The sequence below is a fragment of the Nocardiopsis sp. LDBS1602 genome (assembly GCF_035818715.1).
Lineage (GTDB): Bacteria > Actinomycetota > Actinomycetes > Streptosporangiales > Streptosporangiaceae > Nocardiopsis > Nocardiopsis alba.
Map to the genome: position 1 here is coordinate 1 of NZ_JAYLVW010000004.1, position 57,196 is coordinate 57,196.

General features: G+C 71.5%; 51 protein-coding genes and 1 pseudogene. 30 read left to right on the forward strand and 22 right to left on the reverse strand.

The window, feature by feature from the left end:
• The 6 genes and pseudogenes from U9J66_RS15180 to U9J66_RS15205 all read right to left on the reverse strand — a co-directional run.
• Nucleotides 1-249, reverse strand: a pseudogene (locus U9J66_RS15180) (hypothetical protein); the annotation flags it as partial.
• A 148-nt stretch (nt 250-397) separates the two neighbouring features.
• Nucleotides 398-1,033, reverse strand: coding sequence for a vitamin K epoxide reductase family protein (locus U9J66_RS15185; protein ID WP_326337994.1), 636 nt, complete (start codon nt 1,031-1,033; stop codon nt 398-400).
• Nucleotides 1,030-1,713 carry a DsbA family protein gene (locus U9J66_RS15190; protein ID WP_014912845.1) on the reverse strand — a complete coding sequence of 228 codons (684 nt, stop codon included), beginning with the start codon at nt 1,711-1,713 and terminating at the stop codon, nt 1,030-1,032. Before U9J66_RS15190 ends, U9J66_RS15185 begins: the two co-directional genes overlap by 4 nt.
• 129 nt (nt 1,714-1,842) lie before the next feature.
• Nucleotides 1,843-2,238: a lipoprotein gene (locus tag U9J66_RS15195; protein ID WP_042284889.1), complete on the reverse strand. Its 396-nt coding sequence runs from the start codon at nt 2,236-2,238 to the stop codon at nt 1,843-1,845.
• A gap of 120 nt (nt 2,239-2,358) precedes the next feature.
• Nucleotides 2,359-3,447, reverse strand: a complete 1,089-nt coding sequence (locus tag U9J66_RS15200) for an amidohydrolase family protein (protein WP_326337995.1) — start codon at nt 3,445-3,447, stop codon at nt 2,359-2,361.
• Between the two features lie 106 nt (nt 3,448-3,553).
• Nucleotides 3,554-4,066, reverse strand: coding sequence for a nucleoside deaminase (locus U9J66_RS15205; RefSeq protein ID WP_014912416.1), 513 nt, complete (start codon nt 4,064-4,066; stop codon nt 3,554-3,556).
• Nucleotides 4,067-4,237: 171 nt separating this feature from the next.
• On the opposite strand from U9J66_RS15205, the gene U9J66_RS15210 reads away from it, so the two are divergent.
• The 4 genes from U9J66_RS15210 to U9J66_RS15225 all read left to right on the forward strand — a co-directional run bounded on the left by U9J66_RS15210 (nt 4,238) and on the right by U9J66_RS15225 (nt 8,022).
• A complete protein-coding gene (locus U9J66_RS15210; RefSeq protein ID WP_326337996.1) occupies nt 4,238-4,909 on the forward strand; it encodes a GntR family transcriptional regulator in 672 nt (223 codons plus the stop codon).
• A gap of 124 nt (nt 4,910-5,033) precedes the next feature.
• Nucleotides 5,034-5,471 carry a PPOX class F420-dependent oxidoreductase gene (locus U9J66_RS15215; RefSeq protein WP_014908183.1) on the forward strand — a complete coding sequence of 146 codons (438 nt, stop codon included), beginning with the start codon at nt 5,034-5,036 and terminating at the stop codon, nt 5,469-5,471.
• Between the two features lie 219 nt (nt 5,472-5,690).
• On the forward strand, nt 5,691-6,956 hold the full coding sequence (locus U9J66_RS15220) for an MATE family efflux transporter (protein WP_326337997.1): 1,266 nt from the start codon (nt 5,691-5,693) through the stop codon (nt 6,954-6,956).
• Nucleotides 6,957-7,098: 142 nt separating this feature from the next.
• Nucleotides 7,099-8,022: a universal stress protein gene (locus U9J66_RS15225; protein WP_326337998.1), complete on the forward strand. Its 924-nt coding sequence runs from the start codon at nt 7,099-7,101 to the stop codon at nt 8,020-8,022.
• A gap of 22 nt (nt 8,023-8,044) precedes the next feature.
• On the opposite strand, the gene U9J66_RS15230 is transcribed toward U9J66_RS15225, so the two are convergent.
• On the reverse strand, nt 8,045-8,644 hold the full coding sequence (locus tag U9J66_RS15230) for a GrpB family protein (RefSeq protein ID WP_326338000.1): 600 nt from the start codon (nt 8,642-8,644) through the stop codon (nt 8,045-8,047).
• Between the two features lie 125 nt (nt 8,645-8,769).
• Here U9J66_RS15230 and U9J66_RS15235 point away from each other — a divergent pair, with 125 nt between their 5' ends.
• The 7 genes from U9J66_RS15235 to U9J66_RS15265 all read left to right on the forward strand — a co-directional run bounded on the left by U9J66_RS15235 (nt 8,770) and on the right by U9J66_RS15265 (nt 19,736).
• Complete coding sequence (locus tag U9J66_RS15235) at nt 8,770-11,247, forward strand: PEP/pyruvate-binding domain-containing protein (protein ID WP_326338001.1); 2,478 nt, start codon at nt 8,770-8,772, stop codon at nt 11,245-11,247.
• Nucleotides 11,248-11,492: 245 nt separating this feature from the next.
• Entirely contained in the window at nt 11,493-12,794 is a 1,302-nt protein-coding gene (locus tag U9J66_RS15240) for a TrkH family potassium uptake protein (protein WP_202422306.1), read from the forward strand.
• Nucleotides 12,795-12,909: 115 nt separating this feature from the next.
• Entirely contained in the window at nt 12,910-13,992 is a 1,083-nt protein-coding gene (locus tag U9J66_RS15245) for a hypothetical protein (RefSeq protein WP_326338002.1), read from the forward strand.
• Between the two features lie 272 nt (nt 13,993-14,264).
• Nucleotides 14,265-17,639: a pyruvate carboxylase gene (locus U9J66_RS15250; protein ID WP_326338003.1), complete on the forward strand. Its 3,375-nt coding sequence runs from the start codon at nt 14,265-14,267 to the stop codon at nt 17,637-17,639.
• Nucleotides 17,640-17,752: 113 nt separating this feature from the next.
• The gene (locus U9J66_RS15255; RefSeq protein WP_326338005.1) at nt 17,753-18,556 is read left to right on the forward strand and encodes an SAM-dependent methyltransferase; all 804 of its coding nucleotides are present in this window, start codon (nt 17,753-17,755) and stop codon (nt 18,554-18,556) included.
• Nucleotides 18,557-18,672: 116 nt separating this feature from the next.
• Entirely contained in the window at nt 18,673-19,380 is a 708-nt protein-coding gene (locus U9J66_RS15260; RefSeq protein WP_017533853.1) for a PIG-L deacetylase family protein, read from the forward strand.
• Between the two features lie 155 nt (nt 19,381-19,535).
• Nucleotides 19,536-19,736: a hypothetical protein gene (locus tag U9J66_RS15265; RefSeq protein WP_017533852.1), complete on the forward strand. Its 201-nt coding sequence runs from the start codon at nt 19,536-19,538 to the stop codon at nt 19,734-19,736.
• Between the two features lie 12 nt (nt 19,737-19,748).
• Here U9J66_RS15265 and U9J66_RS15270 read toward each other — a convergent pair whose 3' ends face one another.
• Nucleotides 19,749-20,012: a hypothetical protein gene (locus U9J66_RS15270; protein ID WP_234305909.1), complete on the reverse strand. Its 264-nt coding sequence runs from the start codon at nt 20,010-20,012 to the stop codon at nt 19,749-19,751.
• A 55-nt stretch (nt 20,013-20,067) separates the two neighbouring features.
• On the opposite strand from U9J66_RS15270, the gene U9J66_RS15275 reads away from it, so the two are divergent.
• Nucleotides 20,068-20,913, forward strand: a complete 846-nt coding sequence (locus U9J66_RS15275) for an NAD-dependent protein deacetylase (protein WP_326338006.1) — start codon at nt 20,068-20,070, stop codon at nt 20,911-20,913.
• Between the two features lie 8 nt (nt 20,914-20,921).
• On the opposite strand, the gene U9J66_RS15280 is transcribed toward U9J66_RS15275, so the two are convergent.
• Nucleotides 20,922-21,629 carry a LysE/ArgO family amino acid transporter gene (locus U9J66_RS15280; RefSeq protein ID WP_326338008.1) on the reverse strand — a complete coding sequence of 236 codons (708 nt, stop codon included), beginning with the start codon at nt 21,627-21,629 and terminating at the stop codon, nt 20,922-20,924.
• 72 nt (nt 21,630-21,701) lie between these two features.
• On the opposite strand from U9J66_RS15280, the gene U9J66_RS15285 reads away from it, so the two are divergent.
• Nucleotides 21,702-22,607 carry a LysR family transcriptional regulator ArgP gene (locus U9J66_RS15285; RefSeq protein ID WP_326338009.1) on the forward strand — a complete coding sequence of 302 codons (906 nt, stop codon included), beginning with the start codon at nt 21,702-21,704 and terminating at the stop codon, nt 22,605-22,607.
• A 21-nt stretch (nt 22,608-22,628) separates the two neighbouring features.
• Here U9J66_RS15285 and U9J66_RS15290 read toward each other — a convergent pair whose 3' ends face one another.
• A complete protein-coding gene (locus tag U9J66_RS15290) occupies nt 22,629-23,405 on the reverse strand; it encodes a winged helix-turn-helix domain-containing protein (protein WP_014910856.1) in 777 nt (258 codons plus the stop codon).
• Nucleotides 23,406-23,508: 103 nt separating this feature from the next.
• Nucleotides 23,509-25,311, reverse strand: a complete 1,803-nt coding sequence (locus U9J66_RS15295; RefSeq protein ID WP_326338010.1) for an AMP-dependent synthetase/ligase — start codon at nt 25,309-25,311, stop codon at nt 23,509-23,511.
• Between the two features lie 226 nt (nt 25,312-25,537).
• Here U9J66_RS15295 and U9J66_RS15300 point away from each other — a divergent pair, with 226 nt between their 5' ends.
• Nucleotides 25,538-25,741 (forward strand): hypothetical protein, encoded by a 204-nt coding sequence (locus U9J66_RS15300; RefSeq protein WP_326338011.1) that lies wholly within the window; start codon nt 25,538-25,540, stop codon nt 25,739-25,741.
• 56 nt (nt 25,742-25,797) lie between these two features.
• On the opposite strand, the gene U9J66_RS15305 is transcribed toward U9J66_RS15300, so the two are convergent.
• The 3 genes from U9J66_RS15305 to U9J66_RS15315 all read right to left on the reverse strand — a co-directional run bounded on the left by U9J66_RS15305 (nt 25,798) and on the right by U9J66_RS15315 (nt 27,823).
• Nucleotides 25,798-26,847 carry an aldo/keto reductase gene (locus U9J66_RS15305; protein WP_161110314.1) on the reverse strand — a complete coding sequence of 350 codons (1,050 nt, stop codon included), beginning with the start codon at nt 26,845-26,847 and terminating at the stop codon, nt 25,798-25,800.
• A gap of 19 nt (nt 26,848-26,866) precedes the next feature.
• The gene (locus U9J66_RS15310) at nt 26,867-27,187 is read right to left on the reverse strand and encodes a putative quinol monooxygenase (protein ID WP_017533844.1); all 321 of its coding nucleotides are present in this window, start codon (nt 27,185-27,187) and stop codon (nt 26,867-26,869) included.
• Between the two features lie 153 nt (nt 27,188-27,340).
• Entirely contained in the window at nt 27,341-27,823 is a 483-nt protein-coding gene (locus U9J66_RS15315) for a hypothetical protein (protein WP_042284869.1), read from the reverse strand.
• A gap of 186 nt (nt 27,824-28,009) precedes the next feature.
• Here U9J66_RS15315 and U9J66_RS15320 point away from each other — a divergent pair, with 186 nt between their 5' ends.
• The 5 genes from U9J66_RS15320 to U9J66_RS15340 all read left to right on the forward strand — a co-directional run bounded on the left by U9J66_RS15320 (nt 28,010) and on the right by U9J66_RS15340 (nt 32,561).
• Nucleotides 28,010-29,206, forward strand: a complete 1,197-nt coding sequence (locus U9J66_RS15320) for a PucR family transcriptional regulator (RefSeq protein WP_326338012.1) — start codon at nt 28,010-28,012, stop codon at nt 29,204-29,206.
• Nucleotides 29,207-29,329: 123 nt separating this feature from the next.
• Nucleotides 29,330-29,860, forward strand: coding sequence for a YbhB/YbcL family Raf kinase inhibitor-like protein (locus tag U9J66_RS15325; RefSeq protein WP_014908728.1), 531 nt, complete (start codon nt 29,330-29,332; stop codon nt 29,858-29,860).
• A gap of 263 nt (nt 29,861-30,123) precedes the next feature.
• Complete coding sequence (locus tag U9J66_RS15330) at nt 30,124-31,185, forward strand: ATP-grasp domain-containing protein (protein WP_199806170.1); 1,062 nt, start codon at nt 30,124-30,126, stop codon at nt 31,183-31,185.
• Nucleotides 31,182-32,030 (forward strand): inositol monophosphatase family protein, encoded by an 849-nt coding sequence (locus U9J66_RS15335; protein WP_017533840.1) that lies wholly within the window; start codon nt 31,182-31,184, stop codon nt 32,028-32,030. The genes U9J66_RS15330 and U9J66_RS15335 overlap by 4 nt, the downstream gene beginning before the upstream one ends.
• 66 nt (nt 32,031-32,096) lie before the next feature.
• Nucleotides 32,097-32,561 carry a DUF1707 SHOCT-like domain-containing protein gene (locus tag U9J66_RS15340; RefSeq protein ID WP_014913264.1) on the forward strand — a complete coding sequence of 155 codons (465 nt, stop codon included), beginning with the start codon at nt 32,097-32,099 and terminating at the stop codon, nt 32,559-32,561.
• A gap of 20 nt (nt 32,562-32,581) precedes the next feature.
• Here the strand turns inward: U9J66_RS15340 and U9J66_RS15345 are convergent, their stop codons facing one another.
• Nucleotides 32,582-33,076, reverse strand: coding sequence for a DUF3145 domain-containing protein (locus U9J66_RS15345; protein WP_026124874.1), 495 nt, complete (start codon nt 33,074-33,076; stop codon nt 32,582-32,584).
• A 415-nt stretch (nt 33,077-33,491) separates the two neighbouring features.
• Here U9J66_RS15345 and U9J66_RS15350 point away from each other — a divergent pair, with 415 nt between their 5' ends.
• The 3 genes from U9J66_RS15350 to U9J66_RS15360 all read left to right on the forward strand — a co-directional run bounded on the left by U9J66_RS15350 (nt 33,492) and on the right by U9J66_RS15360 (nt 36,413).
• On the forward strand, nt 33,492-33,977 hold the full coding sequence (locus tag U9J66_RS15350; RefSeq protein WP_014912418.1) for an RNA polymerase sigma factor: 486 nt from the start codon (nt 33,492-33,494) through the stop codon (nt 33,975-33,977).
• A complete protein-coding gene (locus U9J66_RS15355) occupies nt 33,974-34,375 on the forward strand; it encodes a hypothetical protein (protein ID WP_014909757.1) in 402 nt (133 codons plus the stop codon). Before U9J66_RS15350 ends, U9J66_RS15355 begins: the two co-directional genes overlap by 4 nt.
• A 184-nt stretch (nt 34,376-34,559) precedes the next feature.
• Entirely contained in the window at nt 34,560-36,413 is a 1,854-nt protein-coding gene (locus U9J66_RS15360) for a CHAT domain-containing protein (protein WP_326338014.1), read from the forward strand.
• Between the two features lie 9 nt (nt 36,414-36,422).
• On the opposite strand, the gene U9J66_RS15365 is transcribed toward U9J66_RS15360, so the two are convergent.
• From U9J66_RS15365 to U9J66_RS15380, 4 genes are all read right to left on the reverse strand, one after another.
• Entirely contained in the window at nt 36,423-37,076 is a 654-nt protein-coding gene (locus U9J66_RS15365; RefSeq protein ID WP_014909536.1) for an MBL fold metallo-hydrolase, read from the reverse strand.
• 53 nt (nt 37,077-37,129) lie between these two features.
• Nucleotides 37,130-37,954, reverse strand: coding sequence for an enoyl-CoA hydratase-related protein (locus U9J66_RS15370; protein WP_326338015.1), 825 nt, complete (start codon nt 37,952-37,954; stop codon nt 37,130-37,132).
• A 189-nt stretch (nt 37,955-38,143) separates the two neighbouring features.
• Entirely contained in the window at nt 38,144-38,740 is a 597-nt protein-coding gene (locus tag U9J66_RS15375; RefSeq protein ID WP_202421429.1) for a DUF5998 family protein, read from the reverse strand.
• Nucleotides 38,741-38,808: 68 nt separating this feature from the next.
• On the reverse strand, nt 38,809-41,529 hold the full coding sequence (locus tag U9J66_RS15380; protein ID WP_014910451.1) for a bifunctional acetate--CoA ligase family protein/GNAT family N-acetyltransferase: 2,721 nt from the start codon (nt 41,527-41,529) through the stop codon (nt 38,809-38,811).
• Between the two features lie 264 nt (nt 41,530-41,793).
• On the opposite strand from U9J66_RS15380, the gene U9J66_RS15385 reads away from it, so the two are divergent.
• Nucleotides 41,794-42,729, forward strand: a complete 936-nt coding sequence (locus U9J66_RS15385; RefSeq protein WP_014910637.1) for a carbohydrate kinase family protein — start codon at nt 41,794-41,796, stop codon at nt 42,727-42,729.
• 101 nt (nt 42,730-42,830) lie between these two features.
• On the opposite strand, the gene U9J66_RS15390 is transcribed toward U9J66_RS15385, so the two are convergent.
• On the reverse strand, nt 42,831-44,987 hold the full coding sequence (locus U9J66_RS15390) for a RecQ family ATP-dependent DNA helicase (protein WP_161110320.1): 2,157 nt from the start codon (nt 44,985-44,987) through the stop codon (nt 42,831-42,833).
• A gap of 271 nt (nt 44,988-45,258) precedes the next feature.
• On the opposite strand from U9J66_RS15390, the gene U9J66_RS15395 reads away from it, so the two are divergent.
• The 5 genes from U9J66_RS15395 to U9J66_RS15415 all read left to right on the forward strand — a co-directional run bounded on the left by U9J66_RS15395 (nt 45,259) and on the right by U9J66_RS15415 (nt 52,580).
• A complete protein-coding gene (locus U9J66_RS15395) occupies nt 45,259-47,589 on the forward strand; it encodes a glycosyl hydrolase (protein WP_326338016.1) in 2,331 nt (776 codons plus the stop codon).
• Between the two features lie 232 nt (nt 47,590-47,821).
• On the forward strand, nt 47,822-50,320 hold the full coding sequence (locus U9J66_RS15400; protein WP_042284853.1) for a DNA gyrase/topoisomerase IV subunit A: 2,499 nt from the start codon (nt 47,822-47,824) through the stop codon (nt 50,318-50,320).
• Between the two features lie 20 nt (nt 50,321-50,340).
• Nucleotides 50,341-50,871 (forward strand): beta-class carbonic anhydrase, encoded by a 531-nt coding sequence (locus U9J66_RS15405; protein WP_014912508.1) that lies wholly within the window; start codon nt 50,341-50,343, stop codon nt 50,869-50,871.
• 175 nt (nt 50,872-51,046) lie between these two features.
• Nucleotides 51,047-51,373, forward strand: a complete 327-nt coding sequence (locus U9J66_RS15410; protein WP_014910171.1) for a tetratricopeptide repeat protein — start codon at nt 51,047-51,049, stop codon at nt 51,371-51,373.
• Between the two features lie 70 nt (nt 51,374-51,443).
• On the forward strand, nt 51,444-52,580 hold the full coding sequence (locus U9J66_RS15415; RefSeq protein WP_161110322.1) for a PLP-dependent cysteine synthase family protein: 1,137 nt from the start codon (nt 51,444-51,446) through the stop codon (nt 52,578-52,580).
• Between the two features lie 33 nt (nt 52,581-52,613).
• On the opposite strand, the gene U9J66_RS15420 is transcribed toward U9J66_RS15415, so the two are convergent.
• Nucleotides 52,614-54,719 carry a DNA gyrase/topoisomerase IV subunit B gene (locus tag U9J66_RS15420; protein ID WP_017533833.1) on the reverse strand — a complete coding sequence of 702 codons (2,106 nt, stop codon included), beginning with the start codon at nt 54,717-54,719 and terminating at the stop codon, nt 52,614-52,616.
• Nucleotides 54,720-55,213: 494 nt separating this feature from the next.
• On the opposite strand from U9J66_RS15420, the gene U9J66_RS15425 reads away from it, so the two are divergent.
• Nucleotides 55,214-55,441 (forward strand): DUF7455 domain-containing protein, encoded by a 228-nt coding sequence (locus tag U9J66_RS15425; protein WP_026124873.1) that lies wholly within the window; start codon nt 55,214-55,216, stop codon nt 55,439-55,441.
• Between the two features lie 64 nt (nt 55,442-55,505).
• Here U9J66_RS15425 and U9J66_RS15430 read toward each other — a convergent pair whose 3' ends face one another.
• Nucleotides 55,506-56,198 carry a GNAT family N-acetyltransferase gene (locus tag U9J66_RS15430; RefSeq protein ID WP_202421432.1) on the reverse strand — a complete coding sequence of 231 codons (693 nt, stop codon included), beginning with the start codon at nt 56,196-56,198 and terminating at the stop codon, nt 55,506-55,508.
• Between the two features lie 140 nt (nt 56,199-56,338).
• Here U9J66_RS15430 and yaaA point away from each other — a divergent pair, with 140 nt between their 5' ends.
• Entirely contained in the window at nt 56,339-57,133 is a 795-nt protein-coding gene (yaaA, locus tag U9J66_RS15435) for a peroxide stress protein YaaA (RefSeq protein ID WP_161110324.1), read from the forward strand.
• Nucleotides 57,134-57,196 lie beyond the last annotated feature (63 nt).

The window sequence follows — 57,196 nt, forward strand, 5'->3', positions numbered from 1 at the left end:
CCCACCCACCTCAGGAACCGGAACACGATCCCCCGCCTCGAAGACGGTCGCACTCCCATCCCCCGAGATGAAACGGTCCTCCTCACCACCGGTCTGGATCTCGGTCCCCCCGGCACAGCCGGTCAGGACCAGTAGGGCGGCGGCGGACACCGCCAGGGCCCGTGCCCGTGAGGTCGTTCCCGGTGCCCCTCGTGGGGTCCGGCCGGGATCCGATCTTCGGCCGACGCGCGGCCGGATCGAGAAGAGCATGTGCGGTCCTCCCATCAACGTCGATGTGGTTCATCTGGTCTTTGCAGGTGGTCGGCGCTCTCTCGGGCGCCGAGGCGGTTCGTGGCAGGCGACCGCTCACCCCGCCGCGGTCGCGAGCGGGATGTGCGGTGGGGCGCCGTGCCCCGGGTCAGATGAGGGTGGTCCAGTAGGTCCAGAACGCCTGGGCGATCGCGACGGTCAACGCCGCCGCCCACAGGCACAGCACGGTGCTGTGGTAGCGCACCAGGACGTCGGTGACCCTGCGGACGCCCGGGGTCGAGGGGAGCCGGCCCTCCCTGACGTTGTGCAGGGTCGTGTACCAGAAGATCGGCACGGTCACCGCCCACACGACCATGCAGTAGGGGCACAGGGCCCCGATCCGGTACAGGCTCTGGAAGATCAGCCAGTGCACGAAGACCGCGCCGAACAGCGTGCCCGCCTGGAGCCCGAGCCAGAACCATCGGGGCGGGCGGGCCCCGGCGAGCAGGACCACCCCCACCGTGACGACCACGCTGAAGCCGATGATCCCCAGGATCGGGTTGGGGATGCCGAAGGCCTCGGCCTGGGGCGTGGTCATCACGGTGCCGCAGGAGAGCACCGGGTCGATGCTGCACGCGGGCACGTGATCGGGGTCGGCCAGGACCTTGAGCTTCTCGACCAGCAGGGCGGTGGCCGCGACCAGGCCCACCGCTCCGCCCAGGGCCAGCAGCCAGGGCAGCACGCGTCCGATGATCGCCCCGTCCGGACCGGTCGAGGTCCGTTCGGGGGCCCCGATCGGGGTCATTCGCCCAGCCCCGCGTCGATCCTCGACGAGAGCTCCTCGTAGGAGGGCATGCTCGACGTGCGGACACCGTCGACGAAGATCGTCGGGGTCCCCTGGACGCCGAGCTCCACCCCGTCGTCGAAGTCGGCCTGGACCCGGGCCTCGGTCTCCGGCGACTCCATCACCTCGGTGAACTCGTCGACGTCCAGGCCGAGGTCCTCGGCGAAACCGATGAACAGCTCGGCCTGGGACTCCCGGCTCTCGCCCCACTCGGGCTGGGTCTCGAACATGCGGACGTACATCTCGTCGAGGGCGTCCTGCTGGGCGGCGGCCTCGACGGCCGCGGCGGCCGGTCGGGAGTTGGCGTGCCCGGGGAGCGGGAAGTAGCGGATCACGACGTCGATCCGTCCCTCGTAGTCCTCCCGGATCCGCTCCATCACGGGGAACTGGGCGTAGCAGGCCTCGCACTCGAAGTCGAGGAACTCCACCACGGTGACCTGGGCGTCCTCGACCCGGTCGAGGTAGCGGCTGTCGTCGCGGACCAGGAGTTCGGCCGAGGCGGTCGGCGGGGCCTCGGGGGCGGAGGGGCGTGGGCCGGAGGCCTCCTCACCGTCCGATCCCGAGTACGCGAACACCCCGAGGGTGATCACGACGGCCAGGATCGCCAGGATGGACAGGCTGATGGTCAGGTTCTTGTTCACGGGTGTCGACTCCACAAGGGGCCGCGCGGCGAGGCGCGGTCCCGGATCACGTTCGGAGGAGGGGGCGGGCCGGAACGTCCGGGCCGCCTGTGGAGCGCGGGGAGCCGGGGGCTCCGCGCGCGACGTGATCTACACCCTTTGGACGCACAGGAAGGTCAACAGACCGTCCGCGCGGTGGAGCGAGGGTTCGCCGGCGCCGGTCCTCGGCGAGGAGGTCTCGTGGGGCGCCTCGAAGAGGTCGAACAGCGCGAGCGCCGGGAAGGGCAGGAGCGGCAGGTTCCAGGAGATCGAGGACTGGATCTGTGGGGGCCCGCAGGGGTGCGAGGTCCGGTCCTCCGTGGTCGCGGAGGCCGCGAGGTCGGTGCCGCCCTCGTCGGCGGCGACCTGGGCGGTCACCGGGACGGCGGCCCTGGCCGGGCCGTCGGTGGGCGCGGTGGCGAAACTGCACGCCAACGACATCAGCACGAACATGCCCAGGAGCACCGCGAGGGTGCCCAGGCGCTTCGCGCGGAGACCGTTGCCCATGCAAGGCACTGTACCGGTGCCCGGATCACGGGTGATTCCGGGTCGCGGAACGCCTTCCGCGAGGTGAGGACGGGCGGGCGGGGCCGGTGCGACACCGCCCCCGCCCTCTCACGGTGCCTCTCAGATCGTCCGTCCGCCGCGGACCACGCGCAGGGGCGCGGGGCGCTCGACGACGAGGCGGGCCGCGTCGGGGACGGCGAACTCGACCCGGTCCGGTGAGCCGGGCCCCTCGTAGCCGAGCACCGCCTCGGCGCCGACGAGTTCGGCGCCGGAGGTGGTGGCCAGCCGCAGACAGCGTTCGAGCTCGGCGTCGGTACGGGCACCGGTCCGGTATCCGAGCAGGTGGGCGCGGTCGACCATGCTGCCCGTGCCGAAGGGCGACCAGGAGTCGCGGATGCCGTCGGAGCCGAGCGCGACCCGCACGCCGTGGCGCTCCATCAGGTCGAGGGTGGGGACGGGCGAGTCGCCGAGGGCGCAGGTGGCCAGCCACACGCCGGCCTCGGCCATGGCGTCGAGGGTGGCGGGAAGGTCCGGCTCCTCCGTGTCGCACACGGCGAACCCGTGCGCGAGGGTCACGCGGCCCCGCATACCGGCGGCGAGCGTCCGACGGGCGATCTCTCGGATCTGCGCGAGCGCGTCGGGCCCCTGGTCGTGCAGGTGGATGTCGAGGTCGCGGCCGTGCTTCTCCGCCAGGGAGAAGATCGCGCCCAGGTGTCCCTCGAGGTCCCCCTCCAGGCCCACAGGGTCGATCCCGCCGACGTGGTCGGCGCCCTCGCCCAGGGCCTGTTCCATCAGGTCGAGCGTGCCGGGGTTGGTGAGCATGCCGAACTGCGGGAACGCGACGATCTGTACGTCGAGCACGCCCTTGAGCCGTTCGGCGGCGGCGCGCACCCCGTGGACGTTGCGCAGACCCAGCTCGGAGGAGACGTCGACGTGGGCGCGCATCGCCATGGTGCCGTTGCGCACCGCCTGGTCGAGGATCCGGAAGGCACGTGTCTCCACGTCCTCGTCGGCGGAGAGTTGGGCGGCCAGGTCGGCGGCGATGAGGTCGCTCAGGGAGGAGACGGGTTCACGGCTCAGCCACGTCGAACCCCAGGTCGTCTTGTCGGGGTGGATGTGCGCGTCGACGAATCCCGGGGTGGTGAGCGTCGCCGCGGGTTCCGGGCCGTCGGTCGTGGTGGTGTCGGTGTGGTCGCGATGGGTCGTCATGGTGAGGTCCTGAGTGGTCGGAGGGGCGGGCGCGCCGGTCCACGCGACCGGCGCGCCCGTGAGGTGACGGTGCGGTGGGGGTGTGGTCGGCCCGGGGCTCCGCGTCCTACGCGTCGTCTCGGCGCAGCACGACGCGACGCTGGAGTTCCTTGACCTCGTCGGCCAGCTCGGGAGCGGGGCCGGAGACCGGGATCCCGGGGGCCACCCGGGTGATCGGCAGGGGGGCGACCGGTCCGGGGGCGACCCCCCATTCGGTCATCCACTCACCGAGCTGTGCGCCGCTGGTGGCGTAGACGATGCGGCCCAGACCCACCCAGGCGTGGGCGGCGCTGCACATCGGGCAGTGTTCGCCCGAGGTGTAGACGGTGGCGCTCTCGCGCTCCTCGGGGGTCATGTTCTCGGCGGCCCAGCGGGCGATCTCGAATTCGGGATGCCGGGTGGCGTCACCCCCGGAGACGCGGTTGCGGTCCTCGAAACGCACCGCTCCGTCGGCGTCGACGAGCAGTGATCCGAAGGGTTCGTCCCCGTCCTCCAGGGCCTCGCGGGCCAGGTCCACGCAGCGGCGCAGACGTTCCAGGTCGGTGGCGTCGATCGGCTGTGCCTCGGGTGATGTGCTCATACTCTCACTCTACGATAAATGGTATACCATCCACCGTCCCGGGCCGGGGAGTCGAACTCTCGCCCTGCCATGCGAGCGACACACCGTAGGATGCCGAACGCCTCCCGCCTTCGGTCACGACACGGGCGATGGTCTACCGAATTTGTACCGAGTCCGGGTGGCGGTGGGAGGATGGAGGTTGTGGACAGGCCTTCCGATCGCGGATCCGAGGCGGCCCGAGTGGCCGACCACCTCCGCGACGAGATTCTCGACGGCGTACGCGCCCCCGGCAGCAGGCTGGTCGAACGCGACCTCGCCGGCGAGCTGGGCGTCAGCCGTGTCCCCGTCCGGGACGCCCTGAAGACGCTGGTGGCCGAGGGTCTGGTCACCCTGCGCCCACGCACGTGGGCCGTGGTCCGCGAGTTCACCCCGAGCGACATCGCCGACCTGAACGAGGTGCGCGAGGCCTTCGAGGTGCTCGCCTTCCGCCTCGCCGCGCAACGGCACACCAGAACGGGGCTGGCCCGACTCCAGAACGCGCTGGAGATCGAACAGGAGGCCGCCGAGCTCGGAGACACCACGGCCGCGCGCCGGGCCGCCGCCGACTTCCACGAGATCGTCACCGACCTGGCGGGCAACCGCCTGCTGGGCGAGGTGGAGCACCTGCTGCGCAGTCGTATGCGGTGGCTGCTGGGCCGGCACGACGATCTGTCGCGGGTCGCGCGCCAGCACGCGCGTCTCTTCGAGGCCATCGCGCACCGCGACGAGGACCTGGTCGCCCACCTGGCCAGGGAACACCTGGTCAGCAGCCGACGCCTGCACGCCGAACACGCCGAGGCCGCGAACGAGGCCGCGGAGACCTGATCCGCCCCCTTCGGGCCGGCCGGGTCGCTCTCACGACGACGGCCGGCGCGGCGAGCCCCGAAGACCTCCTCTCCGGGAGGGGCGATGATGGGGCGAGGAACCCGTCCGCGACGAAGGAGCACCGATGGGGAGCCCCGGAACACCGTTCGACCCGCGCGCCCTGCTCGCCGAGAGCCGACTCGGCGTCCTGGCCACGATCAAGTCCGACGGACGCCCACAACTGTCCCCGGTCATGCCCTTCTACGACCGGGACACCGAGACCCTGTACGTGTCGATGACCGAGGGGCGGGCCAAGACGGTGAACCTGCGCCGCGACCCCTGGGCCGCCCTGGAGACCACCGCCCCCGACGGCCTGGCGTGGGCGACGGCCGAGGGCCCCGTGGCCCTCACCGGCCCGGGCACGGACCCGCGCGGCCCCGAGGTCGAGGCCCTGGTGGACTATTACCGCCGCGCCGCCGGGGAGCACCCGGACTGGGACGAGTACCGGGAGGTGATGGTGTCCGAGCGCAGGGTGCTGATGGCGATGACGGTCGAGCACGTGTACGGCGAGAGCATCCGCTGACCGAGGGTTCGCGGGCGGAGGGGCGGATATCGCTCTCCTCGGAGGGGAAAGCGCGATTTGACATTCGAACGTTCCCGTCGATCGAATGGCGATATGCCCCCCGAATTCGAAAAGAGTTCCCCTCCCCCCGCTTCCTCATCCGATAACCGGAGGAATTCTCCGCCTTTCTCGGAAACGGCAAGGGAGATCGCCGGAAAGACCTTTCCCCTCTATCTGTCGATGGTCGCCGGGGTCATCGGGACCCTGGTCACCGCGGCGGTCCTCGGCCACGCGGGAACCGCCTCCCTGGCCGCCTACGCGATGACCGTCGCCGTGTCCAACCCCGCCGTCATGGTGATCCAGGGGGCGTTACGCGGCTCCATGCCCTTCGTCGCCGAGAACGGCGACGACCCCGAGGCCCTCGAAGGCGTCTTCCGCCATTCCCTGTGGCTGGCCCTGTGCGTCGGTGCCCTGGGAGGCGTGCTCGTCGCCGGGGTTCCGTTCCTGGCCGGCCTCATCGGTGTACCCGAGGCGACGGTCGCCGCCTTCGGCCTCTTTCCCGCCCTCATGGCCCTCGCGCTGATGGCCACCTCCCTCCAGACCTGCGCCACCACCCTGCTGATCGCCCTGGGACACTCCCGGGCGGCGATGTGGGTCGGCCTGGTCAACACCGGTCTGTCGGTCGTGCTCATCCCGCTCCTGGTCCTGGGGCCGGGCCCCCTGCCCGCCCTCGGCATGACCGGGGCCGGCGTCGCCATGTGCGGCAACGCGGCGGCGGCCATGGTCACCGCCCACCTGCTGCTGCGCCGCCGTACCGTCCTGGCCGGACGCCGGATCCGCATGACCTCCCCCGAGTGGGGGGCCGTGTGGCGGATCGCCCGGGTCGGACTGCCGATGGGCTCCACCATGCTCATCAAGTTCGGGGTCCTGGGCCTGACGGCGATGGCCGCCGCCACCGTCGGCGTGGTCGAGGCCGCCGCGCACCAGATCATGGTGACCCTGGTGACCTTCGTCTTCCTGCCCGCCACCGCCGTCGGCCAGGCGACCGTCCCCTTCATGGCCCGGGCCGCCAAGGAGGCCCCGGAGCGGGGCCACGAAGAGGTGCGCCGCGCCCTCCTGGCGGGCGTGGCCGTCGCCCTGCCCGTCGTGGCGGCGAGCGGACTGCTGGTCCTCCTCGTGGCCCGCCCCCTCCTGGGCGTCTTCTCCCCCGACCCCCGGGTGCAGGCCATGGTGCTCGCCCTGCTGCCGCTGCTGCTCCTGGTCGTCCTGGCCGACGCCGCCCAGGTCATGCCGGGCATGGGCCTGCTCGCCGTGAAGCGGACGACGCCCACCCTGTACACGTTCGCGCTCTGCTTCGGGGCGCTCGCCCTCGCCGTCTTCCCGGTCGCCGCCACCGGTGGACTGGCCTGGCTCTGGGGCGCCTACGCCGTGGCCTGTTCGGGGCTGGTCCTGGGGCAGACCGGAGGGTTCCTGCGAGTGACCGCCGCCCGCCCCGCCGAGGCCTGAGTCCGGGGGAGGCCCATGACCGTCCGTTCACCCGCGCGCGGGTGAACGGACCGGGGTGTTCCGGGTACGACCACCTGCGAAGGAGGGCGGAGACCCGGATCGCGCGAGGCGCGCGTCGGACCGCCCATGGTGAGGGGGACCGATGGGTGAGAACGAGAAGGTCGCGCCGAGGGTGACGGTGGGGGTGGACGGCTCCGCGACCGGTGAGCGGGCCCTGGGATGGGCCGCCGCCGAGGCCGAGCGCCGGGTCCTCCCCCTCCGGGTGGTCCACGCCCTGGACATGCCTCTGGTGATGTCAGTCTATGCGGGCCCCACGCGCTTCCCCCCGACGGAGGAGATCTCCGACCAGGGCCGACGGGTACTGGACCGCTCCGAGGCGCACGTCCACGAACTCCACCCGGAGCTTGCCGTGGAGACCGTCCTGGCGTCGGAGGACCCCGCCAAGGCCCTGCTGAGCCGGATCTCGCCGGACGACCTGCTGGTGACGGGATCCCGAGGCCTGGGCGCGGCCCGCTCCGCCCTGGAGTCCTCGGTGAGCGTCCGTCTGGCCGCCAGGGCGGTCTGCCCCGTGGTCGTGGTCCCGCACGGAGAGGGCTCGGTGACCACTCCCCCGCGCCGGATCGTGGTGGGGGTGGACGGCTCCGAGGATTCGAGGAACGCCCTGGGGTTCGCGCTGCGGGAGGCCGCCCGGGTGGCGAACGGTTCGGTGGTCGTGGTGCACAGCCGGCTGGTGACACTGCCCTTCGACCCGGCGGAGCTGCCCCAGGGCGGATGGACCCCGCCGGAGGACCTCGTGGACCGGTGGTCGCAGGAGATGGTCGCCGACATGCTCGCCCGAATCCAGGACGAGGAGACCGAGGGCGTGGGGGTGGCCGTCTCACGGGTCGACGCGGACCCGGCCACCGCGCTGATCGAGGCCGGGGAGAGCGCGGACATGATCGTGGTGGGCTCTCGGGGACGCGGCAGCGTGCGGGGGTTGCTGTTGGGCTCGGTGAGCCAGGGGGTCCTGCGCGGGGCGACCGTCCCCGTGGTGGTCCTGCCCCGCGCCGCCGTGAGGAGGCGTTGAGTCCGCCTCCCGTTCCCGAGTGTCAGAGGAGCCCGTGTTCGGCGAAGATCCGGTCGTAGATCCGCCGGATCACGGGCTCCTTGCGCCGGTTGTAGTCTATGACGATCCCGCCCTCCTCCGTGGTGGCGGCGGCCGCCGCGAGCTTGGCGTCTCGGTAGAGGGCCAGATCCTCGGGGTGGGAGGCGAGGTGGTCGCGGAACATGCGGTGCCGGACGAGTTCGGGGCAGTCCGGGCCGAACACGTGCAGGTTGGCGGCCGGAGAGGCCAGCGTGAGCAGGCGGTGCTCGTGCCAGAGCGGTTCGCGCACCGTGAGGACGAAACCGCGCTCCTCCAGGTCGGGCACGTAGGAGTCCTCGTCGGCGGGGTCGTCGACGGTGAGGTCGACGTCGATGATCGGTTTGGCCGGCAGCCCGAGGACCGCGGTCGAACCGACGTGTTCGATGTCCTTCACCCGATCGCCGAGCGCGGAACGGACCAGCGCGGCCACCTGGAAGAACCACACGGCCCACTCGGGGTCGTGGTCGACCACGTGGATCGGCTCGGGATCGGGGCGTCCCCGCACCCAGACGTCGTCATCGGACGGGGCGTCGTGGTGGCGGGTGATCTCCTCGCGTGACGGCATGACCCCAGACTAACCACGGGTGAGCGCGGGCGTTCTTCTGGGAAGACTCCTCCATGGACGCGCCCCGGCCGAGCCACGCCACGGAGCCGCCCGCGACGACCGGTACCTCGTGGAAGGGCCCTCCGATGGACAGGGAAGCCGTCACCGTCATCGACCTCGCCGACGTGCGCCGGGACATGGGAGCGCTGGTCGGGGGCAAGGCCGCCAATCTGGGGGAGATGATCGCGGCCGGGGAACGGGTCCCACCGGGGTTCTGCGTCACCACCGCCGCCTTCGACACCGAAGAGGTGCCCGCCGAGGAGATCGTCCGGGCCTACGTCCGGATGGGCCGCGGCCCGGTCGCGGTGCGCTCCAGCGCCACCGCCGAGGACCTGCCCGACGCCAGCTTCGCCGGACAGCAGGACACCTACCTGAACGTCGAGGGCGACGACGCCGTCGTGGACGCCGTCCGACGCTGTCGGGACTCCCTCGACAACGAGCGCGCCGTCGCCTATCGGAGGGCCAACGGCATCGACCGGGCCGACGTGCGCATGGCGGTCGTGGTCCAGAAAATGGTCGACGCCGCCACGGCCGGCGTCATGTTCACCGCCGACCCGCTCACCGGAACCCGGACCCGGACCGTGGTGGACGCGGTACGTGGCCTGGGCACCGGGGTCGTCGACGGCTCGACCGAACCGGACCACTACGCCGCCGAGGAGGGGCGACCGGTCGGCGACGTCGAAGGCTGCCTCACCGGGGCCCAGGTCACCGAACTGGCCGCCGCCGGACGCCGACTCCAGGAGCACTTCGACGCGCCCCAGGACGCCGAATGGGCGTACGACCGCGCAGGGGACCTGTGGCTGCTCCAGTCCCGCCCCATCACCACGCTCTTCCCCGTCCCGCCGCAGGATCCGCCCGACCCGCCCCGCCTGTACATGGAGGTGGGGCACATGCAGGGCATGCTGCGCCCCTTCACCCCCATGGGGCTGACCCTGCTCCAAGAGGTGTGGGTCCGCTGGTGGTCGATCGAAGGGACGGGCGACGCCCCTCGGAGCTCCTCCTCCCTGATGGTCGACATCGGGCGCCGGCTCTACATCGACCTCACACCGTTCCTGCGCAACCGGTGGCTGCACGCGAGGGTGCCGGCGGGCCTCGAGGTGTACGGTCCGCACATCCGTCGGGCGGTGGAACACCTGCTGGACGACCCGCGCTTCTCCCCCCGCCCCGGTCCGCCGTTCTCGGGGCGGACCGTGGCCTCCCTGGCCCGCACCCTGATCCCCGCCGCCCTGGTCGGGGTCGGGCGTTCTCTACTCCGGCCCACCGATGCCCGGGCCCGCGCCCACGCCGCGGTCGCCCGCCTGCGCACGATGCGGGGTCCCGGCCCCGGGGCCGACGCTCGGGAACGGCTGGACTGGGTCCTGGGCGAGGCCTTCTCCCGAATGCTCGGCGACGAGCTCATGGAGACGATCGGTCCGGTGTTCGCCGGGATCCTGGCCAATACGATCCCGGCCGCCCTGCTCTCCGGTATCGCCTCGAAGAAGGAGACCGACACCGTTCTGGGCGGCCTGCCCCACAACGTGACCACGGAGATGGACCTGGAGCTGTGGCGGGTCACCCTGCGGGCCCGGGAGCACGGCGACCTGTTCTCCCGGACACCTCCGGAGGAGCTCGCCGCCCGCTACGCGGCCGGAGAACTGCCCGACATCGGCCTGGAGGGTTTCCTCGACGCCTACGGGCATCGGACCGCCGCCGAGGTGGACATCGGGGTGCCCCGGTGGCGGGAGGATCCCGCGCCCGTCTTCGCCACGATCGCCAACTATCTGCGTTCGACCGACCCGGACCAGGCCCCGGACCTGCGCTTCCAGCGGGCGGCGGCCGCGGCCGAGGCCGAACTCACGAGGCTCTCCGCGCGGGCGGAACGGCTCCGCCCGGTGCGCGGCCGGATCGCCGCCTTCCTCATGCGCCGCTCCCGCGAGCTGGGCGGCATGCGGGAGTACGCCAAGTTCGCCTGGCTGGTGCCCTTCGCCGAGATGCGTCGACAGCTCCTCCTGGCCGGGGAGGATCTGGCCTCACGAGGGTTGTTGGAGCGCGCCGACGACCTCTTCTTCCTGGAGGTCGACGAGGCACGGGCGACCGCCGCAGAGGGTCTCGACCGTCGGGCGCTGGTGGCCGAACGCCGCCGCTTCCACCTGCGTGAACTGCGCAGGAAGAGTGTTCCCGGTGCCCTGTTGACCGACGGAACCGACGTGGTCGCCACCCTGCCGCCCCCACCGGTGGAGGCCGGAGGACTGGCCGGGGCCCCTGCCTCTCCGGGGCGGGCCGAGGGCCGGGCCCGGGTCGTGGTGGATCCCATGGGGGCGCGGGTGGAGCCCGGGGAGATCCTCGTGGCGCCGACCACGGACCCCGGCTGGACCCCGCTGTTCATGACCGCCGCCGGTCTGGTGAGCGACACGGGATCGCCGATCGCGCACGGCCCCACCGTCGCCCGCGAGTACGGCATCCCGGCGGTGATCTGCGTGCGCGACGCCACCGAGGCCATCCACACCGGCGACCTGCTGCGGATCGACGGTACCGAGGGCACCGTCGTCATCGTGGAGCGCGCCGAACCCCGCCCACCGGAGTAGTCTTCCCCGTGCCCCGATCCCGACGCACGGGGTGAACGGTCACGGCGGGAACAGGTCGAGACGAACATGTGCGATGACACGGACACGAGGACGTCGGTCGCCCACGGGCGACCGCTCCAGCGCTTAGAGGCGAGACGGTGAACCCGGACGCCTCCGGCCGCCCTCTCCTTGGGAGGACACGCCGGGTCCACTGGTGGCACCGCCGGCGCGGACGCTTCTGGGTCGGGCCTCCCCAGCTCACGGTTCTGGCCTTCGCCGCCCTGATCCTGCTGGGCACCGGGCTGCTGTCCCTCCCGTTCGCCGTCGAGGCGGACGAGAGGGCCCCCTTCATGACCGCGCTCTTCACGGCCGCCTCCGCCGCGAGCGTGACGGGATTGGTGGTGGAGGACACCTCCTCCTACTGGTCCCTGTCGGGTGAGGTGACGATCCTTCTCCTCATCCAGGTGGGCGGCTTCGGCGTGATGGCGCTGGCGACGGTCCTGGCCTTGGTGACGGGACGCCGTCTGGGCCTGAGGATGACGGTCTACACCGGCTCGGAGGCCAAGGGGGTCTCCCTGGGAGAGGTCCGTCAACTGGTCCTCGGGGTCCTGTACGTGACCCTGCTGTTCGAGGGCGCGCTCTCGGCGGTGCTGACGCTGCGCTGGTGGCTCACGTACGACCTCCCGTTCACGGAGGCGCTGTACACGGGGACCTTCCACGCGATCTCGGCCTTCAACAACGCCGGCTTCTCCCTGTACACCGACAGCCTGATGGGGTTCGCGGCCGATCCGTGGATCACGATCCCCATCGCCGTGGCGGTGATCGCCGGAGGACTCGGGTTCCCGGTGTGGGTGGAGCTGTGGCGTTTCACCCGGCGACGTGGCGAGTCGCGCCACTGGTCGCTGCACGCGAAGATCACCGTGGTCATGACGGCCGTGCTGTTGGTCGTCGGTTTCGCGGCCTTCCTGGCCTTGGAGTGGAACAATCCGGCGACCATGGGCGGGATGAGTCTGCGCGAGAGGCTGCTCACCGGTTTCTTCCAGGCGGTGATGCCGCGTACCGCCGGGTTCAACAGCCTGGACTTCGGCGCGATGAACACCCAGACCCTGCTGGTCACCGACATTCTGATGTTCATCGGCGGCGGTAGCGCGGGAACGGCCGGCGGGATCAAGGTGACCACCTTCGCGATCCTGCTGTTGGTGGTCTACGCCAACGTGCGCGGAGAGCCCACGGTGCATGTGGCCGGACGGCGGCTGAGCCACGCCACCGTGGCGCAGGCGACCACCGTGACCACCCTGGCGATGGGGGCGGTCCTGGCCGCGACCCTGACCCTGATGGTCATCACCCCGTTCACCCTGGACCGGATCCTGTTCGAGACGGTCTCCGCGTTCGCGACCGTGGGACTGTCCACCGGTATCACCGCTGATCTCCCGCCTCTGGGGCAGGCGGTACTGGTGTTCCTGATGTTCATCGGCCGGATCGGACCGATCACCCTGGCCTCCGCGTTGGCCTTGAGGCGGCGTGGTCGGGCCTACGAGCTCCCGGAGGCCCGGCCCATCGTCGGTTGAGGTCCACCGGGCCGGTTCCGGTCAGGGGCGTCGGGAACCGCGAACCCGTCGGTAACGTCGAACGGGGCGGGCGGCGTCACCCGCCCATCCCCCGAATCCGACCAGAAGAGGATCCGTGTCGACCCACACCCACGGACCGGAGGACCCCGGGACGGACGCCCCCGTCGCCGCGGCCGAGCCCGCGAGTTCCGAGGCCTCCACACCGCCCGTCGCGCCCACCCCCGTATCGATCCCGAAGACGCTCCTGTGGTGGGGGCACGGCCTGCTCAGGGTCGTGGTCTTCGGCTATCTGATGATCTACGGGTGGAGCAAGCTGACCCTGATGCAGATGGGCGGCCTCGACTACAGCGCGGCGCTCTACGCCTTCGGTGAGAAGAGCCCCATGGGTCTCCTGTGGTCCTTCGTCGCCTACGCGCCCGTCTTCCAGTTCCTCTCCGGGCTGGTCGAGGTCCTGGCGGGGGTCCTGCTCATCTGGCGGCGCACCTCCTGGCTGGGCGGTCTGCTCGGGAGCTTCGCCATGGGCGCCGTTCTGCTGTTGAACCTCCTCTACGACGTCCCGGTCAAACAGCTCGCCCTCTTCCTGCTCATCGCCTGCGCGCTCATCCTGCTGCCGGACCTGCCGCGCCTGTACGCCTTCGTCCTGGGCCGCGCGACGCCTCCGGCCTCGATCCCGCGCCCCGTGCCGTGGCCGAGGGTGCACGCCGTCACCCGGTGGATCTTCTCCTCGCTCGCGGTGCTGATCGCGCTGAGCCCGCTCCTCGCGCTCCAGGAGATGGTCCCCCGGAGCGAGGAGAGCCCGTTGTCCGGCGTCCACCGGGTGGTCGAGGACACCGCTGAACCCGCCGAGCTGCTCGTGGAGGACGAGCGCTGGCGGGAGGTCGCCTTCGGTCAGTACGTCCTGCGGGAGGAGACCCGCTCGATGACCCTCCGCCTGGCCAACGGTGTCCTCCACGAGGGTCGGTATCGGCACGTCGGCGACGATGAGATCGAGGTCTCCCTGAACCCGGCCCTGGAAGGCGATCGTCCTCTGACGCAGGAGGCCGAGGAGACCTTCGTCCTCACCTGGACGGTCCTGGACGACGGGCGTATCCACCTCGTGGGCGAGGGGCTGGACCTGGTCATCGAGTCCGACCCCGAGCTGCGCTACCTCTACGACCGCGGGTTCTCCTGGGCCCCGGGGCCGCCCATCAACCGGTAGGACGTTCGACGCCGTGCGGGCGGGCCGCCCGCACGGCGTTCCGGGCGCTTCTCAGCGGAAAACCCAAGAGAACAAACCTTTTTCTTTCCATAATCGGAAATGCCTCTTCGTATTTCCTGAAAAGAACCCGCCTTAAGCCCACCCCAAGGGGAAATAGGTGGGTTCCGGATCGTTAGGGTTCCGATGACCCTGGTCGAGCGTGCGACAAGTGGACGACGGTGCCGTACGACCGACGAACCGGCGGCACCGCACGAGTTCAGGAGGCATCCGGCATGTTCCAGAAGGTACTGGTGGCCAACCGCGGCGAGATCGCGATCCGTGCCCTGCGCGCGGGTCACGAACTGGGGGCCAGGACCGTCGCGGTCTTCCCCCACGAGGACCGCAACTCCCTCCACCGGCTCAAGGCCGACGAGGCCTATCAGATCGGGGAGCCCGGACATCCGGTCCGCGCCTACCTCTCGGCCGAGGAGATCGTGCGCGCCGCCGTGGAGTCCGGGGCCGACGCCGTCTACCCCGGTTACGGCTTCCTCTCCGAGAACCCGGGGCTGGCCCGGGCGTGCGCGGAGGCGGGCATCACCTTCGTCGGGCCGCCCGCAGAGGTCCTGGAACTGACCGGCGACAAGACCGGGGCCATCGCCGCGGCCCGGAGCGCCGGGATCCCGGTCCTGGACTCCTCCGAGCCCTCCACCGACCTCGACGCCCTGGTGGCCGCCTCCTCCGAGATCGGTTTCCCCCTCTTCGTCAAGGCCGTGGCCGGAGGCGGCGGCCGCGGCATGCGCCGGGTCGACTCCCCCGGAACCCTGCGGGCGTCGATCGAGGCCGCCATGCGCGAGGCGGAGACGGCCTTCGGCGACCCGACGGTCTTCCTGGAGCGGGCCGTGGTCGACCCCCGCCACATCGAGGTGCAGATCCTCGCCGACGGTCGGGGCGAGGTCATCCACCTGTACGAGCGGGACTGTTCGGTCCAGCGGCGCCACCAGAAGGTCGTGGAGCTGGCCCCGGCCCCCGGGCTGGACCCCGAACTCCGCGAACGCATGTGCCGGGACGCGGTGCGCCTGGCCGAGGAGATCGGCTACCGCAACGCCGGCACGGTGGAGTTCCTGGTCGGCCGGGACGGTCGGCACGTGTTCATCGAGATGAACCCCCGCATCCAGGTGGAGCACACCGTCACCGAGGAGGTCACCGACGTCGACCTCGTGCAGGCCCAGATCCGGATCGCCGCCGGGGAGAGCCTGGCCGACCTGGGCCTGTCCCAGGAGGACATCGTCGTGCACGGCGCCGCCCTCCAGTGCCGGATCACCACCGAGGACCCCGCCGACGGCTTCCGTCCCGACACCGGGACGATCAGCGCCTACCGCTCCCCCGGCGGCTCGGGCATCCGGCTGGACGGCGGGACCGCCGCGGCCGGTTCGGAGGTCAGCGCCTACTTCGACTCCCTCCTGGTCAAGCTCACCTGTCGAGGCCGCGACTTCGACACCGCGGTCCGGCGGGCCCGTCGCGCCGTGGCCGAGTTCCGCATCCGGGGCATCTCCACCAACATCCCCTTCCTCCAGGCGGTACTGGAGGACGAGGACTTCCGGGCCGGCCGGGCCACCACCTCCTTCATCGAGGAACGCCCCCACCTGCTCACGGCCCGCCCCTCAGCGGACCGGGGCACCCGACTGCTCACCTACCTGGCCGACGTGACGGTGAACGAGCCGCACGGCCCGCGCCCCTCGTTGATCGACCCCGCCACCAAGCTCCCCGACGTCCCCCAGGGCACACCGCCCGCCGGTTCCAAGCAGCTCCTGGACGAGCTGGGGCCGGAGGGGTTCGCCCGCCACCTGCGCGAGTCCCCCACCCTGGGGGTCACCGACACCACCTTCCGCGACGCCCACCAGTCCCTGCTCGCCACCCGGGTCCGGACCCGCGACCTGCTCGCCGCCGCCCCCGCCGTCGCCCACACCCTGCCCGAACTGCTCTCCCTGGAGTGCTGGGGCGGCGCCACCTACGACGTGGCGCTGCGCTTCCTCGCCGAGGACCCGTGGGACCGGCTGGCGGCGCTGCGCGAGGCGGTGCCCAACATCTGCCTCCAGATGCTGCTGCGCGGCCGTAACACGGTCGGTTACACGCCCTACCCCACCGAGGTGACCGACGCCTTCGTCCGTCAGGCCGCGGCGACCGGTGTGGACGTGTTCCGGATCTTCGACGCCCTCAACGACGTCGACCAGATGCGGCCCGCCATCGACGCGGTGCGGGAGACCGGCACCGGGGTCGCCGAGGTCGCCCTGTGCTACACGGCCGACCTGTCCGACCCCTCCGAGCGGCTGTACACCCTCGACTACTACCTGAGGCTGGCCGAGCGGATCGTGGACGCGGGCGCGCACGTGCTCGCGATCAAGGACATGGCCGGTCTGTTGCGCGCCCCGGCGGCCCGACGCCTGGTCACGGCGTTGCGGCAGGAGTTCGACCTGCCCGTCCACGTGCACACCCACGACACCGCGGGCGGTCAGCTCGCCACCTACCTCTCGGCGGTCCAGGCGGGCGCGGACGCGGTGGACGGGGCGGTGGCGTCGATGTCGGGCACCACGTCGCAGCCGTCCCTGTCGGCGATCGTGGCCGCCTTCGACCACTCCGAGACCCCGACCGGGCTCTCCCTGGACGCGGTCAACGAGCTCGAACCGTACTGGGAGGCGGTCCGCCGCGTCTACGCGCCCTTCGAGGCGGGCCTGGCCTCGCCCACCGGGCGGGTCTACCACCACGAGATCCCCGGCGGCCAGCTCTCCAACCTGCGCACCCAGGCGATCGCGTTGGGGTTGGGCGACCGCTTCGAGGAGATCGAGGCGATGTACGCGGCGGCCGACCGCATGCTGGGCCGCCTGGTGAAGGTGACGCCCTCCTCCAAGGTGGTGGGAGACCTGGCCCTGCACCTGGTGGGGGCGGGGGTGTCCCCGGAGAAGTTCGAGGAGGCCCCGGACCGGTTCGACGTCCCCGACTCGGTGGTGGGCTTCCTCCACGGCGAGCTGGGGGTCCCCCTGGGCGAGTGGCCCGAACCGTTCCGGACCAAGGCGCTGCGCGGACGCGGCGGACCCAGGGAGACGGCGGAGCTGAGCGAGACCGACCGCGCCGGTCTGGTCGAGGAGCCCCGGTCGACCCTGAACCGGCTGCTGTTCGCGGGCCCGACCAGGGAGTTCGAGGCGCACCGCGCGTCCTACGGCGACACCAGCGTGCTCGACAGTCGGGACTTCTTCTACGGGCTCCAGGAGGGCGAGGAGCACGTCGTCGACCTGGAGCCGGGCGTGCGTCTGCTCATCGGGCTCCAGGCGGTGAGCGAGCCGGACGAGCGCGGCATGCGCACCGTGATGACCACGCTCAACGACCAGCTGCGTCCGCTGCACATCCGGGACCGGTCGCTGACCTCCAACGTGAGCGAGGCGGAGAAGGCCGACCGTGACGATCCCTCGCAGGTGGCGGCGCCCTTCGCCGGGGTGGTCACGCCGGTGGTGTCCGAGGGCGACGTGGTCGGCGCGGGCGACACCGTCGCCACCATCGAGGCGATGAAGATGGAGGCCTCGATCACCGCGCCCCGCGACGGTGTGATCGCCCGGGTCGCGATCGACGGGGTCCGTCGCGTCGAGGGCGGCGACCTGATCGTCCGGTTGGGCTGATCCCTCGCCGGTGTCCCGGGGCCTCTCCCCCGGGACACCGGGACCTTCGGGACTTTCGCGCGAGGCGGATCCACGCCAGACTGGCCTCCCCCCTCGTTCCGGAACGGATCCCCATGGACCACACCTCCACAGTCCCCGAAGGCGTCGACGTCACCGCCCCGCACTCAGCGCGGGTGTGGAACCACTGGCTCGGCGGCAAGGACAACTATCCGGTCGATCGCACGCTCGGCGACCAGATCCTGGCCATCCACCCCAAGATCGCCGTCGACGCGCGCGCCGGTCGGGCCTTCCTCGGCCGGGCCGTCACCCATCTGGTCCGAGAGGAGGGCGTGCGCCGGTTCCTGGACATCGGCACGGGGCTGCCCACCCAGCAGAACACCCACGAGATCGCGCAGGCCTCCGCGCCCGATTCCCGGGTGGTCTACGTGGACAACGACCCCATGGTGCTCGCCCACGCCCGCGCCCTGCTGGACGGAACCCCCGAGGGGGCCACCGAGTTCGTCGACGCCGACCTCCGCGACACCGGACGGATCCTGGCCGAGGTCGAGGCGCTCCTCGGGCTCGACCGGCCGATCGGGGTGTCGATCATCGGAACCCTGGGACATGTGCCCACCTTGGAGGAGGCGCGCGAGATCGTCCATGCCTACATGGACGCCCTGCCCTCCGGGAGCCTGCTGATGGTGGCCGACGCGGTCCTGCCCGAGCGGGGGAGCGCGATGGAGGCCCTGGACGAGTGGAACAAGGAGGCCGCCCTGGCCTACCGGGGCCACACGCGAGAGGGGTTCGCCTCCTACTTCGCGGGGCTGGACCTGCTCGATCCCGGTGTGGTCCCCTGCCCCTCGTGGCGCCCCGACCCCCTGGACCTCGGCACCGCCCCGGACACCGACATGTACGCCGCCGTGGCCCGCAAACCCTGAGCCGGCGGGGCCCGTCCCCGACGTGACGGAAAACCGGAGGCGCGAAGGGAGCCGGGGTCCGTAATGTGGGTATGGACCCGGTCCCGCGGGTCCTCCCATGATGGAAGGAGCCCGCCTTGACCGACACACCCGAACGCGCCCTGGTGGTCATGGCCCACCCCGACGACGCCGACTTCTCCTGCGCCGGCACGGTCGCCCTGTGGACCGACGCCGGTACCGAGGTGGTGTACCTGATGGTCACCGACGGCGAGGCCGGCGGGGACGAGCTGACCCTGGACAGCGCGGAGATCGGGGCCATGCGGCGTGAGGAGCAGAGACGGGCCGCCGCCGAGGTGGGGGTGAAGGACGTACGCTTCCTCGGGTATCCGGACGGTCGCGTGGAGGCCACGTTGGACCTGCGCCGCGACATCTCCCGGGTGATCCGTCAGGTCCGCCCCCAGCGCGTGATCATCCCCTCCCCGGAGCGCGACTGGGACAGCGTCGCCGCCAGCCACCCCGACCACATGGCCACCGGCGAGGCCGCGATGAACGCGGTCTTCCCGGACGCGCGCAACCCGCACGCGCACCGGGAGCTGCTCGCCGAGGAGGGGCTGGCCCCGTGGACCGTCCCCGAGGTCTGGGTCATCGGCGGTCCCGGTCACCACACGGACATCACGGAGGTCTTCGAGCGGAAGGTGGCCGCACTGGCCGCGCACGAGAGCCAGATCTCCGACATCGCCGAACTCGAACCCATGCTGCGCGAGTGGATGGGTGCCAACGCGGCCGGGGCGGGCCTTCCCGAGGGCTCCCTGGCCGAGGTGTTCAGGGTCGTGAACACCGCCTGAGCCGGGCGGCGGACCCGAGGCGAGACCGGGTCCGCCGTTCCGTTCCCTCGGCGCCACCCTGGCCATCACATACCCCCTTGGGGTATCTTTCGGTCCAGGGTCCCTCACCGAGAGGGCCCGGAGCCACCGCACGCGAGGGAAGGTCGGGGATCTCGATGAACGACCGACACCGGACACTGGCGCGTATCGCCCTGGCCGGGGCGCTCGCCGCGGCCCACGAGGCGCTGCGCTCGGCGCCCTCCCCGGGGGAGGGCGCGCACGACCGCGATCGTCTCCTGGCCACCGCCCGCTGCCTGGTCGACTGCCTGCGTCAGGGCGATGGAGGACGGAGCACGGAAGCGGTCTGCCGAGGCTGACCCCTCCGTCTCTCACCCCCTCCCGGAGGTCGCCCGCCAGAGGGCGACCGTCTGGCCGAGGGCCAGGCCGGTGACGGCCACCGCGTAGCCCGCCCACACCAGGACCGGGCCGCCGAGCCCGGCCAGGGGGAAGGCCGCGCACACCAGCGCCCCGTAACAGAACGCGAAAACGTACAGGGACGGCATCGTTCGGCGCAGGGCCACCAACCCCATCCCGGAGACCACCTGGACGTTGTCTGCCGCCGCGCCTGCGGAGGTCGATGATCGGCCGGCCACCAAGGCAAGGAGGAACAAGGAAGGGGGCGTGTCGGCGACCGCCTATCCTCGAACCGTGACCGAGACACGTGAGACGCCCGGAGCGGTCGAGGCCGCGGCCCGGATCGTCGAGGTCCTCGGGACGGGCCCCACGGCCGTGCTGACCGGCGCGGGGATCTCGACCGACTCGGGGATCCCCGACTACCGAGGGCCCGACTCCCCGCCGCGCAGACCCATGACCTACCAGGAGTTCGTCGGCGACGCGGCGTTCCGACGGCACTACTGGGCCCGCAACCACATCGGGCTGCGGCATATGACACGCACCCGACCCAACGACGGCCACCTCGCCCTGGCCGAACTCCAACGGGCCGGGGCCGTGGGCGGGATCATCACCCAGAACGTGGACACCCTGCACGAGGCGGCGGGCAGCAGCCCGGTCATCGACCTGCACGGCCGCCACGACCGGGTCGTCTGCCTGGACTGCCGGACGGTGAGCGACCGAGCGGCGTTGGCCGAACGCCTGGAGGAGCTCAACCCGGGGTTCGCCGACGAGGTGGACGACGTGGAGATCGCCCCGGACGCGGACGCCGTCCTCGCCCGGACCGAGCACTTCCGCGTGGCCGACTGCGCCGACTGCGGCGGGACGCTCAAGCCCGACATCGTGTACTTCGGGGAGAACGTCCCCAAGCCCCGGGTCCTGGAGGCCTACTCGATGGTCGAGGCGGCGCGGGCCCTGCTGGTCGTGGGGTCGTCGCTGACCGTCTTCTCCGGCCGCAGGTTCGTCAAGCGCGCCGTCGAACTGGGCCGACCGGTGGTGATCCTCAACCGCGGGGAGACCCGCTGCGACGGCCTCGCGACCCTGACCGTCGACCAGGGCTGTTCCGAGGTCCTGCGCGCCCTGGCCGAGGCCCGCCGCCCCTGAGGCGGGGCTCAGGCCCCGAAGGCCAGGCTCGCCCCCAGAGCGATCATGACGACCGCGATCAGGCCGTCCAGCACCCGCCAGGCGGCGGGGCGCGCGAAGACCGGCCGCAGCAGACGGGCGCCGAAGCCCAGCGCGAAGAACCAGACGAGGCTGCCGGTCACGGCGCCGCCCGCCCACCACCAGCGGGCCTCTCCGACCTGCTGGTTGGCGACCGACCCCAGGAAGACCACCGTGTCCAGGTAGACGTGCGGGTTGAGCCAGGTCAGGGCGAGGGTGGTCAGCACCGCGGCGCCCAGGGTGGTGGAGGTCCGGGTGCCGGCCCCACGGACGATCGTGGTGGTGCCCGTGCCGCCCTCCGAGCCACCGCCGAGGCGTTCCGGCTCCTCCTCCCCCGTCGGTACCAGGGCCTGGCCGGGCCCCGGGCGCAGGGCGCGGCGGGCCGCCATCAGCCCGTACACGACGAGGAAGCCCGCGCCGAGGAAACGGATGACCGTCAGGGCCTCGGGCATGGCCCTGATCAGCCCTCCGATGCCCACCACCCCGGCGAGGATGAGCACGGCGTCGGAGAGCGCGCAGATCAGGACCACGGTCAGCACCGTGCGGGGCGCCCCGTCGATACCGAGGCGGAGCAGGTAGGCGTTCTGGGCGCCGATGGCGACGATGAGGGCGAGTCCGGTCCCCATCCCCAGAAGCGCGGGAAGCAGTGTTTCGTTCACCCTCCTCAGCCTTCCGCAACCACCCCATGCAGTAAAGCTAAACTTTCTTAGAACCCCTGAGAAAGGCTTAGGATGCCGTTCCAGTTCGACCACCTGCACACCCTGACCACCCTGGTCGACGAGGGCACCTTCGAGGCCGCGGCGCGACGTCTGCACGTGACCGCCTCGGCGGTCTCCCAACGGGTCCGGGCCATGGAGCAGCGCGCGGGCCGGGTCCTGGTCCAGCGGACCAACCCGGTGGAGCCCACCGAGGCCGGCGACGCCGTGCTGCGCTACGCCCGGCAGGTCCTGCTGCTGGATCAGGAGGTCATCTCCGAACTACGGCTCGGCGAGGACGAACACCGTCACCAGGTGCCGCTCGCGGTCAACGCCGACAGCCTCGCCAGCTGGTTCCTGGAGGCGCTGGCCGCCCTCCCCGCCGACCTGGGCGCGGTGTTCGAGATCCACCGCGAGGACGAGGAGCACACCACGGGACTGCTCCGCTCGGGGCGGGTGATGGCCGCGGTCACCTCCACCCCCGACGCGGTCCAGGGATGTTCCGTGGAAGGGCTGGGGGTGATGCGCTACCAGGCGGTGTGCGCCCCCGACTTCGCCGAACGCCACGGGATCCGCGGACCGGAGGACCTCGTCGACGCCCCCGTGGTCGACTTCGACCGCAAGGACGACCTTCAGGACCGGTTCCTGCGCGACCTCACCGGCCGGGGATCGTCCGGCCCCCGACACCACGTCCCCTCCTCCGAGGGCTTCGCCCGGGCGGTCCTGCTGGGGCTGGGGTGGGGCGCCGTGCCCGAACTCCAGTGCGCCGAGGACCTGGAGAACGGGCGCCTGCTGGCCATCGCCCCGGACCACCCGGTGCTGGTCCGACTGTTCTGGCAGCGATGGAACCTGCGCTCGCCCCTCTTGGACGAGGTCACCGAACGGGTCCGGGCGGGCGCGGCCCGCCACCTGAGCCCCATGTCGAGGCCCCGGGGCGCCTGAGCGAGGGGGCGACCTCCTGCCTCAGGGCAGGCGGGCCAGGTCCCGCTCGGTCACCAGACCGTAGTGGAGCGCCTTCTCGGTGAGCACGTCCGCCCGCCAGTCACGCCCCTGCCTGGCCTCCTCCGGCTCCACCTGGAACTTGTTCTTGAGCAGGTAGTCGATGTGGGAGTTGACGGCGGCCTTGGACAGCCCCAGCCGTTCGGCGACCTCGGTCTGGGTCGGGATGACCCTGCTCCCGGGGTTGCGCAGGCGCGGCTCGCAGAAGGCCACCAGCACCCGGTAGTAGGTGTGCAGCCGGTCGATCCGGAAACTGCGCAGGTCGGTGCGCTCGTCGAAGGTCTCGTCCGCCTCGCCGAAGGGAGCCGTCTCGTCGGGCACCAGGACGCTGCTACAGGCGGCCGGGGCCATCACGAGGAAGCCGTGCTCCCCCTGGGCGCCGGGCACCAGGACCCGGGAGGTCTCGAAGGGCACCAGCATGCCCTGGGTGTGCGGCGGCACCTGGATGTACCCGGCCAGGCGTTCGGTGTTCTCCACCAGATAGGACTTGGTGGGGCTCAGGTTGGTGATCCGCCAGTGGTCGCCGTACGAGGAGATCTCCCCGGCCAGACGGGAGACGGCCCGATCCTCGGTGGCCAGGAGGATGTCGACCTTGCGGTTGCGTCCACCCCGGCCGAAGGTACGGTTCTCCCCCGGTTTCAGGTGGTGGGTGTCCATGGGGGTATCGCTGTCGTAGTCCTTCTGGACCGTGACGACCTGGTCGGACACGGGGGAATCGAAGCGGAAGGGGTGCAGGCTCATGCCGCCTCCGGGAGAGCTGGGGAGGAACCGCGCGGGGAACCGGTTTCCTCCGGCAGGATACTGCTTCCGGACCGGCCCGACGGTGCTCCCGGTGCGGCCGTGCTCACTCCTCGTAGAGGGCGTCGATCTCCCCGGCGTAGCGTTCCGCCACCACGCGGCGGCGGATCTTTAGGGAGGGGGTCAGCTCCCCGCTGCCCGGACCCCACTCACCCGCCAGCAATCGATGGCGTTTGACCCGTTCGGGGCGGCTGAGTCGGGCGTTGGCGGCCTCGACGGCGCGTTCGACCTCGGCGACGATCTCCGGGTGCCCGGCCGGATCCGGCCCCGGGTCCACCCCGCGCGACACCGCCCACACCGGGGTCACCTCAGGGTCCAGGACCAACAGGGCGACCGGATAGGGACGTCCGTCACCGTGCACGAAGGCCTGGCCGATCAGAGGATGCTCCTTGAGGGCGTTCTCCACCAGCGCCGGTGAGACGTTCTTTCCCCCCGAGGTGACGATGAGCTCCTTCTTGCGGTCGGTGATCCACAGGAACCCGTCCTCGTCCACACGACCGACGTCGCCGGTGGCGAACCAGCCCTCGTCGTCGACGGCCGGATCGATCGTCCCGTCCTCGCGCAGGTAGCCCTCGAAGAGCGAGTCACCGCGCAGGAACACCTCGCCGTCCTCGCCCGTACGGAGCTCGATCCCGGGCAGGGGACGCCCCACCGAACCGAGCCGGAACCCTCCGGGCGAGGGGACGTTCATGGTGGCCACCCCCACGGACTCCGTGAGCCCCCACGCGTCCATGATCACGACCCCGAGGCCCGCCCAGAAACGGACCAGGTCGGGGGGCAGGGGCGCCGAGGCGCCGGCGGCCAGGATCAGCCGATCCAGGCCCAGCCCGGCCAGGAGTGGGGTGAGGACCTCGGCCCGGGCCCGCCGGTAGCCCTCCTCCAGCGCTTCGGGGACCTCGTCGCCGCGTTCGACGTGGGCCAGTCGCTCGGTCGCGATCCGGCGGGCGGCGTCGACGGCGGCCCGTTCGTCCTCGGACAGACCGGCCATCACCAGTCGGACCGCCACGGCGAGCTTCTCCCACACCCGGGGCACCCCGAGGAAGTGCGGAGGGCGGACCCGGGCCAGGGTCGCGGGCAGGTCGGCGAGTTCGGGGCACATCCACACGTGGGAGGCGCGCAGGAGCGGCAGGTACAGGCCCAGGACGCGTTCGGCGATGTGGGCCGGCGGCAGATAGCAGACGTGGTCGGGGTGGCCGGGAACGCCCACGCTCCGGTCCAGCGCGATGGCCTGGGCCAGCACGGCGCGGTGGGTGATGGCCACCCCCTTGGGGGCTCCCGTGGTGCCGGAGGTGTGGATGACGGTGGCCAGGTCGTCGGGGCCCGGCTCGTGGAGGCTCTCCGTTCCCCGAGTGCCCGGGGTCCCGACCAGGTCCTCGTAGGAGAGGTGGCCGTGTTCGAGGTCGGGCCCGTCGACCACGACGAGGAACTCCAACGGCGTGGCCGGGTCCCTCAGGAGGGGCTCCCATACGGCGGCGACCGTCGGGTTCTCGACCACGGCCAGACGTGCCCGCCCGTGGCGGGCGATGTGGGCGATCTGCTCCGGGGCCGAGGTGGAGTAGACGCTGCCGGGGACCGCCCCGGCGTGAAGCAGGGCCAGGTCGGCGAGCCAGTGTTCGGGCCGGTTGCCCATCATGAGCAGCGCGCGATCCCCGGGACGGATCCCGAGGTCGATCAGGCCCGCGGCGAGCGAGGTGACGGTGGCGTGGACCCGTTCCCAGGTGAGGGTGGTCCGCCCCCGACCATCGCGGGAGGGGCCGGACAGGGCGGGGAGGTCGGGGTGTTCGCGCGCGTTGCGGCGAAGGAGGTCGACGAGGGTGAGGTCGTTCGCGGTTCCGGGAGGGAGGGTCATGGATACTCCTGGACGGCTTCCTCGGAGGGCGACCGGGGTTCACGGAATCCTAACCATCTCCCACCAGGAGGGAAAGGCCTCCCTTTCCCGCCCCTACCGGGGAATCCCCCGCCCCTCGCGGCGGTTCGCGAACAGAACGGACAGGCCCGTGGCGTGGGACGACCGTTCGACGGACGGGTGAGGGCGCGACCGAACGGGTACGCGCTCGAACAAGGAGGTGGGATCGATGTCAGGAGCGGCCCTGTTCGGCGTACTGCTCTCCCTGGCCATCCCCATCGCCATCATCCTCATGGTGTTGGGGATCTTCCGGATCGTCCAACGCCAGGCGGAACAGCCCGGATACCCTTCCGAGGAACCGGACGAGAAGGACGACGAGGGACCGACCGAGAACGGCGACGAGGAGAAGCGGAAAAAGCCGCCGGAACCCTAGGGATCATGAGGAACGGGCGCCGGTGCGAGCACCGACGCCCGTCGAACGCGGGACGATCACCCCATGAAGTCGGTCGCCCTCCGCCAGATGTTGATGTCGGAGTCGACCGCCCAACGGTCGATGTCGCGCAGCTCCTCGTCGGTGAAGTCGGTGTTCTCCACCGCGGCGAGGTTCTGTTCGAGCTGCTCCACGCTGGAGGCGCCGATCAGCGCGGTGGTGACCGTACGCGGCCCCTGGTCGCGCAGCACCCACGCGATCGCCATCTGGGCCAGGGTCTGGCCGCGGCGGGAGGCGATCTCGTGGAGGGCCCGCGCCCGCTCCAGGACCGGTTCGGTGAGCATGTTGTCCCGCCAACTGGGACGCCCCACCCCGGCCCGGGAGTCGGCGGGCACGGTGCCGTCCAGGTAGCGGTCGGTGAGCAGACCCTGGGCCAGCGGGGAGAACGCCACCACGCCCATGCCCTTGTCGGAGGCGACGTCCAACAGCCCGTCCTCCACCCAGCGGTTGAGCATCGAGTAGGAGGGCTGGTGCGCGATCAAGGGCGTACCGAGATCGTGCATGATCTCCGCGGCCAACCGGCTGAGCGTGGGACCGTAGGAGGAGATGCCCGCGTACATCGCCCGCCCGGACACCACCGCGTGGTGGAGGGCCATCAGGGTCTCCTCCAGCGGGGTGTCCGGGTCGGGACGGTGGCTGTAGAAGATGTCGACGTGGTCGAGCCCCATCCTCTCCAGGGAGCGGTCGAGCGAGGACAACAGGTACTTGCGCGACCCGCCCTGCTGGTGCGGGCCCGGACCCATGACCCATCCGGCCTTGGTCGTGATGACCAGTTCGTCCCGGTAGGGCTTCAGGTCCCGGGCCAGGATCCGGCCCAGGTTCTCCTCGGCCGAACCGGGCGGCGGGCCGTAGTTGTTGGCCAGGTCGAAGTGGAAGACGCCCAGGTCGAAGGCGCGCCGGAGGATCCTCCGCTGCCCCTCGAAGTCCCGGTCCCCACCGAAGTTCTGCCACAGGCCCAGGGAGATCCTGGGCAGGTTCAGCCCGCTGTTCCCACAGGACCCGTACTCCAGCCTCTCGTACCGATCCTCGCTCGCCACATAGGTGCTCAACGCCCGCTCTCCTTCTCGGCTAGTCGATGGTGAGTTCGCCCATCCGGTCCCAGCCCTCGCCCTCGACCAGGCGGCTGACGATCAGCGGGGTCTCGGTGAGCAGCGGCTTCATCGCCGCGAGCCCGTCCCGGAAGTGGTCGCTGTTCACGTGGGCCTCGGCGGCGTCGTCCTTGAACGCCTCGATGAGCACGAACTCGTTCTCACGCTCGACGCTACGGGACCACTCGAACCACAGGTTGCCGGGCTCGGCCCGGGTGGCCGCGGTGAAGTCGGCGACCGCGTCGAGGAAACCGTCCCCGACCTCGGGCTTGACGCGGAACTTGACGACGATGAGGATCATCGCGCACCTCACTTCTCGTTGGAACACGGGCACCCGGTCGTTCCGTGCCCGCCGGTCACCACTCTTCCAGAGCCGGAGCGTCTCGGGCCCCGCCGAACGCCCCGGCGCGGTGTTCGTCCGATCACCCGGGCCCGTGGCCCCGATCGCCCCCGCTCACGCGCCTCCGAGGGAGAGCCCGGGAAGACGGGTGGCCCGCCATTCGCCGTCCTCGGACTCGCGCATCTCCAGGGCGCCGACCTCCTCGTCCGGATGGACGAGGGTGACGACCACGACCTCGACGCCGCCGTCCAGCTCGCTCTCGGTGGTGATCTCCTCGATCTCGACGTCCTCGGCGTCGGGGAGGCCCGCCGCGTACTCGGGGAAGGCCTCGACGCAGTCATCCGACCCCTCGCTCAGGGCGGCGACGGCCTCCTGCGCGGAGACGTCCATGAAGGCGCAGGCCGCCTCGGCGTCCTCGGCGTTCAGGGAGGCGACGAACCCCTCCGCGACGGTTCGCGCGGCCGCCTCCACCTCGGCGACGTCGTCGGGCGCCGCGGCCTCCGCGGAGGTCCCCTCCTCCGAGGGGTCCGACTCCGCCTCGCCGCACGCGGTCAGGGCCAGGGCCAGGGGCAGGGAGCACAGCAGGAAGCGTCGCACGGGAAGGCCTTCCGGAAGGGGGGTTCGTCTCGATCGCACCCTAACGGTCCGGAGAGAGGTCTTGTTCGTGGGGAAGGCCTCTGATGGGATGGAGGAAGGTGACCGGGGTCACGGTCGCCGTCTGGCGCACAGAGCACGCGCGGGCGTGCCCGTTCGACTCCGTCGTGCGTCCGCGCCGGAGGTGACATGACGTACCGATGGCAGGAGGCCGCCGCCCCCGAGGTCCTTCGCGCGGGGCCGCCCCCACGGCCGTTCCCACCGGTCTCCGAGCTGGTCGACGAGGTGCTGGCCGAACTCGCGTACACGGCGAGGGGCCACCCTCACCCCCTGGAACATCTGGAGGAGACGCGACGGGTGCTCACCACGGCCCTGCGCGCCTTCCTGGACCGGGTCGAGCACGGCCCCACCCCGGAGAACCGTGACGCCCTCGTCCGCGTCTTCCGTGCCTTCGGCGCCGACGAGGCCGGGCGGGGCCGCACCCTGGAGTGCCTGCACCACGGGATGCGCGTGGCCGCCGCGGTGACCTGGCGACGGGTGGCCGGCTCCGGGGCGGTCTCCCCCGACCGCATGGCCGCCCTGGGAGACGAGGTCTTCGCGTTCCAGGAGGAGGTCTCGGCGGCGGCCTCGGAAGGGTACGCCCGGGTGCGCGAGGCCGGGGTGGAGGAGCTGCGCCGCCGTCGCTCCCGGCTACTGGAGGTGCTGCTGGGCGAGTCCGGGACGGCCCCGACCCCGGGCGCCTTGGCGACCCTGGCCCGCTCCGCACGGTGGCGGGTCCCGGAGCGGGTGGCCGTCGCACTGTTGCACCGCGAGGACGTCGAGGGCCCTTCGGCCCCGGCGCCGCCGTCGGACGTGCTGGTGGACCTGGAACGGGCGGAGCCGTGCGCCCTGATACCCGACCCGGAGGGGCCCGGCCGGCTGCGCTCCCTGGAACGGTCCCTGCGCGGCTTCGGCGCGGTCATGGGGCCCACGGTGCCGATCATCGAGGCGTCCCTGTCGCTCTCGCGCGCCCGGGAGCTGGCGGAACTGGTGCGCTCGGGCGCGATCCCGGGCTCCGGACTCTCCCGGTGGGACGACCACCTGTCCGAACTGCTGTTGTCCCGGGACAGCGCGTTGGTCGCCGCGATGGCCCGCCGGCTCTTGGCTCCCCTGCGGGGGATGCGGGGACCACAGCGGGACCGGATGGCCGACACCCTGCTGGCCTGGCTGGAATCGGGCTTCAACGCCAACGAGGCGGCCGAGCGTCTGCGCATCCATCCACAGACGGTGCGCTATCGGATGCGGCGCCTGGAGGAACTGTTCGGAGCCCGACTACGCGAACCGGACACACGCTTCGAACTGGGGCTGGTGTTGCGGGCCCGACGACTCCTGGGCCCGTTGGAGTGAGGCGATACGGTGCCGGACTCTCCCATCGTGCTCCGCGCCCCTCCCCTTCCAGGGGCGTATGTTCGTAGCGGGCCCGATCACGGGCCGGTACGCACATCCACGAGAACCAAGGAGGCCATCGTCGTGGCCACGCCACCCTCCCCTTACGACTTCCTGCCCCCGGTCGCCTCGTTCACCGTCACCAGCACCGACGTCGCCGACGGGAAGACCCTGCCCACGGCCCAGGTCAGCGGGATCATGGGCGCGGGAGGACAGGACGTCTCGCCGCAGCTGTCCTGGAGCGGCTTCCCCGAGGAGACGCGGAGCTTCGCCGTCACCTGCTTCGACCCCGACGCCCCCACCGCGAGCGGGTTCTGGCACTGGGTCGTGTGCGACATCCCCGTCGACGTGACCGAGTTGGCGGCCGACGCCGGCAACGGTTCCGGCCTGCCGGAACAGGCCGTGACCCTGCGCAACGACGCCGGAGGCCACCGTTACATCGGCGCGGCCCCGCCCGCCGGGCACGGCCCGCACCGGTACATCTTCGCGGTGCACGCGGTGGACGTGCCCAGCCTGGGCCTGGACTCCTCCGCGAGCCCGGCCTTCCTGGGCTTCAACCTGTTCTCGCACGCTCTGGGCCGGGCGCTCATCACCCCGGTCTACGAGCAGGGCTGAGGCCTCTCACCGGTGGAGACGCCACGAGGGTGGGGCACGCGCGGCGCGCCCCACCCTCGACCCTTTTCCTCCCGGGGTCGTTGGATACACGCGCGAGAGCCGGGTTCGGTTGTCCCGTGAGCCGGATCCGGCCAAACAGGGGCCGCCGCGAGCCCCTTCGGTCTACGCTCGGTCCATCCCCACCACACCGATCCGACGAACGTCTGGAAGGGTTGACACCGGTGGCACAGAAGGCTTCGGATGACTCGGGAGAACCGACGGTCATCGTGACGACGGCGGGCTCGGCCCCGACCCCGGGGACCATCCTGCGCCTGCGCGAGCAGGGTTTCCGTGTGGTGGCCACCGACGTGGACCCGACGGCCCCGGGGCTGTACCTGGCCGATCGCGGCCACCTGGTGCCCCCGGGCGACAGCGACGCCTTCCTCCCCCGGATGAGAGCCCTGTGCGAGGAGGAGCGCGCGGTCGCCGTCATCCCCCTCGTGGACGAGGAGCTGCTCCGGATCGGCGAGCTGGCCGAGGACGGGATCGCCGTCCTGCTGCCCCGGGCCGGGTTCGTGACGACCTGCCTGGACAAGTACGTCCTGACCCGGAGGCTGGAGGAGGCCTCGATCGGGGTGCCGCGCACCTGGTCGGCCTCGGAGTGGCCCGCCGACGCGATCGAGGACGCCCCCGGCGGTCTCATCGTCAAACCGCGCAGTGGTCGGGGCAGCCGCGGTGTCACCATCGTCGACTCCGTCCGAGACCTGGCCGGGGCGATCTCCGAGAGCGGATACGCCGCCGACGAACTGATCGTCCAGGAACGCGTCACCGGCCCCGAGTACACGGTGTCGGTGGTCGTCTGGCGCGACGGCGAGGTGCAGGCGGTCGTCCCCAAGGAGGTCCTCCTCAAACAGGGCGTCACCAAGTACGCGGTGACCCGGCGCCACGCCGAGGTGGTCCGTACCTGCGTCGCCGTCCAGGAGGCGCTGCGCGCGGACGGGCCGTTCAACGTGCAACTGTGCCTGGACGCCGAGGGGCGGCCCCGGATCTTCGAGATCAACCCCCGCTTCTCCTCCACCGCCGCGCTGACCACCGCGGCCGGGGTGGACGAGATCGCCGGGCTGCTGCGCCAGGCCCTCGGTTCGGGAGGGCGGCTCACCGACGACTGGCGGGAGGGCGTGACCATGGTCCGACGGTGGACCGACGAGTTCCTCGACGAGGAGCGCTTCGCCTCGCACGGGCTCTCCCCCGCGCCCCTGCCCACCCGGAACGGCGAGGGCCTCGTCCTGCCGGGGACCACGATCCCCGGCCCCGCGGCCCCGGTGCCCCCGGCGCGTACGCGATGAGCGGCCGTCACCCGCTCTCGGAGGCGGTGGCCGAGGCGGTCACCGAGGTCGGCGCGCTCCTGCGCGAACGGCGCGGCGCCCCGGGCGCGCTCGACGGGGTCTGGCGGGGCTCCCAGTTCAAGGCGGAGGCCGACGCCCTGGCCCACCGCGAGCTGTCCGCGCGCCTGTCCCGGATCGACGGACGGATCCCGGTGGTGAGCGAGGAGGACCCCGACTCGCTGTCGCGGAGCCGGCCGGAGCGGTACTGGCTGATCGACCCGATCGACGGGACCGCCAGCTACGTTCACGGCTTCGACGGGTACGTCACCCAGGCCGCCCTGATGATCGGGGACCGGCCCGAGGTGGCGGCGGTCTACGCCCCGCAGCTCGACACCCTGTACACGGCCGTGCGCGGGCTCGGGGCCCGACGCGACGGGGTGGAACTGCCCCGTACGGCCACGACCGCGCCGGGCGAGGGGGTCCTCACCGACAACACCCCCGAACCCTCCGGGATCGCACGGCGGGTCTACGACCACTTCGGCTACGGCTCCTATCTGGAGAGCGGCAGCATCTCGTTGAAGCTGTGCCGGATCGCCGGGGGCGAGGCCCATCTGTTCGTCAAGGACGTCCCGGTGCGCGACTGGGACGTGGCCGCCCCCGATCTCGTCCTGTCCGAGGCGGGCGGCCGGGTGACCCTGCTGGACGGTTCCGCCTTCACCTATCGGGGCCCCTATGAGCACACCGGTCTGGTGGGCGCCGCCGACCCGTCCACCTGCCGCGCCGTGGCCCACTGGGCGAGCTCTCCACCTGCGAGGACAGGGGCCGAGGAGAGGTCTCCGGAAGGCTCCGGGAATCGCTCTCCGTGAGCTCTTTCGCGTGCCGTCCGCGCCACGTATCGTGTGGTCACCGACTCGCGCCTCAGGGGGTGGGAAATGGAGGTCCGACGTCTGCCGGCGCACTTGATGCGCGCCTCGGACACCGACCGCGATCTGACGATCGAACGTCTGGCCGTGGCCTTCACCGAGGGCCGACTCGACCACGACGAGTACGAACGTCGGGTGGGCGAGGCCCTGAACGCGGTCCTGGTCGGTGAGCTGCGCTCCCTGACCGCCGACATCCCGGCCCCCGCCCTCGTCGTTCCCGCGCCGCGACCGCATCGGGAACGGGAGCGTCCCTCTCGGCCCACGCCCACGGGCCGGGGCCCGGCCCGCTCCGAATGGGGCGAGGAGTGGCGGTGGTGGTCGGGGGCCGGGGTGCTGCTGACCGCCATGTGGGCGACGGCCAGTCTGGTGGGCGGTGAGCTCATCCCGTACTGGCCGCTGGTCCCGCTGGGGATCTGGGCCGCGGTCCTGCTCGCCTCGGCCATCTGGCCCGGCGACGCCGAACCCCCGGCCTAGGGGTTCCAGGGGCTCGGAGGTCAGCCGACGGCGTGGAGCCAGCGGACGGGGGCGCCGTCGCCCGCGTAGCGGAAGGGTTCGAGTTCCTCGTCCCAGGCGCGCCCCGTGAGTCGGTCGAGTTCCGCCGCGAGGTCTCCGCCCTCCACGGCGACCCGTTCCATGGCCGCGCGCAGGCGTCCCTCGGGCACGAGGACCTCTCCGGCGGCGCTGGTGATGGCGGTGAACACCCCGAGGGAGGGCGTGTAGCTGTAACGGACCCCGTCACAGCCGGGCGACCCCTCCTCGGTCACCTCGAAACGTAGGCGTTGCCACGCGTTCAACGCCGAGGCCACCTCTCCCGCGGTCCCCGCCCTTCCCTGCCAGTTGAGCTCGGCGCGGTGATGGCCGGGGGCCGCCGGTTGGGCGACCCAGTCGAGTTTCACGGGTACTCCAACGACACCCGCGACCGCCCACTCGACGTGTGGGCACAGCGCCGCGGGCGCGGAGTGGACGTACAAGACGCCACGTGCGGACACCGAACCTCCTGATACGAACGAGTGCGCTTCCCCGACGCCCTCGTACCACGAGAAGGTTGCATACCCGCTTGAACACCTTTTGCCCCATTGTGCCCCAATGGCACCCTGAGAACCATCTCGCACGCTGGTATTTTCCAGCGTTCCCACCATGCCCGGACCACACAGGGGCTAGCGTGTGCCCCAGGCTGTGACAGGGAGTCCGATCATAGTGGGGGCGGGTGTGCCAGACCAGTCTCGCGAAGACATCCCACCACCGAAACCCCACCACCGAACACCCCAAAAGGGCGGTTCAGGGCATGCTCTCACCACTTTTCGCCCGGTTCCGGCCACAATCGGCCCCGACCTCCCGCCGTGTTCCGACGCCGAACTCGTCCTGAGGGCCTGCAACGGCGACCCCCGCGCCTGGGAGGGGATCGTGGACCGGCACCTGCCCATGGTCAACCGGATCGCCCGCTCCTACGGGCTCTCCACCCCCGACCGGGAGGACGCGGTCCAGACCGTGTGGCTCAACCTCAACCGCCATCTGCCCCGACTGCGCTCCCCCCACCTGCTCCGCCCCTGGCTGCGCCGGGTGACCCGGAACGTGTGCGCGAGCCAGAGGGACCCGCTTCGACGAACGGTCCCGGTCGACCCCTCGGACCTGGCCGAGTACCCCATGCCCGAGCCCGACACCGAACACGAGTACCTGAGCAGGGAACGGCGCACCGAACTCCACCGGGCCATCGACGAACTCACCGACCCCGCCGACCGCCGTGTCGCCCGCTACTACCTGGACGACTCCCCCGACGCGGCCCCGATCACCCGACGCACCACCGCCGGCGAACGCAGGCACCTGTTCCGCCGGCTCCGCAGGTCCCTGGGCGTGGTGCCGACCCCGGCGAAAGGCGTGCGCGACCCGTGAACGAATCCGAACCCGGGCGAGACGCCGCCCTGGCCGCCTTCGACCGCTCCCTCGACGGAGCCGCCCCCGCACCCGTCCTCCTCGGGGGCCGGGCGGAACCGGACTCCCTGTTCCGCGCCGGAGAGGACACGACCTCGACGACCCTGCGCATGGATCTCGACGGTCTGGTGATCGACGCGCTGATCCTGGCACGAGGGGATCTACGTTCCCTCACCGGTCTCGTCAGAGGGGAGTTCGATCATCTGGAGGTGCGGCTGTACCGCCCCTGGGGGTGTCCGCGCCTGTTCGTCACGGTCGACGGCGGCTTCCGGTCGGAGGGTCTTCGACGTGGGCCGGCCTCCCTGACCGTGGAGCGCCCGGGCCACCCGCCCGTGGCCGGCGACTGGTTCGTCCTCTGAGGAAGGGGCGTCCGAAACCGGGTGTGCCGGACGGTCCGCTTCAGAAGACCGTCCCCCTTTATCCGGACAACCGGAGATCCACCCTGGTCGGGCCGTCCACAGGCAGCACACGAACGCTTCCTCCCTCCCCTTCCCGCTGCTATCACTGAAGACGGTCGACCCCCTCGGTGAAAGGCGGCCGAACGTGTCCCCCTGCGCGTTCCCCGATCCCCCGCACACCCCCACCTCATCGCACGACGAACACGCGGTCCTGATCACCGCCCGCCCCCTGCTGTCCCGGATCTCCCTCGGGGTCGGGCTGGCCGGAGCGGGCCGCGTCGAGGAGGGCGTCACCCTTCTGGAGAACCTCCATCGGTCGCTGCGCGGCCACCCCGTCTCCGAGATCCCTTCGGTGTTACCGGGCGTGCTCGTCGATCTGGGGCTGGCCCAGGCGCTGGCCGGCCGTTTCGGCGCCGCGGCCGAGCACCTGGATGAGGCCCGTTCCCTGGCCGCTTCCAGGAACCTCGTCCTGCTCGACACGGTGGCCCGTCAGAACCAGGGATGCCTGGCCCTGTACCGGGGCGAGACCGCCGAGGCCATCGGCACCTTCCGGGAGCTCGTACCGGTGGTCCCCGAGAGGCGACGCGAGGCGCTGCGCACCGACCTGGCCGAGGCCCTGCTCGCCGGCGGACTGATCGAGGAGGCGGGGCGCACCCTGGCGGAGTCGCCCTGGCGGGACGGGGAACCGGGGTCCGCCCGCACCCTGGTGGAGGCCGGGTTCCATCTGTCGTGCGGCGACCATCGGGCGGCCCTGCACCTGGCCCGTCGGGTCCGCCTGCGCACCGGGCGGGGCACGGCCTGGCACCGGCTCGCCTCCCGTCTGGAGAGGGTCGCCCTGCGAGCACCCGGCCGTCCGACGGGGCGGGTCCGCGCGTCCTCGTCCTCCGGGCGAAGGCGGTCCACGGACCCGGGCCTTCCCCGGTCGGGTCCGGCGGCACACGATCTCCCTCTGGTGCGTGCCGGGTTGGAGCGGGCGCTGGCCCACGGCGACCCCTCGTCCGCGCTGGAATGGGCCGAAGGGCTCCGGCCGGCGGCGATGGCCCGCCTCCGCCGGGGGCGATCGGCCCCGCCCTCTCCGGGGACGGTGAACGAACCGGTGCGGGAGCGACTGTTCGCCTCCCTGGACGGGCGGGCCTTCGTGCACTACGTCGCGGCCGAACATCGGGCACTGGCCCTGGTCGCGGTGGCCGGACGGGTCCACTCGGTCTCGTTGGGCCCGCTCCTACGGATACGTCGACTGCTCGCCCATATGCGGTACACGTACACGTCGACGGTGACCGAGGAGGCGCCACCGCGTATCCCGACCGAGGTCGGCCGGGCCCTCCTCGATCCGATCCTGCCCCTCGTGGGCGCCCGGGCCCTGGTCGTCACCGGGGAGCCCTACCTCGGCGATCCGCCCTGGGGGCTGTTCCCCGGGGCGCGCGACCGCCCGATCACCGTGGTCGCCACGGCCCGGGCACGCGTGGAACGCTCCCCCGCCCGGGATCCGCGCCGCGTCCTGCTGGCCGCCGCGGCGGGCCCCGAGGGCGCGGGAACCGAGGTACGCGCCCTGTCCGGGATCCACCCGGAGGCGCGGATCATGCGGAGCGTACGCAGGGGCCGGCTCCTGGCGGCCCTGGCGGGCGCGGACCTGGCCCACCTGGCCGGACACGGTCGCGTCGACGAGAACGCCCCGCTCCGCCCCCGAATGGAACTGAGCGACGGTCCGCTCCTGCCCCACGACCTGACACGGCTCCCCTCGGCGCCGAGGACGGTGGTCCTGGCCACCTGCTGGGGCGGACACGGCTTCCTCTCCGGCCAGGGCGGACCGGGCGGGTTCGCCGGAGCCCTGACCTCCCTGGGCACGCGCACCGTGGTGGCGAGCCCGCTGCCGGTCCCCGACGGGCCCACCGGCGAGGCCGCGCACGACTTCCATCGGGCCCTGCGCGAAGGGACCGACCCGTCCGAAGCGGTCTCCGCGCATCTCGGACGGGTCGGTTTCTGCTGCTACGTCGGTTGAACGGCCCGGCTACCAGCCGCGCTCGCTCCACTCGGACAGGTGCGGGCGCTCCGCTCCCAGCGTGGTGTCCTTGCCGTGGCCGGGGTAGACCCAGGTGTCGTCGGCCAGAGCGCCGAACACACGCTCGGACACGTCGCCGAACAGGGTGCGGAAGTCCGCGTCGGACCAGGTCTTGCCGACCCCGCCCGGGAAGAGGCTGTCCCCGGTGAACAGGTGGGTGTGCCCCTCGGGGTCGTCGTAGCGCAGGGCGATCGATCCGGGTGTGTGGCCGCGCAGGTGGATCACGGTGAGCGCGCAGTCCCCGACGGGGACGGTGCTGCCGTGGGTGACGGGCTCGTCCACCGACACCGGAAGCTCGTCGGCGTCGTCGGGGTGGGCGACCGTGCGGGCGCCGGTCTGGCCCACGACCTCGGCCAGAGCCTGCCAGTGGTCCTGGTGGCGGTGGGTCGTGACCACGCGGGCCAGCCCGTCCTCCCCGATCATCTCCAGGACACGGTCGGGTTCGGCCGCGGCGTCGATGAGGACCGCCTCCCCCGTCGCGCGGCAGCGCAGGAGGTAGGCGTTGTTGTCCATCGGGCCCACGGCCAGCTTGGTGATCGTCAGATGCGGTAGTTGGCGCAGGTCGGCGGGGCCGCCGACCCTGGTATCTCCGGAGTAGCTCACCCGACCATTGTGACCTGTCGTGGAGAGCGGGTGTACCCAGGTCGACGACGGGCTCATCGAGACCAGCGGGGAGGGCGTTTCTCGAAGAAGGCCGTCCGCCCCTCGACCGCGTCCTCACCGGCGAAGAACCCCGCCGAGAGCTCCCCCAGGCGGGCGAACTCGTCCGCGCGCCGCTCGGGAAGGATCCGCTCCCCGCCGGCGAGCTCGCCGATGAGCTCCTTGGTCCGGGCCAGCGCCTTCGGGGCGGCGGCCCGCATCCCCTGGAGCACGTTCTCCAGCTCCTCCTCCATCTCCCCCTCCGGAACCGCGCGGGTGAGGAGCCCGGCCTCGACCGCGGCCTCGGCGTCGAACACCTCGCCGGTGAGGAGGTAGCGGCTGAACTGGCGGGGGTGCATCCGCGCGGACAGAGGGAGGGAGATGATCGCCGGAACGACGCCGATGCGCACCTCGGTGAAGGCGAAGGTCGCCTCGGCGGGCGCCAGGGCGATGTCGGCGGCGGCGACCAGGCCGATCCCGCCCGCCCGCGCGGGGCCGTTGAGGAGGGCCACCACCGGTTTGGGGCCGGCCATGATCCGCTCGAAGATCTCCGGCAGCTCGGGCGCGGGCTCGACCGGCTCCCCCCTGAGGGCGGCACCGACCTCCTTGAGGTCCGCGCCCGCGCTGAAGATGGGGCCGGTGCCGGTGAGCACCACCGCGCGCACCTCGTCGTCGTCCATCGCCGCGCCGAGGGCCTCGAAGAGACCGGCGCGCAGCCGCGCGGACAGGGCGTTGCGGTTGCGCGGGGAGTCGAGGGTGATCGTGGCGACGGCCCGGTCGACGCTCGACCGCACGAGCGGGGTGTCGTCCGAGGGGGTCGCGGACGTCGGGTGCTGCGTCATCGCGGACTCGCCTTTCTCCGTTGGGCGCCCACGCCGGCCGAGATCACGGCGCGGAGCACTCGTTCGACCCACGGTCCGTGGGTGTCGGGTGGATCACACGCTAGCGCTCCACGGCCCGCGGGCCCCACACCGACCCCGCACGCACGAGGGCCGGGGACCGTGACGGTCCCCGGCCCTCGTGTCCTCGGGTCACCTTCCCCGGGCCGCCCGCGACAACGCGTCCGAGAAGTGGAGCATCGAGGCGACGGCCTCGGCCCCGTCGGCCGCCTCACTGACCCTCAGGGTCAGGGGCTCGGCGGTGACGGCACCGGTGTAACCGTGGTCGAGCTCGCAGCTCTCGTCGGCGCAGGAGGCCGGTTCCAGGTCGATGTGGGCGACGGCACCCCAGTTCACCGACAGGTTGACGCTGAGCACCAGTTCGCTGGGGGTGCTCCCCGGCGTGTACTGGGCCGGGTTGGGCACCACCCGGGTCAGCGCCACGGACTGGACGTTGCCCAGTTGGATGCTGTCGGTGGTGGTGGAGGCGTGCGAGGCGCCGCCGGGCTCCGTCGGTGGGTGCTCGTCGGTGTGGCACACCACGAGCCGGGTCGCGGTCAACAGCATCACGGTGATGTGACGCCGCATCTCCATCGCCGGGTCGAAGGTCGCCTCGTGGTGCACGATGAACGCCTCGGCGTCCTCATCACCCAGGGTGGTGGCGACGGCGTCGATGACCAGAGCCGGGTAGTACCCGCTCCGTTCGATCTCCAGCCGCCAGTCCGTGGGCACGGCACGTGTTTTCCTCATACCTCTATCCTGCCCCCTTCCGGCGACACTTCGCGACCTGCCACCGAAACGGGAGACCCACTGCCGGATCAGAACGTCACCCCGCGCAACCTCCTGGGGCCGGAGTCCGGACGCACCTCGGGCGCCTCGCGCAGCCACATGCGGGCTCCGAGGACGTGGGCGCCGGTGGCGTTCACCAGAACCGGGTCCAGATCCACGTAACCGATCTCGGGGAAGGCCTCGACCAGGCGGGACACCCGGACCAGCAGCTCCTCCAAGGCCTCCACGTCGGGCTGTTCGGCCAGCGAGGTGGCGCCCGCCGGCAGTCCGAACAACAGCGGGGCGGCCCGGACCGCGTGGATGAGGTCGGCCGCGTCCATGTCGGTCAGCGGGGCCAGCCGGAAGGAACGGTCGTCCAACAGCTCTGCGGTGACGTCGGCCAGCCCGAAGGAGACCACCGAACCGAAGGAGCGGTTGTCGCCGGCGCGCACCACCGTGGGCACGCCCGGGGCCGCCATCCGCTGCACCACCAGCTCGGCTTCGCCGCCGAAGCGGTCGTACAGGGACAGGTAGGCGCTGCGCACGTCGTCGGGGGTGCGCAGGTCGGCGCGGACGAACGTGCCTCCGGCGCGGACCCGCAGGTCGGGGGCGTCGGCTTTGACCACCGCCGGGTAGCCCAGCTCTCCGGCGGCGACCACGGCCTCGTCGGCCGAGTGGACCCGGATATCGGGGTAGGCGGCGATGCCGTAGCAGGACAGCAGCTCGTGCGTGTCCTCGTTGGAGATCGCCGTCTCCTCGTCGTAGCGGCGTTCGCCGCCGAACCAGGCGACCTCGTCCTTGGCCGCGTCGGCCTTGGACAGGGCCCGGGAGACGACGGAGCGGGCGCGGGCGCCGTCGATGTCGGGCAGTTCGGGATGGCGACCGGGCTTGCGGTCGCGCCACTGGGCGTAGCGGGTGGCGTGGGCCAGGGCGCGCACCGCGTCCTCGGGCGCCGGGTAGGAGGGCACCGAGCCGGGCAGCGTCTGGCCGAGGTCGCCGACGTGGCGCAGTTCCTCGGGCAGCCCCTGGCGTGCCAGGTAGGTGGCGACGATGGGCTTGTCCGACTCCAGGGAGCGGGCGCGCAGGACCCGGGCGACGTCGTCGCCGATCGGTTGCAGGGCCGGGACGAACACCACCACGACCGAGTGCACGTCGTCGGCGGCCAGGGCGGTCCGGAGCGCGTTGTCGAAGTCCTCGGCGGTGGCCTGCGGGCCCAGGTTGACCGGTTCGTGGGGCTTGAGCCCCTGACGCACGGCGGCGTCCTTGACCAACAGTTCCAGGGAGTCGGAGTTGCCGATGACGCCCACGCGCGGCCCCGCGGGCAGCGGCTGGTAGGCGAAGAGCTGGGCGGCGTCGAACATCTGCGTGATGTCGTCCACGCGCACCACCCCGGCCTGCTGGAACAGGGAGGTGACGGCGTAGTCGGGCAGGGCGAGCCCGCCCGCGGCGTGACCGGTGGGGGTGGCCTGCGCGGAACCTCCGCTGCGCACCGCCACGACCGGCTTCTGCTTGGCCAGACGCCGGGCCAGCCGGGTGAACTTGCGCGGGTTGCCCAGGGACTCCAGGTACTGGAGCACGACCTTGGTGGAGGGGTCCTCCTGCCAGTACTGCATGAGGTCGTTGCCGGAGACGTCGGCGCGGTTGCCCGCGGAGACGAAGGTCGACAGCCCCATCCCGCGTTCGGCGACCCGCTGGAGGATCGCCCGGCCCAGGGCACCGGACTGGGAGAAGAAGCCGATCGGCCCGGGGGCGGGCAGGTCCGGGGAGAGGGTGGCGTTGAGGGAGATCGCGGGATCGGTGTTGGCCACGCCCAGACAGTTGGGGCCCACCACGCGCATCCCCGCGGCACGTGCCGTGCGCACCAGCTCGTCCTGGCGGGCCCGACCCTCGGGGCCGATCTCGCCGAAGCCCGAACTGACCACGACCAGACCGTGCACCCCCTTCTCCGCGCACTGCTCGACCACGTCGACGACCATGTCGGCGCGGACCGCCACCACCGCCAGGTCGACCTGGTCGGGGACGTCCAGGATGGAGGGGTAGGCCCGCACGCCCACGACGGCCTTGGCCTCGGGGTGGACCGGGTAGACCGGCCCCTGGAACTCGCCGTTCAGAAGGTTGCGCAGCGCCGTCTGCCCGATGGTGTGGGCGGTGCGGCTGGCCCCGATGACCGCCACCGACTCGGGGAAGAGCAGGCGGGCTATGGACCGGGACTCGGCCCGCTGTTCACGGGCCCGCATGACCTCCTGGGAGCCGTCCGTGGGCTGAAGGTCCAGGGTCAGCCGGATGACGCCCTCGTCGAAGGTCTGCTGGGCCGTGTACCCGGCCTCACGGAAGACGTTGATCATCCGACGGTTCTCGGGCAGCACGTCGGCGATGAAACGGCGCATGCCGCGTTCGCGCGCGGCCGCCCCGATGTGCTCCAGCAGGACCGAGGCCAGGCCCCGACCCTGATGTCCGTCCTCCACGACGAAGGCGACCTCCGCCTCCTCCGGGGCGACCTTGTCGTAGCGCACCACGGCGACCAGGGAGTCGGAGATGGTGGCGACCAAGGCCACACGGTCCTCGTAGTCGACCGTGGTGAAACGTTGGACGTCACGGTCGGAGAGTTTGGGGTAGGGCGCGAAGAACCGGTAGTAGATGGTCTCCGGCGAGAGCCTGGAGTGGAACTCGCGCAGCAGGTCGGCGTCGTCAGGGGTGATGGGGCGCAGGTGCGCGGTGCCTCCGTCGGTCAGAACGACGTCGGCTTCCCAGTGGTTCGGGTAGGACTGCACGACTGTGAGACTAGACGACAAACGGCCGAATCCGGAGAAAGTCCATGCGGTCCGTCTGAAATCACCGCCCCACGGCCGGTTCGTGGGCGCCGGTTCCGCCCGACTCCGCATACTCTGTTCCAGTGGGTCCCAGGACCCGACGGCGCCGACGTTCCCGCGTACCGGAGCGCTGTCACTTCGTTACCCGACCCTGATCGTTCACCTGTTAACGTCGGGCGGGCACAGGTTCTCAACGCTCGGTGGTGGCTGGCGAAAATGACACGAGTGGTCGTGATCGGTGATCTGATGACCGACGCAGTCGCGCGCGCATTCCACCCGTTGGCCCGGGGCAGTGACACCCCCGCCTCGGTGGTCATGTACGGCGGCGGTTCGGGGGCCAACATCGCCTCTTGGCTGGCGGTCGAGGGCACCGAGACGACGTTCGTGGGTCGCCGCGGCTCCGACATCACCGGCCGTACGCGTGAGATGGAGCTCATGGGCTACGGCCTGGACTCGCGCATGGTCATGGACCCCGAGCGCCCGACCGGCACCTGCGTCGTCATGATCACGCACAGGGGCGACCGGACGATGCTCAGCGACCCCGGGGCCAACGCCAGGCTCCAGCCCGAGGACCTGCCCCGAGACGTCTTCTCCTCCGACGGCCACCTCCACGTGTCCGGCTACACCCTGATCAACTCCGACTCGCGCCGCGCGGCCCGGGTGGCCCTGCGCATGGCCCGCGAGAGCGGCATGTCCATCTCGGTGGACGGTGGTTCGCACGCCCCGCTGGAACGCGCCGGCGCGGAGAACTTCCTGGACTGGACCGAGGGCGCCCGTCTGCTCTTCGTCAACGTCGACCAGGCCCGGGTGCTGACCGGCCGCGACGACGCCGAGGCCGCCGCCAAGGTGTTGACCGCCTGGTTCCCCAACGTCGTCATCAAGCTCGGTGGGGAGGGCGGGCTGTGGGCCTCCAAGACCCGTGAGGACTGTGTGACCGCCCCGGCCGAACCGGTGGATCCGTCCCCGGGTTCGGTGGGCGCCGGCGACGCCTTCATCGCCGGGTTCCTGCCCGCGTGGCTGGCGGGCCGCCACCCCAAAGAGGCCCTGGGCCGGGCCAGCAGGCTGGCCGCCCGCGCCCTGCACCAACCCGGTGCCCGTCCCGACCTGGGCGAGGGGCAGCCGGTGCGCCGTGGCGCCCCCAGGGGCCAGCGCCTGCGCTGACACGTTCTTCGCGGGGCCCGTGGTCGACGACCACGGGCCCCGCTCTCGTCCTCGGGCGGGGAGCGCCTCGGGCACCGGAGCCGGAGCCCGAGGCCGGCGGATCAGCCGCCGGTGGTGGCCAGGGTGAGCGGCAGGACCCGTGGCGCCCCGGCCTTGCGCAGCAGTGCCGCGCCCACGGTCAGGCTCCATCCGCTGTCGACCATGTCGTCCACCAGCAGCAGCGGGCCCGGACGGGTGCGCTGCGACTCGGCCACCCTCTCCTGGAGTTCGGGGTCGGCCACCAGCTCCGAGTACACCTGTTCCAGGCGCATCGCGCTGTTGTGCCGCCGGGTGCCCGGGCCGCGGCCGGTGCGGTAGGAGAGCGAGCCCAGCGGGGTGAGCCTGCCCAACGAGGAGAGCCGGGACGCCAGGTCGGCGACCAGGGTCGGCCTGGTGAGCGAGGGCATCGCCACCACGCCCACGGGGCGCTCCTCCCAGTTCCAGGAGGCCAGTACCCGCACCACGCCCTGGAGCACACGTTCGTCCACCGGGGCGTCGGGCGCGTCCTCGGCGAGCACACGGCGCAGCTCGGTCCCCCAGCCGATGTCGGTGAGACGGCCCAGGGCCCGCCCCTCGTCGGCGCGCAGCTCGGGCGGGATCTTTCCGGACAGACGCACGCCGAGGGTGTCCATCCCCGTCGGCCACTGGCGACGGGGGGCGATCGGCGTTCCGGGCCGGTCCAGGTGGTCGGTGGCGGCCTCGCGCCGGCCCGCGTCCACCTCGGTGGGCCAGTACCGGCCGGTGCACACGTCGCAGCGTCCGCAGGCCACGGCCTCGGGGTCGTCGAGCTGACGGCGGAGGAACTCCATCCGGCAGGTGTCGGTGGCGATGTAGTCGAGCATGGCCCGCTGTTCACGCTCGCGCGCGGCGGCGACCTGCGCGTAGCGTGCGGAGTCGTAGGTCCACGGCCGCCCGGTGGCGATCCAGCCACCGCGCACCCGGCGCACCGCCCCGTCCACGTCCAGCACCTTCAGCATCTGTTCCAGCCGGGTGCGGCGCAGGTCCACCCGGGTCTCCAGGTGGGCCGGGGAGAGCGGCCCCTCGGCCTCGGCGAGCACGTCGAGGGTGCGGCGGACGGTCTCCTCCGGCGGGAAGGACAGCCCGGCGAAGTACTCCCAGATCTGCACGTCCTCGCGGCCCGGGAGCAGGATCACCTCGGCCCGTTCGACGCCACGTCCGGCACGGCCGACCTGCTGGTAGTAGGAGATCGGCGACTGCGGCGCGCCCAGGTGGGCGACGAAGCCGAGGTCGGGCTTGTCGAAGCCCATGCCCAGGGCGCTGGTGGCCACGAGCGCCTTGACCCGGTTGTCCAGGAGAGCGTCCTCGGCCGCCCGGCGTTCGTCGGGGTCGGTCTGGCCGGTGTAGGCGAGGACCTCCACACCCTGCTCGTTCAGGAAGCGGGCGGTCTCCTGGGCGGCGGAGACGGTGAGCGTGTACACGATGCCCGAACCGGGGATCTCGGGCAGGTGCTCGGCCAGCCAGCCGAGCCTGGAGGTGGCGTCGGGCAGCTCGACCACGCTCAGGCGCAGGCTCTCGCGCTCCAGGGTGCCGCGCAGGACCAGGGTGTCGGCCCGATCGTCCCCGGCCTGGAGCTGTTCGGCGACGTCGTGGGTGACGCGTTCGTTGGCGGTGGCGGTGGTGGCCAGCACCGGGACGCCGTCGGGCAGGTCGTGCAGCAGGGAGCGGATCCGGCGGTAGTCCGGACGGAAGTCGTGTCCCCAGTCGGAGACGCAGTGCGCCTCGTCGATCACGACCAGCCCGGCCCCGGCGGCGAGTTCGGGCAGCACCCGGTCGCGGAACTCCGGGTTGTTGAGCCGTTCGGGGCTGACCAGGAGCACGTCGACCCGGCCCTGGGCGACCTCGGCGTAGGTCTCCTCCCAGGCCGTGGTGTTGGAGCTGTTGATGGTGCGCGCGTGGATGCCGGCCCGTTCGGCGGCGGCGATCTGGTTGCGCATCAGGGCCAGGAGCGGGGAGACGATGACGGTGGGCCCGGCCCCCTCGGCACGGCGCAGGGCGGTGGCCACGAAGTACACCGCCGACTTGCCCCAGCCGGTGCGTTGGACGACCAGGGCCCGGCGTCGTTCGGCGACCAGGGCGTGGATGGCGGTCCACTGGTCCTCGCGCAGCCGGGCGCCGTCCCCAGCCAGGGCTCGGAGGTGTTCCTCGGCGCGTTCGCGCAGGGCGCCGAGATCGGTGGTGAGGTCCGTGGGAGTGGCCATGTCCTCTTTGGTACCAGAGACGGAGGGGCCTCAGGCGCCTGTCCACAGGGACGGTTCCGCACTTTCGCCGGAGCGTCCCCGCCCCGGGCGGCCCGGTGGGGCGGCGGGGCCGGATCCGAGCTCCGGGGTCACAGAACGGAAACGTTCTCGTTATGTGCCATTGCGTTCACACGGTGTGACCCGAACACTTTGCGCAAGGCCCCGTCTTCTGCGAATGGGAGCGCTCCCGCTCCCTTTCGCCTCCCGCTGAGAAGCACGAAAGGCACACGATATGAAACCCCTCTCCCCCGCTCGATACGCCCACCGACGCCCGCGGTCCCGCGGAGGCGGACTCGGTCTGTTCGCCGCGGCCACTGCGCTCGTGATGGGCGGCTCCGCCCTCGCGCTCACCGGTTCGGGGGCGGACGACGCCGCCCCCGTCTCCGCCGAGGGATCCACCGAGGTCCCCGTGGGTTCCGGCGGCTACACGACCGTCCTTCCCGAAGGGCGCTCCGGCCCCTCCGACCTCGACGGCGCCCCGGTCTCCCCCAAGGTCACCGACGACTTCGAGGGCCCCGCCCCCACCAACGAGTGGTGGTCCTCGCTGATCTTCCAGCGCTACCCGGACAACCCCTACGGCGAGAACCTGTTCGCCCACCCGCTCAACTTCCTGCCCCACTCCGGCGGCCTGGACATGGGGCACTCCGATACGCCCACCCTCGTCGGCGACGACCTCAAGTACGAGTACACCGCCGCCTCCGACCTCACCCTGGGCGTGACCGGCCTGGACTCCCCCGACACCCGCACCGCCGACCACGGCGACTGGACCGTCACCGCCCATTGGGAGGGCGGCGGCCCGACCCTGCGCGTCACCCTCGGCCAAGGGCTGCCGTTCGCCTACGCCGAGACCTCCGGAGCGGACGCCCGGGTGACCTTCGACGGCGCACCCGAGGTCTGGCACGAGGACGGCTCGACCGTCGGAGTCACCGTCAACGGCCGCCACTACGCCCTGTTCTCGCCCTCGGACGCTCCCTGGACCCTGGAGGGCGAGGCCCTCACCGCCGCCACCGGGGACGAGGGGTACTACTCCGCGGCGCTCCTGCCCTCCCCCGACGACCTGGACCGTTTCGCCCCCTACGCCCACTCCTTCGTCACCGGCTCCGTGGTGGAGTACGACTACGACGAGTCCGCCGCCACCCTGACCAGCACCTACCGACTGGAGACCGAGGCGCGCGAGGGAGAGGAGACCGGCACCCTCATGGCGCTCTACCCGCACCAGTGGGAGAACGCCACCGGAGACCTCACCGACCTGACCTACGCCTCGCCCCGAGGCGAGATGCGGGTCTCGGAGGGGTCGTCCTTCACCACCGAGCTCACCACCCAGGGCATCATGCCCTCGCTGCCCACCGTCGACGAGGCCGACCACGACCGGATGGCCGCGCTGATCGACGAGGTCCTGGCCGAGGAGGAGCTCTTCCCCGAACCCGGTGACACCTACTGGGACGGCAAGGCCATGGGTCGCCTGGCCCAGCTCGTGCCCATCGCCGACTCGATCGGACGCACCGAGGCCCGGGACGAACTCCTGGACCTGGTCAAGGGCCGTCTGGAGGACTGGCTGACCGTCGGGGGCGCCCGCCAGTTCCACCACGACGCCGAATGGGGCGCCATGCTCGGCTTCCCCGACAGCTTCGGGGCCGCGACGGAACTCAACGACCACGACTTCCACTACGGCTACTTCGTCTCGGCGGCGGCCATGGTCGCCCGCTACGACGCCGAGTGGGCCGACGAGGACGCCTGGGGCGGCATGATCCGCCTGCTCATCGAGGACGTGGCCGGGACCGACCCCGACAGCGAGATGTTCCCCCGTCTGCGCTCCTTCTCGCCCTACGCCGGACACGGCTGGGCCTCCGGTCACGCCGGCTTCGCCTCCGGCAACAACCAGGAGTCCTCCTCCGAGGGCATGCACTTCGCCGCCGCCACCGCCCACTTCGGCGCGTTGACGGGAGACGAGGAACTGCGCGACCTCGGCGTCTACCTGCACACCACCCAGGCCTCCACCGTCGCCCGCTACTGGCAGAACCAGGGCGGCGGCACCTTCCCGGAGGAGTACCCCGAGGACGTGGTCGGCATGGTCTGGGGCGACGGCGGCGACTACCGGATCTGGTGGGACGGCGGCCACGAGGAGCACTACGGCATCAACTACCTGCCCATCACCGCGGGCTCCCTGTACCTGGGCCACGACCCCGAGCACGCCGGGGCGGTCTACGACTCCCTGGTCGACAAGATCGGTGGCGAGCCGGACGTGTGGCGCGACATCCACTGGGCCCACCGCGCCCTCTCCGACGGCGATGACGCCCTGAGGATGTTCGAGGAGCAGTGGGACACCTACGAGCCGGAGGCCGGCGGTTCCGTGCCGCACACCTACCAGTGGGTCTCCACGCTCGCCGCGTTCGGGACCGTGGACGTGTCCGTCACCGCCGACACCGCGCACTACGCGGTCTTCGACAAGGAGGGTGAGCGCACCTACACGGCGTTCAACCCCACCGCGGAGGCGCTCACCGTCACCTTCTCCGACGGCACCTCCCTGGAGGTCCCCGCGCGTCAGGTCGCCGTGACGAACTGACCGAACCGATCCGAGCGTCCCCGCCCCGTGCCCCGGGCGGGGACGCTCTCCCGTCGTTCCCGAGGCCGACCGAGGGGCCGACACACCGGTCGGAGACGTCCACCGCACCCTGTTCCGGACGCGGTGGATCCCGCCCGGAACAGGGGCGGAACCCGGGTGCCGCGCGGCTCACACACGCCCGACCGCTCATCCGTGTACGTTTCAGTCACCGGGGCACGCCAGAATTACGGACATGGCCCGTACTACTTCCCGTCCCCCTGAGGATCTCGCCGAGAAGATCATCGACATCGACGTCTCCGAGGAGATGCGCGGCAGTTTCCTGGAGTACGCGTACTCGGTGATCTACCAACGCGCTCTTCCCGACGCCCGGGACGGCATGAAACCCGTCCAACGGCGGATCCTCTATCAGATGAACGAGATGGGTCTGCGGCCCGACCGCGGACACGTCAAATGCGCCCGTGTGGTCGGGGAGGTGATGGGCCGCCTCCACCCCCATGGCGACTCGGCCATCTACGACGCCCTGGTGCGCCTCAGCCAGCCCTTCGCCATGCGCGTGCCGCTGGTGGACGGTCACGGCAACTTCGGTTCGCTCGGCGGCGACGACGCCCCCGCCGCCATGCGTTACACCGAGGCCCGCCTGGACAGCGCCGCCGAGCTGCTGGTCTCCTCCATCGACGAGGACGTCGTCGACTTCAAGCCCAACTACGACGGTCAGGAGACCGAGCCGGAGGTCCTGCCCGCGGCCTTCCCCAACCTCCTGGTCAACGGCGCCTCCGGCATCGCCGTGGGCATGGCCACCAACATGGCCCCGCACAACCTGGGCGAGGTGATCGCGGCCGCCCGGCACCTGATCGCCAACCCCGACGCCACCCTGGAGGAGCTCACCGAGTTCGTCCCGGGCCCGGACCTGCCCACCGGCGGCACCATCATGGGGCTGGACGGCGTCCGCGACGCCTACCGCAAGGGTCGCGGCACCTTCAAGACCCGGGCGACCGTGTCGATCGAGAAGGTCTCCGCCCGGCGCACCGGCCTGGTCATCACCGAGCTGCCCTACAGCGTCGGCCCCGAGAAGGTCGTCAGCCGCATCAAGGAGCTGGTGCAGTCCAAGAAGCTCCAGGGCATCTCCGACCTGAAGGACCTCACCGACCGCAACCAGGGCCTGCGGCTGGTCATCGAGCTCAAGAACGGCTTCAACCCCGAGGCCGTGCTGGAGGAGCTCTACCGCCTCACGCCGATGGAGGAGTCCTTCGGCATCAACAACGTGGCGCTGGTCGACGGCCAGCCCCAGACCCTGGGGCTGCGCGAGCTCCTCCAGGTCTACGTCGACCACCGTCTGAACGTGGTGCGTCGCCGCAGCGAGTACCGCCGCAAGAAGCGTCGGGAACGGCTCCACCTGGTCGACGGCCTGCTCATGGCGCTGCTCGACATCGACCGCGTGATCGCCCTCATCCGCGAGGCCGACGACACCGCCGCCGCGCGCGAGGCCCTCATGGGCGCCTACGACATGTCGGAGATCCAGGCGCGCTACATCCTCGACACTCCGCTGCGCCGCCTCACCCGGTTCGACCGGCTGGAGTTGGAGACCGAGCGGGACCGGCTCAACCAGGAGATCGACGACCTCACCTCGATCCTGGAGTCCGACAAGAAGCTCCGTCGGGTCGTGTCCAAGGAGCTCAACGAGGTCTCCAAGAAGTACGCGACGCCTCGCCGGACGCGTCTGCGCGAGAGCGACGGCGCCGCCCGCGCCGCGGTGATCCCGCTGGAGATGGCCGACCAGCCCTGCCACGTGGTGTTCGGTGTGGACGGGCACATCGCCCGTACCAAGGGCGCCGCCCTGCCGCGTCCCCACGAGGGTCTGCGCGTGCCGCACGACGCGATCCACGTCTCGGTGCCGACCACCTCGCGTTCCGACGTCGGCCTGGTCACCGATCTGGGCCGGATGATCCGTGTCCCGGTCGTGGAACTGCCGGAGCTGCCCGAACCGTCGGCGGAGGAGGAACAGGAGCGCCCGCCCCTGGCCTCGGGCCTGGACGTGGGCGAGTTCGTCCAGCTCGACGAGGGCGAGTCGGTGGTCACCGTGGTGTCGATGGACGCCCACGGCCCCGGTTTCGTCGTGGGCACCCGGGGCGGTGTGGTCAAGCGGGTCTCCCCGGACTATCCGCCCAACAAGGACGACTTCGAGATCATCACGCTCAAGGACGACGACCGCGTCATCGGGGCGACCCAGTTGTCCACCGGTGAGGAGGACCTCGCCTTCGTCACCTCCGAGGCGCAGTTGCTGCGCTTCTCCGCCGGCACCGTACGTCCCCAGGGCCGCCCCGCCACGGGGGTGGCCGGTGTACGTCTGGCCGAGGACGCCCACGTACTGTGGTTCGGTGCGGTTCCGAGCCCTGGAGATTCGGTCGTGGTGACCGTCTCCGGTGACAGCACCGCCCTGGCCGGTACGCAGGCCGGGTCGGCCAAGGTCACCCCGTTCGAGGCCTACCCCACCAAGGGACGGGCCACGGGCGGTGTGCGCTGTCACCGCTATCTCAAGGGCGAGGACACCCTGTTGTTCGCGTGGGTGGGACGCTCCCCCGCCCGGGCCTCGCGTGCCGACGGCAAGCCGGTCCGGCTGCCCGACCCCAGCGAGCGCCGCGACGGTTCGGGCGAGGCACTGCCGCGTGCCATCACCACCGTCGGCACCGGACAGACCGACAGCGGGATCACGGCCCCCGACAAGGGCGCCTGAGACGAGGGAGAAGAACCATCATGAGCTCGAACGAGAACGGCACCGTCCCCCCAGGGGCCTTCGACGACGTGTTCGAGGCCAACGCCTCCTACGCCGAGACCTACTCGCTGGCCGGCCTCAAGCCCGTGGCCGCCCGCGGTCTGGCCCTGGTGACGTGCATGGACTCGCGCATCGAGCCGTTGCAGATGCTGGGCCTCAAGCCCGGTGACGCCAAGATCCTGCGGAACGCGGGCGCCCGGGTCACGGACGACACCCTGCGCACCCTGGTCCTGGCGGTGTACCTGCTGGGCGTGGACCGTGTGCTGATCCTGCCGCACACCAACTGCAAGATGGCCTCGGTCCCGGGCGATGACACCGTGCACGACCTCATCCAGGAGGAGTACGGCGTGGACACCCGCAGCCTGGAGTTCCACACCAACGACGACCAGTTGGGCGCGCTCGCCCACGACCTGGAGCGGATCCGTCACCACCCGCTGCTTCCCGCGGGTCTGCCGGTGACCGGCGCCATCTACGACGTGGACACCGGACGGGTCGCCCCGACCGGTCTGTGAACGTGCTCCGGGCGCCCTGAGGTGTCGAGACGGACGGGGCCGGGGATCATTCCGGTGGGCGTGGGATCACGGCCGCCTCCCGGTACGGCCCCGCCCGTCTCGTCCTCCGCCCGGGGAACACGGTCACCTCGGCGACCGTTGTCCCCGAACGGTGTGACACGTCGAGAGGAGCACCGTGGAAGAGAGCACCTACGACACCTACAACCAGGCCCGCATCTACCTGGAGTTGGGCGACCCGATCTACGCCGCCCGCATCCTGGCCCCCGTGGTCGAGAACGAGCCCGGCAGCCGCTCCCTGTTGGAGCTCCTGGGGCGCGCCTACTTCCTCTCCGCCCAGCTCCACCGGGCCGAGGCGACCTTCCGGTCCCTGATCGAACTGGATCCGGTGGACCACTGGGCGCACATCGCGCTCGCCCGCACCCTGGAACGCCAGAGCCGCCACGAGGAGGCGGCGACCTACCGAAGGATGTACGCCGTGATGTCCGGGGGCTCCCTGGACTGACCGGGGCCGTCCGGGGCCGGAACCCGAGGGCCCGGCCCCTCTCCCCCGGCGGGGGCGTTACCCTGCGGTCATGGCTCCCACATCCGACCGCCCCGGACCCGACTCAGCGTGGGTCGACCGTTCCTCGAACCCCGCGCGCGCGTGGGCCGACGAGGCGGTGCGCAAGGTGATCGCCGACGACACCCGTTCGGCCGACACCCACCTGCACGTGTTCCCCCTGCCCCCGGAGTGGGGGATCGACCTGTACCTGAAGGACGAGTCGGTCCATCCCACCGGCAGTCTGAAGCACCGTCTGGCCCGGTCGCTGTTCCTGTACGGGCTGGCCAACGGTTGGATCACCGAGCACACCACGATCGTGGAGGCCAGTTCGGGGTCGACGGCGGTCTCCGAGGCCTACTTCGCCCGCCTCCTGGGGCTGGACTTCATCACGGTGGTCCCGCGCAGGACCAGTCCGGAGAAGATCGCGCTGATCGAACGCCACGGGGGCCGTTGCCACTTCGTGGACCACCCGCCCGAGATGTACTCCGAGGCCGAGCGGCTGGCGGCCGAGACCGGCGGCCACTACATGGACCAGTTCACCTACGCCGAGCGGGCCACCGACTGGCGGGGGAACAACAACATCGCCGAGTCGATCTTCCAGCAGTTGGAGATGGAGCGGCACCCCTGCCCGGACTGGATCGTGGTGGGGGCGGGCACCGGCGGCACGTCGGCGACCATCGGTCGTTACCTGCGCTACCGACGGCTGCACACCCGGCTGGCCGTCGTGGACCCGGAGAACTCGGCCTTCTTCCCCGGCTGGGTCACGGGGGCCTCGGACTACTCCAGCGGCATGCCGTCCCGGATCGAGGGGATCGGGCGCCCCCGGATGGAGCCGAGTTTCGTCCCCTCGGTCATCGACCTGATGATGCCGGTCCCCGACGCGGCGAGCATCGCCGCGATGCGCCACCTCAACGATCTGACCGGACGCTGCGCGGGCGGTTCCACCGGGACCAACCTGTGGGGCGTGTGGCACCTGGTCGCCCGGATGCTCCGTGAGGGGCGCCGGGGCAGCGTGGTCACCCTGATCTGCGACGGCGGCGAACGCTACCAGCACAGCTACTACAACGACACCTGGGTGTCGGAACGGGGCCTGGACCCCGCCCCCTACCGGGCGGCCATCGACCGTTTCCTCACCGAGGGCGTCTGGGAGCCGCCGGCCGGCCCCTGACCCCGTGGCGGGGCCGGGGCCGGGCGCGACGACTCAGGCGTCGATGCGCTCCAGGTCCAGCTCCTGGGCGCCCTCCTGGATGAACCGGCGGCGCGGGGCCACCTCGTTGCCCATCAGCAGGTTGAACACCGAGGCGGCCTCCTCGGCCTGCTCCACCCGGATACGGCGCAGGGTCCGGTAGCGCGGGTCCATGGTGGTCTCGGCCAGCTGGTCGGCGTCCATCTCGCCCAGACCCTTGTACCGCTGGACCGGCTCCTTCCAGCCGACCTTGCGCTTCTCCAGGTCGAGCAGGGTGCGCTGGAGCTCGGCGTCGGAGTAGGTGTAGATGTAGCGGTCCTCGGGCTTGGCCCCGCGCTTGCGCCGCACGTTGGTCAGCTCCACCCGGTGCAGCGGCGGGACCGCCGCGTAGACCCGGCCGGCCTCCAGCATCGGACGCATGTACCGGTAGATGAGGGTGAGCAGCAGACATCGGATGTGGGCGCCGTCCACGTCGGCGTCGGCCATGAGGATGACGCGGCCGTAGCGGGCGGCGTCCAGGTCGAAGGTGCGGCCCGAACCGGCCCCGACGACCTGGAGGATCGCGGCGCACTCGGCGTTCTTGAGCATGTCCGCGACCGAGGACTTCTGGACGTTGAGGATCTTGCCCCGGATGGGCAGGAGGGCCTGGAACTCCGAGTCCCGGGCCAGCTTGGCGGTGCCCAGCGCCGAGTCCCCCTCGACGATGAACAGCTCGCTGTGCTCCAGCCCCTCGCTGCGACAGTCCACCAGCTTGGCGGGCAGAGCCGAGCTCTCCAGGGCGTTCTTACGCCGCTGGGTCTCGCGCTGCTGGCGGGCGGCCAGGCGGGCCTTGGCGGCGCCCACCACCTTCTCCATGACGGTGCGGGCCTTGGCCTTCTCCGTCTTCTTGGTGGAGGTGAGGAACTCGCGCAGTTCCTGGCCGACCACCTGGGAGACGATCCGGGACGCCGCGGACGTGCCGAGGATCTCCTTGGTCTGGCCCTCGAACTGGGGCTCGGGGAGGCGGACGGTCACGACCGCGGTGAGCCCCTCCTGGGTGTCGTCCTTGGTGACCGGGTCGTCGCTGTTCTTCAGCAGCTTGGTGGCGCGCAACTGGTCGTTGATCACCCGGACCAGGGCCCGCTCGAAGCCGTTGATGTGGGTGCCGCCCTTGGGGGTGGCGATCACGTTGACGAAGGAGCGGACGGTGGTGTCGTAGCCGGTCCCCCAGCGCAGGGCGACGTCGACGTCCAGACGTCGTTGGACGTCGGCGGGCACCATGTGGCCCGACTCGTCCAGGACCGGGACGGTCTCGGTGAAGGTACCGCTGCCCTGGATGCGCAGGACGTCGCTGATGGGGTCGTCGGGGGCCAGGAAGGTGCAGAACTCGCCGATCCCACCGTCGAAGTGGAAGGTCTCGGTGTAGGGCTCCTCGCCCTCGACGCTCTCGTCCCGGACGGCGATGGTCAGGCCGGGGATGAGGAAGGCGGTCTGGCGGGCCCGGTCGAGCAGGTTCTCCCGGGCGATCTCGGCGTCCTTGAGGAAGATCTGCCGGTCCGGCCAGAAGCGGATGCGGGTGCCGGTGATCTTCTTGGCGATCTTGCGGACCTGGTCCAGCCCGGAGGTGGGGGTGAACTCGGCGTCGGGGCCGGGGCCGGCGAAGCGTCCGGCGATCCCTCTGCGGAAGCTCAACGCGTGCGTGTGCCCCTGCCGGTCGACCTCGACGTCCACCCGGGCCGAGAGCGCGTTGACCACGGAGGCGCCCACGCCGTGCAGACCGCCCGTGGCGGTGTAGGAGCCGGAGCCGAACTTGCCGCCCGCGTGGAGCTTGGTCATGACCAGCTCGACACCGGACAGTCCGGACTTGGGCTCGATGTCCACGGGGATACCGCGGCCGTCGTCGCTCACGGAGACGGAGCCGTCGGGGTGCAGGGTCACGTCGATCCGGCCGCAATAGCCGCCCAGGGCCTCGTCGACGGAGTTGTCGATGATCTCCCACATGCAGTGGGTGAGGCCGCGGCTGTCGGTGGACCCGATGTACATGCCCGGCCGTTTGCGCACCGCTTCGAGTCCCTCGAGGACCGACAGGTGTCGGGCGGAGTAATCCTCGGGATCGTGGACGGCTGCGGTCAAGGCGGTCACTCGGACATCTCCTGCGTCTTGAGGGCCATCGGGGCGCTGATGCGGCGTGTGCCCTTTGTACCGCGCCGCACCGACGGTTCGAGGGGGCCAGGCTACGACGGGCCGGGGGGCCGTGCCGTGGCGAGGGCCGTGGCGGGCGGGGTCGTGTCCTCCCGGGAGGCGCTCGCCTCGACGTCCGGGAGACGTCGTCTCCGGAAGCTACTGTGACCGGTCGCACAGACCGACGAATCGGCTCCGTCAGGCCCGCTCCGCGCGAGACTACCACCTCTGATGGTCGCTACCTGGATACGCCCGTTTTCCGGGGATAGTCGAGGCTTACCCCGGGGTACAACCAGGAGTGCATACGGCTTCCGGCCGGAAAGACCCCAAGGGGCACCCTCTAGGCACGGACCGGGCGGATTCCGCTGTCGGCGTACACGGAACCCGGTTGGGAACGTCTGGGTCGGGTTAGATGTTGTCAGAGGTGACTAACGCCGAGTATTGAGGATGGCGAAGTGACTGGAACCCTTGCCCCCACTCAGCCGCTGACGGCTGCCGACCGTTGCGACCGTTGTGGTGCACAGGCCTACGTCCGGGTGCTGCTGAACTCCGGCGGCGAACTCCTGTTCTGCGCGCACCACATGCGCAAGCACGACGACTCAATCCGCAAGATCGCCTCGGACATCCAGGACGAGACGAGCAAGCTCACCGAGAGCAAGAACGACAACGCGGACGAGCGTTAGCCACGACGACCAAGAGACGATGACGGCGGTCCCCGAGGGGGCCGCCGTCGTCGTGCGAAGGATCTCAGTCCGGCAGGACCCGGTTGTGGTAGCGCGAGACCTCCACGAAACCCGAACTCCGGTACAGCCCTAGCGCGGGCCCGTTGGCGGCCACCACGCACAGGTAGGCCCGGCGGGCCCCCTTGTCGTGGGCCCAGGCCAGCAGGTCGGCGAGCACGTCCCTGGCGATCCCCCGGCCTCGGGCCGCCTCGACCGTGCCCATCGAGCAGATCGCCACCGATTCCCCGTCCAGGACCGCGCAGCCGCGCCCGTCCCCGCTCTCGTGGACGCCGTAGGCCGCCGTCACCGCCCCCAGGATCCGCACCACGCCGTCGGTCCACGCGGGATCGGAACCGGCCCCGGCGAACAGCTCGATCCAGCGGTCGGTGGGCCGGTCGTGGATCCGGGTCCGTCCGGGGGCCTTCGGCCGTTCGAGAGGCTCGCGGGCGAGCACCAGGGTGGGCTCCACCCGCTCGTACCCGTGCTCGGCCAGACGGGCGTCCGTCTCCTCCTCGCCGGGCCACACCTGGACGCAGGGACGCAGCCCACGGTCCCGGTAGAACCGGGTCACCTCCGCGACGTCGGCCTCCGGGGACTCCAGCAGGGCGCAGTTGGCCCGTTTGGTGACGCCGTCGGCCAGGCCGAAGCGCCAACCGGCGCGCGTCTCGACGTGGAAGGGCGGCCAGTCCCGGGTCACGCGCGCGGCCCATGGGTGCATGTTCGTCTCCTCACGAGGGGGTGTTCTCCGGCTCTCAGAACCCTGCCGGCATCCACGCCCGGGAGGCACCCCGGGCCCTCCGTACACGACCTAGCATGGGCTCCGTCCCAGGACACACGACGTTCGGAAGAGAAACACGCATGCTCATCCTGCTCCCGCCCTCCGAGGGCAAGGCCACCTCCGGCGACGGCCCCCGTCTGGACGTGGACTCGCTCACCCTCCCGGGGCTGGCCCCGGCCCGGGAGCGGGTCGTCGAGGCGCTCACCGAGGTGTGCTCCGGCCCCGAGGACACCGCGCGCGAGATCCTGGGTCTCTCGGTCTCCCAGACCGACGCGATCAAGCGCGACCTCGACCTGGCGGTCGCGCCCACGTTGCGCGCCGCCGACCTGTACACGGGCGTCCTCTACGACCGGTTGGGGCTGCCCGACCTCCTGGCCGAGCGTGGCGAAGCGACCCGGGAACGGATCCTGGTCTTCTCCGGACTGTGGGGCGTGGTGGGGCCGGACGACCACCTGCCGCCCTACCGTCTGTCCATGGGGGTACGACTGCCGTCCCTGGGCGGGTTGGGGGCCTACTGGCGCAAGGCGCTGACCGGCCCCCTGAACGAGCTGGTCGGAGACCGTCTGGTCGTGGACTGCCGCTCCTCCTCCTACGTCGCGGCCTACAGGCCGGCCGGGGAGGTCGCGGAACGGAGCGTGGCCGTGCGCGTCCTTCGGGAGAAGGAGGTCGACGGAGAGCTCCGACGCTCGGTGGTCAGCCACATGGCCAAGGCCACCCGCGGCGACATCGCGCGGGTCCTGGTCCGGGAGGGCGTCGAGGCGCGCACCCCGGAGGAGCTGGTCGCGGCGCTGCGGGACCTGGGGCACACCGTGGAACTCCAGGAGACGGGCGGGCCGGGCAAAGCCCGCACGATGGACGTCGTCGTACGCGACTGAGTCCGCGGCGAGGCCCCTCACGAACAGGGAGATCGTGCCCGTAAAGCGGATCAGGGCGACTTT

Excerpts from the sequence above, each read along its gene's own strand:
- U9J66_RS15185 (WP_326337994.1), bottom strand. The coding sequence starts at position 1,033 with ATGACCCCGATCGGGGCCCCCGAACGGACCTCGACCGGTCCGGACGGG.
- U9J66_RS15195 (WP_042284889.1), bottom strand. The coding sequence starts at position 2,238 with ATGGGCAACGGTCTCCGCGCGAAGCGCCTGGGCACCCTCGCGGTGCTC.
- U9J66_RS15200 (WP_326337995.1), bottom strand. The coding sequence starts at position 3,447 with ATGACGACCCATCGCGACCACACCGACACCACCACGACCGACGGCCCG.
- U9J66_RS15205 (WP_014912416.1), bottom strand. The coding sequence starts at position 4,066 with ATGAGCACATCACCCGAGGCACAGCCGATCGACGCCACCGACCTGGAA.
- U9J66_RS15210 (WP_326337996.1), top strand. The coding sequence starts at position 4,238 with ATGGAGGTTGTGGACAGGCCTTCCGATCGCGGATCCGAGGCGGCCCGA.
- U9J66_RS15215 (WP_014908183.1), top strand. The coding sequence starts at position 5,034 with ATGGGGAGCCCCGGAACACCGTTCGACCCGCGCGCCCTGCTCGCCGAG.
- U9J66_RS15220 (WP_326337997.1), top strand. The coding sequence starts at position 5,691 with ATGGTCGCCGGGGTCATCGGGACCCTGGTCACCGCGGCGGTCCTCGGC.
- U9J66_RS15225 (WP_326337998.1), top strand. The coding sequence starts at position 7,099 with ATGGGTGAGAACGAGAAGGTCGCGCCGAGGGTGACGGTGGGGGTGGAC.
- U9J66_RS15230 (WP_326338000.1), bottom strand. The coding sequence starts at position 8,644 with ATGCCGTCACGCGAGGAGATCACCCGCCACCACGACGCCCCGTCCGAT.
- U9J66_RS15235 (WP_326338001.1), top strand. The coding sequence starts at position 8,770 with ATGGACAGGGAAGCCGTCACCGTCATCGACCTCGCCGACGTGCGCCGG.
- U9J66_RS15250 (WP_326338003.1), top strand. The coding sequence starts at position 14,265 with ATGTTCCAGAAGGTACTGGTGGCCAACCGCGGCGAGATCGCGATCCGT.
- U9J66_RS15255 (WP_326338005.1), top strand. The coding sequence starts at position 17,753 with ATGGACCACACCTCCACAGTCCCCGAAGGCGTCGACGTCACCGCCCCG.
- U9J66_RS15265 (WP_017533852.1), top strand. The coding sequence starts at position 19,536 with ATGAACGACCGACACCGGACACTGGCGCGTATCGCCCTGGCCGGGGCG.
- U9J66_RS15285 (WP_326338009.1), top strand. The coding sequence starts at position 21,702 with ATGCCGTTCCAGTTCGACCACCTGCACACCCTGACCACCCTGGTCGAC.
- U9J66_RS15290 (WP_014910856.1), bottom strand. The coding sequence starts at position 23,405 with ATGAGCCTGCACCCCTTCCGCTTCGATTCCCCCGTGTCCGACCAGGTC.
- U9J66_RS15295 (WP_326338010.1), bottom strand. The coding sequence starts at position 25,311 with ATGACCCTCCCTCCCGGAACCGCGAACGACCTCACCCTCGTCGACCTC.
- U9J66_RS15300 (WP_326338011.1), top strand. The coding sequence starts at position 25,538 with ATGTCAGGAGCGGCCCTGTTCGGCGTACTGCTCTCCCTGGCCATCCCC.
- U9J66_RS15310 (WP_017533844.1), bottom strand. The coding sequence starts at position 27,187 with ATGATCCTCATCGTCGTCAAGTTCCGCGTCAAGCCCGAGGTCGGGGAC.
- U9J66_RS15320 (WP_326338012.1), top strand. The coding sequence starts at position 28,010 with ATGACGTACCGATGGCAGGAGGCCGCCGCCCCCGAGGTCCTTCGCGCG.
- U9J66_RS15335 (WP_017533840.1), top strand. The coding sequence starts at position 31,182 with ATGAGCGGCCGTCACCCGCTCTCGGAGGCGGTGGCCGAGGCGGTCACC.
- U9J66_RS15340 (WP_014913264.1), top strand. The coding sequence starts at position 32,097 with ATGGAGGTCCGACGTCTGCCGGCGCACTTGATGCGCGCCTCGGACACC.
- U9J66_RS15370 (WP_326338015.1), bottom strand. The coding sequence starts at position 37,954 with ATGACGCAGCACCCGACGTCCGCGACCCCCTCGGACGACACCCCGCTC.
- U9J66_RS15375 (WP_202421429.1), bottom strand. The coding sequence starts at position 38,740 with ATGAGGAAAACACGTGCCGTGCCCACGGACTGGCGGCTGGAGATCGAA.
- U9J66_RS15390 (WP_161110320.1), bottom strand. The coding sequence starts at position 44,987 with ATGGCCACTCCCACGGACCTCACCACCGATCTCGGCGCCCTGCGCGAA.
- U9J66_RS15395 (WP_326338016.1), top strand. The coding sequence starts at position 45,259 with ATGAAACCCCTCTCCCCCGCTCGATACGCCCACCGACGCCCGCGGTCC.
- U9J66_RS15400 (WP_042284853.1), top strand. The coding sequence starts at position 47,822 with ATGGCCCGTACTACTTCCCGTCCCCCTGAGGATCTCGCCGAGAAGATC.
- U9J66_RS15405 (WP_014912508.1), top strand. The coding sequence starts at position 50,341 with ATGAGCTCGAACGAGAACGGCACCGTCCCCCCAGGGGCCTTCGACGAC.
- U9J66_RS15415 (WP_161110322.1), top strand. The coding sequence starts at position 51,444 with ATGGCTCCCACATCCGACCGCCCCGGACCCGACTCAGCGTGGGTCGAC.
- U9J66_RS15430 (WP_202421432.1), bottom strand. The coding sequence starts at position 56,198 with ATGCACCCATGGGCCGCGCGCGTGACCCGGGACTGGCCGCCCTTCCAC.
- yaaA (WP_161110324.1), top strand. The coding sequence starts at position 56,339 with ATGCTCATCCTGCTCCCGCCCTCCGAGGGCAAGGCCACCTCCGGCGAC.